General features: G+C 45.8%; 42 protein-coding genes, 8 tRNA genes and 1 pseudogene. 11 read left to right on the top strand and 40 right to left on the bottom strand.

The window, feature by feature from the left end; translation table 11 throughout:
* Positions 1 to 181: 181 nt before the first annotated feature.
* The 8 genes from fusA to fkpA form a co-directional block, all read right to left on the bottom strand.
* Positions 182 to 2281, bottom strand: a complete 2100-nt coding sequence (gene fusA, locus OH455_RS21520; protein ID WP_045977651.1) for an elongation factor G — start codon at positions 2279 to 2281, stop codon at positions 182 to 184.
* A 156-nt stretch (positions 2282 to 2437) separates the two neighbouring features.
* Positions 2438 to 2908: a 30S ribosomal protein S7 gene (gene rpsG / locus OH455_RS21515; protein WP_006957063.1), complete on the bottom strand. Its 471-nt coding sequence runs from the start codon at positions 2906 to 2908 to the stop codon at positions 2438 to 2440.
* A 116-nt stretch (positions 2909 to 3024) separates the two neighbouring features.
* Complete coding sequence (gene rpsL, locus OH455_RS21510) at positions 3025 to 3399, bottom strand: 30S ribosomal protein S12 (RefSeq protein WP_004399892.1); 375 nt, start codon at positions 3397 to 3399, stop codon at positions 3025 to 3027.
* 201 nt (positions 3400 to 3600) lie between these two features.
* Entirely contained in the window at positions 3601 to 3876 is a 276-nt protein-coding gene (tusB, locus tag OH455_RS21505) for a sulfurtransferase complex subunit TusB (protein WP_045977652.1), read from the bottom strand.
* Between the two features lie 7 nt (positions 3877 to 3883).
* Positions 3884 to 4240, bottom strand: a complete 357-nt coding sequence (tusC, locus tag OH455_RS21500) for a sulfurtransferase complex subunit TusC (protein WP_269982753.1) — start codon at positions 4238 to 4240, stop codon at positions 3884 to 3886.
* Entirely contained in the window at positions 4237 to 4632 is a 396-nt protein-coding gene (gene tusD, locus OH455_RS21495) for a sulfurtransferase complex subunit TusD (RefSeq protein WP_157634079.1), read from the bottom strand. Before tusD ends, tusC begins: the two co-directional genes overlap by 4 nt.
* Positions 4629 to 5351, bottom strand: coding sequence for a helix-turn-helix transcriptional regulator (locus tag OH455_RS21490; protein ID WP_039951057.1), 723 nt, complete (start codon positions 5349 to 5351; stop codon positions 4629 to 4631). Before OH455_RS21490 ends, tusD begins: the two co-directional genes overlap by 4 nt.
* 184 nt (positions 5352 to 5535) lie before the next feature.
* On the bottom strand, positions 5536 to 6330 hold the full coding sequence (gene fkpA / locus OH455_RS21485) for an FKBP-type peptidyl-prolyl cis-trans isomerase (protein ID WP_269982752.1): 795 nt from the start codon (positions 6328 to 6330) through the stop codon (positions 5536 to 5538).
* Between the two features lie 138 nt (positions 6331 to 6468).
* Here fkpA and OH455_RS21480 point away from each other — a divergent pair, with 138 nt between their 5' ends.
* Together OH455_RS21480 and OH455_RS21475 are read left to right on the top strand one after the other, a co-directional pair.
* Positions 6469 to 7449 carry a WD40 repeat domain-containing protein gene (locus tag OH455_RS21480; RefSeq protein ID WP_045977655.1) on the top strand — a complete coding sequence of 327 codons (981 nt, stop codon included), beginning with the start codon at positions 6469 to 6471 and terminating at the stop codon, positions 7447 to 7449.
* A 2-nt stretch (positions 7450 to 7451) separates the two neighbouring features.
* Entirely contained in the window at positions 7452 to 7679 is a 228-nt protein-coding gene (locus OH455_RS21475) for a SlyX family protein (protein WP_045977656.1), read from the top strand.
* On the opposite strand, the gene OH455_RS21470 is transcribed toward OH455_RS21475, so the two are convergent.
* The 9 genes from OH455_RS21470 to tsaE form a co-directional block, all read right to left on the bottom strand.
* Complete coding sequence (locus OH455_RS21470; protein ID WP_045977657.1) at positions 7676 to 7861, bottom strand: DUF2065 domain-containing protein; 186 nt, start codon at positions 7859 to 7861, stop codon at positions 7676 to 7678. The two genes, OH455_RS21475 and OH455_RS21470, sit on opposite strands and share 4 nt — an antisense overlap.
* 60 nt (positions 7862 to 7921) lie before the next feature.
* Positions 7922 to 8902, bottom strand: coding sequence for a protease modulator HflC (gene hflC, locus OH455_RS21465; protein ID WP_045977658.1), 981 nt, complete (start codon positions 8900 to 8902; stop codon positions 7922 to 7924).
* A 2-nt stretch (positions 8903 to 8904) separates the two neighbouring features.
* On the bottom strand, positions 8905 to 10095 hold the full coding sequence (hflK, locus tag OH455_RS21460) for an FtsH protease activity modulator HflK (protein WP_269982751.1): 1191 nt from the start codon (positions 10093 to 10095) through the stop codon (positions 8905 to 8907).
* A gap of 45 nt (positions 10096 to 10140) precedes the next feature.
* Positions 10141 to 11430 carry a ribosome rescue GTPase HflX gene (hflX, locus tag OH455_RS21455; protein ID WP_269982750.1) on the bottom strand — a complete coding sequence of 430 codons (1290 nt, stop codon included), beginning with the start codon at positions 11428 to 11430 and terminating at the stop codon, positions 10141 to 10143.
* Positions 11431 to 11473: 43 nt separating this feature from the next.
* Entirely contained in the window at positions 11474 to 11740 is a 267-nt protein-coding gene (gene hfq / locus OH455_RS21450; RefSeq protein ID WP_006957051.1) for an RNA chaperone Hfq, read from the bottom strand.
* Positions 11741 to 11927: 187 nt separating this feature from the next.
* The gene (gene miaA / locus OH455_RS21445; RefSeq protein ID WP_269982749.1) at positions 11928 to 12875 is read right to left on the bottom strand and encodes a tRNA (adenosine(37)-N6)-dimethylallyltransferase MiaA; all 948 of its coding nucleotides are present in this window, start codon (positions 12873 to 12875) and stop codon (positions 11928 to 11930) included.
* Positions 12872 to 14848 carry a DNA mismatch repair endonuclease MutL gene (gene mutL, locus OH455_RS21440; RefSeq protein ID WP_269982748.1) on the bottom strand — a complete coding sequence of 659 codons (1977 nt, stop codon included), beginning with the start codon at positions 14846 to 14848 and terminating at the stop codon, positions 12872 to 12874. The genes miaA and mutL overlap by 4 nt, the downstream gene beginning before the upstream one ends.
* A gap of 8 nt (positions 14849 to 14856) precedes the next feature.
* Complete coding sequence (locus tag OH455_RS21435) at positions 14857 to 16587, bottom strand: LysM peptidoglycan-binding domain-containing protein (protein WP_269982747.1); 1731 nt, start codon at positions 16585 to 16587, stop codon at positions 14857 to 14859.
* The gene (tsaE, locus tag OH455_RS21430; protein ID WP_269982746.1) at positions 16584 to 17045 is read right to left on the bottom strand and encodes a tRNA (adenosine(37)-N6)-threonylcarbamoyltransferase complex ATPase subunit type 1 TsaE; all 462 of its coding nucleotides are present in this window, start codon (positions 17043 to 17045) and stop codon (positions 16584 to 16586) included. The genes OH455_RS21435 and tsaE overlap by 4 nt, the downstream gene beginning before the upstream one ends.
* A gap of 200 nt (positions 17046 to 17245) precedes the next feature.
* Here tsaE and queG point away from each other — a divergent pair, with 200 nt between their 5' ends.
* A complete protein-coding gene (gene queG, locus OH455_RS21425) occupies positions 17246 to 18358 on the top strand; it encodes a tRNA epoxyqueuosine(34) reductase QueG (RefSeq protein ID WP_269982745.1) in 1113 nt (370 codons plus the stop codon).
* 547 nt (positions 18359 to 18905) lie between these two features.
* Here queG and OH455_RS21420 read toward each other — a convergent pair.
* From OH455_RS21420 to orn, 9 genes are all read right to left on the bottom strand, one after another.
* Positions 18906 to 18981, bottom strand: a tRNA-Gly gene (locus OH455_RS21420).
* A 37-nt stretch (positions 18982 to 19018) separates the two neighbouring features.
* Positions 19019 to 19094 (bottom strand) — tRNA-Gly (locus tag OH455_RS21415).
* Between the two features lie 30 nt (positions 19095 to 19124).
* Positions 19125 to 19201, bottom strand: a tRNA-Met gene (locus tag OH455_RS21410).
* A 42-nt stretch (positions 19202 to 19243) separates the two neighbouring features.
* Positions 19244 to 19319, bottom strand: a tRNA-Gly gene (locus tag OH455_RS21405).
* Between the two features lie 111 nt (positions 19320 to 19430).
* Positions 19431 to 19507: transfer RNA gene (locus OH455_RS21400), tRNA-Met, on the bottom strand.
* A gap of 42 nt (positions 19508 to 19549) precedes the next feature.
* A tRNA-Gly gene (locus OH455_RS21395) sits at positions 19550 to 19625 on the bottom strand.
* A gap of 30 nt (positions 19626 to 19655) precedes the next feature.
* A tRNA-Met gene (locus OH455_RS21390) sits at positions 19656 to 19732 on the bottom strand.
* 42 nt (positions 19733 to 19774) lie between these two features.
* A tRNA-Gly gene (locus OH455_RS21385) sits at positions 19775 to 19850 on the bottom strand.
* Positions 19851 to 20029: 179 nt separating this feature from the next.
* Positions 20030 to 20575: an oligoribonuclease gene (orn, locus tag OH455_RS21380; RefSeq protein ID WP_269982744.1), complete on the bottom strand. Its 546-nt coding sequence runs from the start codon at positions 20573 to 20575 to the stop codon at positions 20030 to 20032.
* A gap of 109 nt (positions 20576 to 20684) precedes the next feature.
* Between orn and rsgA the strand changes: the two genes are divergently transcribed.
* The 7 genes from rsgA to OH455_RS21345 all read left to right on the top strand — a co-directional run bounded on the left by rsgA (position 20685) and on the right by OH455_RS21345 (position 30515).
* Positions 20685 to 21740, top strand: coding sequence for a small ribosomal subunit biogenesis GTPase RsgA (gene rsgA / locus OH455_RS21375; protein WP_045977909.1), 1056 nt, complete (start codon positions 20685 to 20687; stop codon positions 21738 to 21740).
* 111 nt (positions 21741 to 21851) lie between these two features.
* The gene (gene asd / locus OH455_RS21370) at positions 21852 to 22754 is read left to right on the top strand and encodes an archaetidylserine decarboxylase (protein ID WP_269982743.1); all 903 of its coding nucleotides are present in this window, start codon (positions 21852 to 21854) and stop codon (positions 22752 to 22754) included.
* 157 nt (positions 22755 to 22911) lie between these two features.
* Positions 22912 to 24327 carry an SLC13 family permease gene (locus OH455_RS21365; RefSeq protein WP_269982742.1) on the top strand — a complete coding sequence of 472 codons (1416 nt, stop codon included), beginning with the start codon at positions 22912 to 22914 and terminating at the stop codon, positions 24325 to 24327.
* A 267-nt stretch (positions 24328 to 24594) separates the two neighbouring features.
* A complete protein-coding gene (locus OH455_RS21360; protein ID WP_269982741.1) occupies positions 24595 to 26475 on the top strand; it encodes a methyl-accepting chemotaxis protein in 1881 nt (626 codons plus the stop codon).
* A gap of 71 nt (positions 26476 to 26546) precedes the next feature.
* Positions 26547 to 27434, top strand: a complete 888-nt coding sequence (locus OH455_RS21355; RefSeq protein ID WP_269982740.1) for a DMT family transporter — start codon at positions 26547 to 26549, stop codon at positions 27432 to 27434.
* Positions 27435 to 27671: 237 nt separating this feature from the next.
* On the top strand, positions 27672 to 29204 hold the full coding sequence (gene gpmM / locus OH455_RS21350) for a 2,3-bisphosphoglycerate-independent phosphoglycerate mutase (protein ID WP_269982739.1): 1533 nt from the start codon (positions 27672 to 27674) through the stop codon (positions 29202 to 29204).
* A gap of 156 nt (positions 29205 to 29360) precedes the next feature.
* Positions 29361 to 30515, top strand: a complete 1155-nt coding sequence (locus tag OH455_RS21345; protein ID WP_269982738.1) for a murein hydrolase activator EnvC family protein — start codon at positions 29361 to 29363, stop codon at positions 30513 to 30515.
* Between the two features lie 3 nt (positions 30516 to 30518).
* Here OH455_RS21345 and OH455_RS21340 read toward each other — a convergent pair whose 3' ends face one another.
* The 4 genes from OH455_RS21340 to nudC form a co-directional block, all read right to left on the bottom strand.
* The gene (locus tag OH455_RS21340; RefSeq protein WP_269982737.1) at positions 30519 to 31493 is read right to left on the bottom strand and encodes a DHH family phosphoesterase; all 975 of its coding nucleotides are present in this window, start codon (positions 31491 to 31493) and stop codon (positions 30519 to 30521) included.
* Between the two features lie 75 nt (positions 31494 to 31568).
* Entirely contained in the window at positions 31569 to 32204 is a 636-nt protein-coding gene (locus OH455_RS21335; protein WP_269982736.1) for a TetR/AcrR family transcriptional regulator, read from the bottom strand.
* Positions 32205 to 32308: 104 nt separating this feature from the next.
* Complete coding sequence (gene hemE / locus OH455_RS21330; protein WP_269982735.1) at positions 32309 to 33376, bottom strand: uroporphyrinogen decarboxylase; 1068 nt, start codon at positions 33374 to 33376, stop codon at positions 32309 to 32311.
* A 270-nt stretch (positions 33377 to 33646) separates the two neighbouring features.
* A complete protein-coding gene (nudC, locus tag OH455_RS21325; protein ID WP_045977919.1) occupies positions 33647 to 34423 on the bottom strand; it encodes an NAD(+) diphosphatase in 777 nt (258 codons plus the stop codon).
* Positions 34424 to 34601: 178 nt separating this feature from the next.
* On the opposite strand from nudC, the gene OH455_RS21320 reads away from it, so the two are divergent.
* Complete coding sequence (locus tag OH455_RS21320) at positions 34602 to 35096, top strand: Rsd/AlgQ family anti-sigma factor (protein ID WP_045977920.1); 495 nt, start codon at positions 34602 to 34604, stop codon at positions 35094 to 35096.
* Positions 35097 to 35362: 266 nt separating this feature from the next.
* Here OH455_RS21320 and OH455_RS21315 read toward each other — a convergent pair whose 3' ends face one another.
* The 10 genes and pseudogenes from OH455_RS21315 to OH455_RS21270 all read right to left on the bottom strand — a co-directional run.
* A complete protein-coding gene (locus tag OH455_RS21315) occupies positions 35363 to 35524 on the bottom strand; it encodes a hypothetical protein (RefSeq protein WP_269982734.1) in 162 nt (53 codons plus the stop codon).
* Between the two features lie 115 nt (positions 35525 to 35639).
* A complete protein-coding gene (gene rpoC, locus OH455_RS21310) occupies positions 35640 to 39845 on the bottom strand; it encodes a DNA-directed RNA polymerase subunit beta' (protein ID WP_045975437.1) in 4206 nt (1401 codons plus the stop codon).
* Positions 39846 to 39937: 92 nt separating this feature from the next.
* On the bottom strand, positions 39938 to 43966 hold the full coding sequence (gene rpoB / locus OH455_RS21305) for a DNA-directed RNA polymerase subunit beta (protein ID WP_269982733.1): 4029 nt from the start codon (positions 43964 to 43966) through the stop codon (positions 39938 to 39940).
* A gap of 231 nt (positions 43967 to 44197) precedes the next feature.
* A complete protein-coding gene (gene rplL / locus OH455_RS21300) occupies positions 44198 to 44566 on the bottom strand; it encodes a 50S ribosomal protein L7/L12 (RefSeq protein ID WP_269982732.1) in 369 nt (122 codons plus the stop codon).
* Between the two features lie 58 nt (positions 44567 to 44624).
* On the bottom strand, positions 44625 to 45119 hold the full coding sequence (gene rplJ, locus OH455_RS21295; protein ID WP_045975435.1) for a 50S ribosomal protein L10: 495 nt from the start codon (positions 45117 to 45119) through the stop codon (positions 44625 to 44627).
* A 280-nt stretch (positions 45120 to 45399) separates the two neighbouring features.
* Positions 45400 to 46104, bottom strand: coding sequence for a 50S ribosomal protein L1 (rplA, locus tag OH455_RS21290; protein WP_045975434.1), 705 nt, complete (start codon positions 46102 to 46104; stop codon positions 45400 to 45402).
* Between the two features lie 4 nt (positions 46105 to 46108).
* Complete coding sequence (rplK, locus tag OH455_RS21285) at positions 46109 to 46537, bottom strand: 50S ribosomal protein L11 (RefSeq protein WP_006957115.1); 429 nt, start codon at positions 46535 to 46537, stop codon at positions 46109 to 46111.
* Positions 46538 to 46720: 183 nt separating this feature from the next.
* A complete protein-coding gene (gene nusG, locus OH455_RS21280) occupies positions 46721 to 47269 on the bottom strand; it encodes a transcription termination/antitermination protein NusG (protein WP_045975433.1) in 549 nt (182 codons plus the stop codon).
* Between the two features lie 13 nt (positions 47270 to 47282).
* Positions 47283 to 47663 (bottom strand): preprotein translocase subunit SecE, encoded by a 381-nt coding sequence (secE, locus tag OH455_RS21275; RefSeq protein ID WP_045975432.1) that lies wholly within the window; start codon positions 47661 to 47663, stop codon positions 47283 to 47285.
* Positions 47664 to 47941: 278 nt separating this feature from the next.
* Positions 47942 to 48035: pseudogene (locus tag OH455_RS21270) on the bottom strand (elongation factor Tu); the annotation flags it as partial.

Here is a 48035-nt window from a genome sequence, read left to right as displayed (position 1 = left end):
AGTACGTTCAAATTTTTCTTTAGACACGATCGTGTTCCTTCCTAGTTATGATTCGCCGCGAACGTTATTGATCACGACGCGCCAGAATTTGCTATTTTATGCGCCAACGTCCGTCAGCGCAATATTTGGACGTATTGATCTTTAAAAAAGTCTTGCTATTTTTAAAGGTTAATACGTTTTCTTAGTAACCACGGTCTGCAATAATTTTATCTGCAAAGTTTTTCGGTACTTCAGCGTACTCGTTGAACTCCATAGAATAAGACGCACGGCCTTGAGTTGCAGAGCGGAGATCCGTTGCGTAACCAAACATCTCAGATAGTGGTACTTGAGCGCGGATGATCTTAATACCCGCCACTCCATCGTCCATACCTTCGATCATACCGCGACGGCGGTTAAGGTCACCAACAACATCACCCATCCAATCTTCAGGAGTGGTTACTTCAACATTCATCATAGGCTCAAGAAGAACAGGCTGTGCTTCTAATGAACCCTTCTTGAATGCCATCGAGCCAGCGATCTTAAACGCCATCTCGTTAGAGTCAACATCGTGGTAAGAACCATCAAACAGAGTGGCTTTAATATCTAGTACAGGATAACCAGCTAGAACACCGCTGTTCATTTGCTCTTCGATACCTTTCGCTACCGAGCTGATGTATTCCTTAGGAACAACACCACCCACAATTTCGTCAACAAAGACAAAACCTTCGCCAGGTTCAGATGGCTCCAGTTTGATCCATACGTGACCATACTGACCACGACCACCAGATTGACGTACAAATTTACCTTCAACTTCCGCGTTGCCACGGATTGTTTCACGGTACGCAACCTGAGGTTTACCAACATTACAGTCAACGCTGAATTCACGTTTCATACGATCAACGATGATATCTAGGTGAAGCTCACCCATACCAGAGATCAGTGTCTGACCTGTTTCGTCGTCCGTTTCTACGCGGAATGATGGATCTTCTGCCGCTAGTTTACCTAGAGCAATACCCATTTTCTCTTGATCGGCAACAGAGCGAGGCTCTACCGCGATCTGAATTACCGGATCAGGGAACTCCATGCGTTCCAGAATCACTTTGTGGTTCTGGTCACATAGCGTGTCACCTGTTGTCACGTCTTTAAGGCCGATTGCTGCCGCAATATCGCCCGCGCGAACTTCTTTAATTTCGTCACGCTTGTTTGAGTGCATCTGTACGATACGACCAAAGCGTTCTTTCTTCTGCTTCACAGAGTTGTAGACTGCGTCGCCAGAGTTCACCACACCAGAGTAAACACGCATAAAGGTCAGCGTACCTACGAATGGGTCAGTTGCGATCTTGAAGGCTAATGCTGAGAACGGTTCGTTGTCGTCTGCATGACGTTCAACTTCTTTCTCGTTGTCATCCACACCTTTAATCGCTGGAACGTCGATTGGTGATGGCAAGAATTCAACCACTGCATCGAGTACCGCTTGAACACCTTTGTTCTTGAACGCACTACCACAAGTGGCCAGTACGATTTCGTTATTTAGTGTGCGTGTACGCAGTGCTTGCTTGATTTCAGCTTCCGTTAGTTCGCCTTCTTCAAGATACTTATCCATCAGCTCTTCGCTAGCTTCCGCTGCAGATTCAACAAGGTTGTTGTGCCACTCTTCAGCAAGCTCAAGCATGTCCGCTGGAATCTCTTCGTAAGTGAACGTTGTACCTTGATCAGCTTCACTCCAGTTGATCATCTTCATCTTGATTAGGTCAATAACACCCTTGAAGTCATCTTCCGCACCAACGTTAAGTTGGATAGGAACAGGGTTCGCACCAAGACGGTTTTTGATTTGATCAACAACGCGTAGGAAGTCAGCACCTGCACGGTCCATCTTGTTAACAAATACCATACGAGGTACTTGGTACTTGTCAGCTTGACGCCATACAGTTTCAGATTGAGGTTCAACACCCGATGAACCACAGAACACAACGACAGCACCATCAAGTACGCGCAGTGAACGCTCTACTTCGATAGTGAAATCTACGTGTCCGGGAGTATCGATGATGTTGATGCGGTGGTCTTGGAATTGTGCGTCCATACCACGCCAGAAAGTCGTCGTAGCCGCTGAGGTGATGGTGATACCACGCTCCTGCTCCTGCTCCATCCAGTCCATGGTAGCAGCACCATCGTGAACTTCACCGATTTTGTGAGAAAGGCCAGTGTAGAACAGAATACGTTCACTTGTGGTTGTTTTACCTGCGTCTACGTGAGCGACGATACCAATATTACGGTAGCGCTCAATAGGTGTTTTACGAGCCACGATTGAATCCTCTTGAATTAGGGACTATTGCTATTTCTAGTTGCATTTTAGTCTGCTCATGGCAATTTTTACGTGCTCTAGATATAGCAATAGTTCCTAAGCTTGCGCATAGGAACTAGAGTAGCGCCGCGAAGGTTCTCGCGGCACTGAAAGGTATTACCAGCGGTAATGAGCGAATGCTTTGTTCGCTTCTGCCATACGGTGAACGTCTTCACGTTTCTTAACAGCAGTACCTTTGTTCTCAGACGCGTCTAGCATTTCAGCAGCTAGGCGTTGAGCCATAGATTTTTCACCACGCTTACGCGCAGCTTCAACTACCCAACGCATAGCAAGTGCGTTACGGCGGACCGGACGTACTTCTACAGGTACTTGGTAAGTTGAACCACCCACGCGACGAGATTTAACCTCTACCGCAGGGCGAACATTTTCAAGAGCTTCTTCAAATACAGCTAAGTGATCTTTACCAGATTTCTCAGCCATTGCATCTAGTGCAGTGTAAACAATTTTCTCTGCAGTAGATTTTTTACCGTCAACCATAAGGATGTTAACGAATTTTGCCAGCAGTTCTGATTTGAACTTTGGATCTGGAAGGATCTTACGCTGACCGATGACGCGACGACGTGGCATGGAATTTCTCCGTTGTCTTATTCTTCAGGTTATCCAAAACTTTACAGTTTCTTCAAAAATTAATATTAATTTTAGTGTTTGGCCTTACTTAACGCTTCTCTTAAAAGAAAAGACGATTAAGACTTAGGACGCTTCACACCGTACTTAGAACGACCTTGTTTACGGTCATTTACGCCAGCACAGTCAAGTGCACCACGTACTGTGTGGTAACGTACACCCGGAAGGTCTTTAACACGACCGCCACGGATTAGAACAACTGAGTGCTCTTGAAGGTTGTGACCTTCACCACCGATGTACGAAGTTACTTCGAAACCGTTTGTTAGACGTACACGACATACTTTACGTAGTGCCGAGTTAGGTTTTTTAGGTGTAGTAGTGTAAACACGAGTACATACACCACGTTTTTGTGGGCACGCTTCTAGTGCTGGCACGTTGCTTTTAACAACTTGCTTTGCACGTGGCTTACGTACCAACTGGTTAATAGTTGCCATTAACTAGCTCCTGATTTACTTAAAAGTAAGCTTTGTGAAAAATCTAACCCTATCTACACGTGTACCGAAGTACTTCGTACAAATAGGGACGCAAAATTCTATGCAGCAGTGAGAGGTGTGTCAAGAAATATACGGATCTTTTTTGTCCAACTCGAACACGTACACCGTAAATGCTGATTCACAGTATGCTAGGGACAAGACTTAATCCCAGGTGAGAGAGTTTTCTTGCTCAGAAGTCAGATCGACAAAGCTTTCGTAGTCGACCGTCTCTATCGATGGACTCGTGCGGTTAAGGATACCACGGGCTGCCAAATCATTCCGCAATACAAAGGTATTGAGGCCTTTAATCAAAGGGTAAGTCTTATGTTGGGGATTGACCGAATACACCGCATCTTCTATCAGCAACAAAACATCGCCGTCAATATACACCTTTACGACGTCTTCTAACGCCGCTACCGACTTAACAATATGTAACATGATTCCCTTAAAAAGAAAGTACTTTGCCAGCGCGATGGATCTGCGCCTGAATATCAATAATAGAAAGCGATTCAGCGTTTATCACTAAATCTGCTTGCGCTAGCCCACGTTCCGCCAATGAAACCGAGCAGACGTACACTTGTTCGATGTCGTAAAGATCAAATAACTTGAGCATAGGTGAATAGTCTTTACTCAGAATATCACCAGTTTGCTGACCGGCAATCAACTGGTACACGCCATCCCCAATAAACACTACGCTGATATCTTCACAATACGCTGATGCTGCTAATAAAGCATCAATGCCTTCCCGACCAGAAGCACTGCCATGGGGGGCGCTGCGGAATACATAGGTTAACTGGCTCAAAACTGCACCACTCTATCTTGTGTAAGCATGGCTTCAGCCAGACTGCCCAGCCCTGCCTGATAAAATCCATCTGCAAGGTTACTTTGCATCAAGCTGTGTTGGTTGGCTTCATCCTGACTGACGATACCACGACGCAATGCGGCGGCAACACAAGTTTCAAGACGCACAGCGTGTTCTGAAGCCAGAGATTGCCAAGCTTTGACCAAATCAAATTCGTCATTCGCTGGCACACTCAGTGCCGTTCCGTTGGTTACGCCATCCTGATAAAAGAACACGCTCACTAACCGATGACCTTTATTAATCAGGCTGCGTGCAAATTGATAGGCCGTTCTGGCGGACTGACTACCATAAACTGAGCCGTTGACGACCAAGGTATAGCTCAATGAATTCAACTTTCGTCTTCCTCAGTTTTGCGCTGGCGGATATAGAGATAGACGGTGTGTTTAGAAATATTCAAACGATCTGCTACCCGATTTATAGCGTCTTTGATATCAAAGATTCCTTTATCGAATAACTCCATCACAATTTGACGGTTTTTGGTGTTGTTCGATACCGACTTATCAGCATTTATCTCTTCGATTGTACGCTCAACCGTCTGATCCACCAGCTCTTCAACATCACTGGCAAAGTTTACGGAGGAGGCCGCTTGCTTGGCTTCTTCGGTAGGCATGAAAGATTGCAATACTTGAGAGAATGGCGCATCGAGATTCACGTTGATACATAGCAAGCCAATAACACGATTTTCACCGTTACGGATCGCAACAGTAATCGACTTCATCAGCACACCACCTTTGGCACGGGTAAAATATGAGCGAGAGAAGTTACGTTCCGAGCCTTCAATATCACGTAACATTTTTAGCGCTAAATCCGTGATAGGTGAACCGACCTGACGCCCTGTGTTTTCGCCATTAGCAATTTTAATAGCTGATGTATTGAGGTCTTCCAGAGAATGCAGAACGATTTCACAAAAAGGGCCGATAAGACTAGCAATGCCGTCCACAACTGCTTCATACGATCTCAGAATAATTTTGTCGTGCTCACTAAATGGCATCACATTGACAGATTCCATTTCGAGCAACATATCTGTGTTTACTGTGTCTGTAGTTGTCACTTTTTAAGCCTACGAGCGAAAAATCAACAAATTGGTGTAAGTTTATCAGAAATTTTGAATTGAACATCTAGCAATGCCACTATCTAGTGATTTAGAACAAACTATTCACGCGATACAGTGCCCAGAACATAAAAAAAGGCCTGACTTTCGTCAGACCTTTCTACTTCATTCTGCGAGTAGTGGTTTATTGAACCGCTTGCTCACCTTCACCGTTATCGATTTTCAGTAGTTCAACTTCAAAGACCAGTGTCGAGTTTGCAGGGATAGTTGGCGTATCTTGCTCACCGTATGCTAATTCAGGTGGAATAACGAACTTAAACTTAGAACCCACTGGCATTAGCTGCACACCTTCCGTCCAACCAGAAATCACGCGATTAAGTGGGAACGTCGCAGGTTCACCACGGTCGTATGAACTATCGAATTGAGTGCCGTCAATCAACGTACCTTTGTAATGAACCTGAACCGTATCTGTGTCTTTCGGCTGTTCACCTGTAGCTGGTGTCATTACTTGGTAAAGAAGGCCTGAGTCCGTCTTTTTGACACCATCTTGCTTTTCGAAAGCACTACGGAAATCATCACCCGCTTTCTTTGCTTCAGCCGCTTTTTCTGCAGCTTGCTTTTGCATTGTTTCAGCAACACGCTTGTCTAGCGATTCAAGTGCTGCACGTGTTTCTTCTTCATTAAGCTCGGGATTGCCCGCAAACACATGTTCAATGCCTTTCAGTACGAGATCTTTATCTAGGTTAATACCAATTTCATTTGGTTTGTCTAAGCTAGTGTTTAGGTAATTAGCAAACGATACGCCAATCGCATAAGCTGCTTTTTCATCGTCGGTTTTAAAGTGAACCGTTTTACCGGCTTCTGCTTGCACTTGCTCGACTGCAGGCGCGGCTTCTGTTTTAGCTTCTTCTTCTTTTTGACAGCCAACCGCCAACATTACTGTTGCTGCAAGCAGTGACACCTTAAAAATAGATTTCATTGAATTCTCCAATTAATGGCTAACCATTTGTCTTTGCGCACAAATCTGTAATTTCGACTGGTGCTCATAAGCATGTTGTACCACTATAACCAATATGCGTTTTAATTAAACGTTAACTAAAGCGGATCTTTGTATTTAATGCGAATTATTTTTCACACTCTGATACTTACGTTTGTCATCGCAGCGTTAAATGGCTGCTTTTTCTCCACACAGGATGATCAACGCTGGGTAATTGAACCTCTGGGAACCACCAGTTTCGCCTTAAGCCGAGATGCCCGATTTGCCCTGTTGTACTCTAAAGAGCATCAACTGGTACTGTGGGACCTCTACGAAAGCCAACAGCTTGCCTCATTAGGCGAACAAGATCCTCAAGCGAGTACCGTTTCTCGAATCCGTATCTCAGATAACGGCCGATTTGCCGTCACTGCAACACAAATAAACTTTGCTGTATGGGATTTAGCATGGACACAAGCTCAAGGGCTCTGGTCCATCTCAGACGGCTTAATTCGCGATATCGACATCGCCAGCAACGGTGAACAAGTCTTGCTGGGGTTATCGAATGGCAAAGCCATTTACGTCAACTTAGTCACTGGAAGACGCCTAGAGTTCCTTGCCCATAATGAAAAAGTGAATTCCGTTGCCCTATCTCCTAATGGTCGTTTCGCTTTATCGGGAGGTAATGATTATACCGCCTATCTATGGGATACCCGTACAGGGCAAATTCTCAAGAGCTTTGAGCATGAGCAGCGCATCAATCGTGTCGCCCTACAAAGAGATGGTTTGTATGCCTTTACTTCAGATGGAGGCAATCAGGCAATCATCTGGGATCTTAGAACTGGAGAACAAATCTCCAATCTGCGCAGTTTTTCTCGTCAGTTGATCTTCTCAACGGCCCGCTTCTCTGATGATGGGCAGTTCCTTGTCACTGGTACTCCTTCAAGCCGAATTATGGTCTGGGACATACAAACAGGTAAAAAGGTCGAGGGATTTGAAGCAGAGCCTTTAAAAGATACTCGCCCTCCACGCGCAGTGGTGTATGATGCAGCCTTTGATAATCAGAACCGAGTGATATCGGGCACCTCTGCAGGGATCGCCCAGGCTTGGAGTGTGGATAACTAATCATGACCGAAAAGCGTATTGAAGAGCTAGAGAACCGTCTTAACGACATGGAGTGCCAGCTTGCTTTCCAAGAACAGACTATTGAGTCTCTCAATGATGCACTAAGTCAGCAACAACTGCTGATCACGAAAATGCAGGATCAGATGAAGTACGTGGTGGGCAAAGTCAAAAACATGGACTCATCTAATTTAGCAGATCCAGCCCAAGAAACCCCGCCACCACACTACTAACTAAACACGTATGCAATCACGGCACCTGCAACCACTAAACACCCGCCGATACGCCTAAGTTGATTGTCGGGTTGATCACTAAGCTGAGAGACCATATTTCTCCAACCGTTCGGTGCAATTAGAGGCCCCAACCCTTCCACAATCAACACTAAACCCAGAGCCATCCAAAGAGAATTAGTCATCGCTTTTTCCTCGAAAAAACAAAGGCTCCACAAGGGAGCCTTTTATTAATGAGTTTGAACTTACTTAGCAGGCGTACCTGCTGAGTTGTTCATGTACTGGAAGAAATCACTCTTAGGATCCAGTACTAAAATATCGCTTTCACTGTTAAATGAAGACTGATAAGCGCGCAATGAACGGATAAACCCGAAGAACTCAGGATCCTTGCTATAAGCTTCAGCATAGATGTTGGCGGCTTCAGCATCCGCATCACCCCTGGTGATTCTAGCGGTCTTGTCTGCTTCGGCAAGAATCGTCGCCACTTCTAATTCAGCTTGAGCGCGAATAATTTCCGCTTGCTCGCGACCCTCTGAGCGAAACTGCCTTGCAACTGACTCACGCTCTGCACGCATCCGATTGTAGATAGATTGGTTGATACTATCTGGAAGGTTAATCTTCTTCATTCTAAAGTCGAAGACATGAATACCCAAATCTTCCATCGCATCTTTACGCGTATCATTGAGCACGTTCTTCATAATGATGTCACGCTCGCCATCAACTTCTAATGCCTCTTTGGCAGCTTCAGTGGTCACCACATCGGCGTCAGCACTGTCAGGCAATATATCTGTGTTACGTGGCCCAGAAACGATCTGCTTTATCTCACGTGAACCTATTTCTGAACGCAACACGTCCGTTACTTTACGGCTTAGTAGTGTTTGAGCTGTATTGGCGTTGCCACCACCAGTGGCAAGATAATACTGGCCAAAGTCTTCGATACGCCACTTTATGTACGAATCGATCAAAACATCCTTTTTCTCAGACGTTACGAAACGATCCGAGCGCCCGTCCATCGTCTGAATCTTAGCGTCTAGGGTTTTGACATTATCAAACAGCGGCATTTTGAAGTGCAAGCCCGGTTCGTAGATTCGTGCAATCTCATTGTTGTCTTTCAACACTCGACCGAAACGAACAACGATACCACGCTCTCCTTCAGGTATCACAAATAGCGACATCAACATAAGGACAAGTGCGACGACCAAAAAAGGGATCATTAACTTACGCATTTCTAATATCTCCCTTGACGTGAGGTAGAACGAGAACCTGAGTCATTGGTATCACTATTTGATTGCGGTTCTAACTCAATTTTTTCATATGTAGAGGTTTCTTTCACTGAGCGACTGCGAGTTTCTTTTTTACCACTGGTAAGTTTATCGATAGGTAGATACAACAGATTACCGCTCGACTCTGAATCAATCAGAACTTTCGATGTACTGGAGTAAACTTTCTCCATCGTATCTAAGTAGAGTCGATTACGAGTCACCTCTGGTGCAGCTTGGTACTCAGGGAGTAACTTCTCAAACTGAGCGACTTCACCTAACGCTCCATTTACCACTCGTTCACTGTAGCCTTGAGCTTCTTTAAGTAGACGTTCAGCACGACCTTTAGCCTTAGGGATAATATCGTTTTGATATGCTTCGGCTTCACGTTTAAAGCGCTGCGCGTCCTCACGAGACGCTGTCGCATCATCAAACGCGTCTTTCACTTCTTCAGGTGGACGAGCATCTTCAAAGTTCACCGCTACAATTTCAATACCCATATCATAATTATTGACGATATCTTCGAGGGTGATTTGAGTGTTCTGACGGATAGACAAGCGACCGCTCGTCAAAATGCTATCCATTAGTGAATCACCGATTACGGCACGCAGTGCAGAATCTGTTGCTTGACGTAAGCTGTCATCTGCGTTGGTCACGCGGAATAGGTATTTGTAAGGATCCGCGACACGATATTGAACATCCATCGCAACAGCCACAACGTTTTCATCTTTTGTCAGCATTAGACCAGAAGAACGTAGCGAACGAATTGCCTGTTCGTTGACCGCTTGATACTCATCGATAAAGCGAGGACGCCAGTTCAAACCTGGATCAACCACACGGTCATACTTACCTAGACGTAGCACGACGCCACGCTCACCTTCACCAATGGTGTAAAAGCCAGCAAAGAACCAAATTACTATCGCGATAACTGCAATGACACCAAAACCTAGTGTACCGCCACCACCGCCTATAGACGATCCTTTGCCTCCTTTTCCACCACCAAACTTTCCACCCAGTTTCTGACTCAGTTTATTAAACACTTCGTCTAAGTCTGGCGGTCCTTGATCACGGCCACCTTTGTTACCACGATTATTATTACCCCATGGGTCGTTATCGCGGCCATTGTTGCCGTTGTTATTACCAGGCTCATTCCACGCCATTAGAAAGCTCCATCATTTGATATGACGTTATACTGTAGCAGTCATTTAAGTAACTATAAAGTCACGTAAAACTGCCCCTTCTCTTTTTTTAAGTCTAGACCAATCAACTTGTTGCATGCGAACATCAATCAACAAGTTGCCATCCTGATCATATTCTTCTCGTTGAATACATTTCATCTGGAAGAATGTACTACGAATACGCCCCTGATGCTGTGGCGGTATTCGCAATTGATATTGAACCATTTGACTAGCTAAACACTCAGTCAGGGCTTCAAATAGCAGTTCAATACCCACGCCTTCCATTGCTGAAACCCAAACGGCACGAGGAACACCTTCTTCGTCCCTCTCTATTCGAGGTTTCTGGTCTTCGAGGTTATCAATTTTGTTCATGACAATCAGAGCAGGCACCTCATGGGCATCTATCTCTTCAAGTACATCATGAACTGCATGAATATTCTCACGAAAACGCTCATCACTGGCATCGACAACATGTAACAAAATGTCAGCTTCCTGCGTTTCTTGCAGGGTTGCTTTGAAAGCAGCAACCAGATCATGGGGTAAATGGCGGATGAATCCAACTGTATCTGCCAAAATGGCTGTACCCACATCTGCTAGTTCTATTCTTCTCAACGTTGGGTCCAAAGTGGCAAACAGCTGATCAGCTGCGTAAACGCCTGCTTCAGTAATGCGGTTAAACATAGTGGATTTACCCGCATTGGTATAACCAACCAGAGAGATAGTGGGGATTTCCGCTCGATTTCTGGCTCGGCGACCTTGTTCACGCTGTTTTGCCACCTTTTCCAAACGGCGCAATATAGCTTTTATACGGTCACGCAATAAACGTCGGTCAGTTTCTAACTGAGTTTCACCTGGGCCACGTAAACCAATGCCACCTTTTTGCCTTTCAAGGTGGGTCCAACCACGAATAAGTCGAGTAGAAATATGACGAAGTTGAGCAAGCTCAACCTGCAGTTTACCTTCGTGTGTTCGGGCACGTTGAGCAAAAATGTCTAAGATAAGACCGGTACGATCAAGAACTCGACATTTACACAACGATTCTAGGTTACGTTCTTGGGCAGGAGAGAGGGCGTGATTGAATATCACTACATCCGCAGCAGCAAGTTGCACCGCTTGGGCAATTTCCTGAGCTTTACCCTCTCCGACATAGTATTTAGGGTGTGGTGACTGGCGACTTCCAGTTACAACTTGTAACGTTGAGACCCCAGCCGAAGATACCAGCATTTCAAACTCACTGAGATCGTCCCACTCCCCTTCTTGCGTGAAGTTGATATGAACAAGTACGGCTCGCTCACCGGCTTCATAACGGTCAAACAAGCAATCAACTCCTTAATATGATACTAATTTCTTTTTCCGAGAATTAATCTTCTGATTTCTCTTGCTGGCGCTCGCCGCCCTGAGGACGCTCACCACTATGGTGGCTAACTGGACGAGCTGGCACTACTGTAGAGATAGCGTGCTTGTATACCATCTGGTTGACGGTGTTTTTCAGCAAGATCACAAATTGATCGAAAGACTCAATCTGACCCTGTAGTTTAATTCCGTTTACTAGGTAGATTGATACGGGAATACGTTCACGACGTAATGCATTTAAGAATGGGTCTTGTAAAGATTGCCCCTTAGCCATTTTATTTTCCTTATTTTGTAATTTTGTTCTAGTTATTTAGCTAGTGGTGCACTGAAAAACTAGGTGCGCCTTTGCATCTGAGCTAAACGAATAAAAAACACCCTGTCGTTACCTGTTATGGCGGCTTTGTTACCAAATTTCAAGTAACAGATCCTTTACAGAGTTCATTCACGCAAAAGCGATCACATTATACACAGCTAAAACCTTCAGACGCTATGGCATTTGATACGGTTTCTAGAGCTTGTTCTATGTTTTCGCTATCTAACCAAGTTAAATCATCCCAACTGCGTAACCAGGTGATTTGTCGCTTGGCCAACTGGCGGGTCGCGCAGATACCTTTAAAAATGGCATCGTCAAGTGTGCAGTTCCCATCCAAATAGTCCCACATCTGCCGATAACCGACACAACGAATAGAAGGAAGATCAGAATGAAGATCATCTCTGGCATACAAGCCACGCATCTCCTGTTCAAATCCCGCTTCCATCATTTTGTCGAATCTAAACTCAATTCGGCGATGGAGTTCAGCCCTTTCCTTGGGAGCTATTGCGAACTGTTTTACCCTAAACGGCAGGCTTTGACCTTTGGTTTGAGTCAGTTCAGTAAGAGTTTTACCTGAAATTCGATAAACTTCCAATGCCCTAGACAATCTTTGTGGATCATTGGGGTGGATTCGTTCAGCTGAAACCGGATCAATCTCTTTGAGTTGATCGTGCAGTACGTCCCAGCCAAGAGTCAATGCTTCTTGCTCAATTTGCTGACGTATTTCAGGGTTTGCAGCCGGAAGAGGTGATAAACCTTCCAGTAATGCTTTGTAGTAGAGCATTGTTCCACCAACCAAGAGTGGGATCTTACCTTGCTCTACAATCTTGTGCATTTCATTCAACGCATCACGACGGAAGTCTGCGGCGGAATAAGCTTCACTTGGATCGAGAATGTCAATCAAACGATGAGGAGCGAGTGCTTGCTCCTCTTCATCTGGCTTCGCGGTGCCAATGTCCATTCCCTTATAAATCAAAGCAGAGTCAACAGAGATGAGCTCTACTGGGTATTTTTTTCGCAAACGGATAGCCAGATCGGTTTTGCCCGATGCGGTCGGCCCCATTAGAAAGAGGGCCAAAGGTAATTCATTCTTCATAACTTCATCGCTGCAATGGTTGCAGAAAAATCAACAGGGCGAACAAAAGTACGGTCATCCAACGGCAGGTTACCCTGCCAAAGTTGTTCTATCTCAGCAATGACCTGTATTGCTTCCGACAAAGTGTAGTCGTTTTTGACCTGTGTGATCTGGTTGGTTAACCAATCAGAGAGCGCCTGTGGTGGCATTATTTGATCATTCTCTGATATCAAAGCGGCGTAAGATAACAGATCTGATATTAATTGTTGCAAATTTTGCTGACGAAGCGGCTGAGGTACACCCATTATCATCAATGAGGAGGAACTTCGACTCTTCAACTCTATGCCAAATTGCATCAACATTGCGTGATGCTGTTGAGACGCTTCAATCTGCTGAGGATCGAGCTTCAATGACAATGGCACTAATAGAGGCTGACTCTTCAATGCACCTCCATTGAGAGACAACTGTCCGTTCACACGCAACCATTCTGCTTTAGCCATTGAGACTACCCTAGCTCCCAGTTTATCTCCCATAAGCAAGTATTGGCCATGAATCACGCAGACAGCTTTGCCCAAGGCCTCTATTACCTCAGCAGGCCCTGTAGGAGTTGAAGGCACAGGTTCGAGTTCTAATGGAGTTGAAGGGGCTTTCTGAGACAATACTGGTGTTTCCAGTAACTCTTTGTAAGCACGCACTTCCTGCTTGCTTGTTGCTGGCTCTCCATAGTGCTCTTCAGATTTCGCTTTTTGCCGAGGTACAGGACGCGACTCTACCCAGTCACTTCTCGCAGCAGCCTCACACACCTGAATTCGCTCTTTCTCAGCTTGACGCTTTTCTTCATAGCCTTGCTGGCCAGGATAAGCAGGCACTTTTTCTACTGCGCGGTATACGTTTTTAGACACCGTATTGGACTCGGCAGCGGAAGGGGCCGGTATTTCAGGTGTAACGGGTTCAGTGTGAAATGCAGAAGCGTTGATGTCGGGTTTATCAATCTGAGCACTCTGAACTAGAGCATCGCTCAAGGCTTGATAAATGAAGTCATGTACTAAACGAGCTTGATGGAAACGCACTTCATGTTTCGCTGGGTGTACATTCACATCAACTTGATGGGGGTCTATTTCGATAAATAGCACGTAAGTGGCAAACTGTTCTGGGCGGAGGCTACTCTCATAACTTTGACGAATAGCGTGATTGATCAACTTATCACGCATCATCCGGCCATTGACGTAACAATATTGCAGGTCACTTTGCTGACGAGCGCCTTCAGGCGTGGTGATCCAACCATGCAACTTGAGCCCTTGGTGTTCAAGCTCAATCTTCAGCATGTTACGCACAAACGGGTTACCACATACCGCTGCTATGCGCTTTTCTTCTTGGACCTGAGTTTTAGCCGCTCGGTATTGCTTAATCATCTTACCGTTGTGGCGCAGGTTGATAGTGACATGAAACTGGCTCAAAGCAATTCGCTTTAATAGCTCATCAATATGAGTGAATTCTGTTTTTTCAGTACGGAGGAATTTACGCCTAGCTGGCGTGTTGAAGAACAGATCCAACACTTCTACTGACGTACCAATAGGGTGCGCCGTCGGTTGAAGCTTGACTTCCATCTCGCGCCCTTCACTGTATGCAGACCAAGCTTGGTCCTGTGTGGCAGGGCGAGAGGTTAGCGTTAGGCGCGCAACAGAACTGATACTGGCAAGCGCTTCACCGCGAAAACCCAGGCTCATGATCGCTTCTAGATCATCCAAACAGTGGATCTTCGATGTAGCGTGACGACTCAGTGCTAAACCCAGCTCATCTTTTGCGATGCCTTTGCCATTATCACGTACACGGATTAGCTTAGCGCCACCTTTTTCAATATCAATATCAATCCGGGTTGCACCAGAGTCTATACTATTTTCGACCAGTTCTTTGACGACTGAAGCTGGTCTCTCAACCACTTCCCCTGCGGCAATCTGGTTAGCCAGTCGTGCTGGAAGAATTTTAATCGTCATGCTTATCGCTACTTATTAGGAATGATCAGAACCTGACCAATCGCCAGTTCATCTGAACGTAGATTATTAGCTTTTCGGATCGCGCTGACACTCACATCGTACTGACTGGCAATTTTTCCAAGGAACTCACCACGCTTCACTTTGTGTTTACGCAATGGCTGATCTTTCATGCTGACGGTAATTTTCAGCTTTTGACCGAGCTTAAGCGTGTCAGAACGCAGTTTGTTTTCGCGTTTTATCGTTGCAACCGACACTTTGTATCTCGCAGCAATCTTACCCAGGTATTCTCCACTCTGAACCACATGAGTAATCGTCTTGGTTTCCACCGGATTCGTCACTTTAGGCACAGGCACTGAACCTTTTGAACCAGGAATTGACAGTACCTGACCAATAGCAAGCCCAGAGCTTTTCAGCTTACTGGTCTGCATGATAGCTTTCGTTGTCGTGCCGTATTTTTTGGCGATCACTGACAGCGATTCACCGCGCTTAACCTTATGCTTGATCGTCTTGCCGCGATTCGCGAACAAGGTTCCTTCTGGTGGATTGGCTTCAAAATACTGAACAATCGCTTTAGTCAGTGCGCGCGCCAATTTATCCTGATGACTACGTTGGAAAAGTAATTTTTCTTCTGTAGGATTTGTGATAAACCCTGTCTCAACCAACACTGATGGAATATCAGGTGATTTCAACACCGCGAGGCTAGCGTTCACGGGTTGCTTCTTGTGTAACTTGATTCCCTCACTACTCATCTGCTTTAGGATCTTAGTGGCGACTTTGTAGCCTTCTTTCTGAGAATGACTGAACTGCAGGTCTAACAACGTTTGACTGACATTCTTATCACTGGTGTTTTTAGACAGAACCTCGCCAGCACCACCAAGCAACTGCGACTGCTCCTCGTGATTTTCTACCCAACGGGCAATTTCTGAATTCGCTCGACGGGTATTGAGAACAAACACTGAACCTCCACGCGGCTGCGGAGTACGGAAACCATCTGCATGAACGGACACTAATAGATGCGCTTTGCTACCACGTGCGATTTCAGAACGCTTGTTGAGATTAACAAAGTAATCACCACGACGGGTCAACACAGCTTTCATTCCAGGCACTGCATTGATTTGAGCAGCAATTTTCTTGGAAATGGCCAGTGTCGCATGTTTCTCATACTTACGGTTTGGTCCTATAGAGCCTGGGTCTTCACCACCGTGGCCAGCATCAATCGCAACCACAATATCAGCGGTACCCAATAGCTGAGAGGCATCTCGACTCACTTGAGGAGAACTACTTGAAGAGGAAGGCTTGGCTGCTGAGGTAGATGAAGAGGATGCGCTATGAGGCATGTCTATCACCAAACGATGACCATATTGTCCCCCCGGAGTAGGCGCTAGCTTAAACAACTGTGGCTTGACCTTGCGTTTGAGTTCAAACACCAGTCGATAGGTCCCTTTCTGTGGCGGTGAGCTCTTACGAATCCTTTTCAGAACAGGGCTCTCTGCGACGTTAATCGGCAATTTAGTATTGATGGAAGTCTGCTTGAGATCCACAACTAAACGATCAGGAGTACTGAGCGTAAAATAGCTGTACTCCGCCTCCGATGCCAAATCGATAACCACGCGGGTTTCGTCGGGAGACGGCCAAACACGAATACTTTCAAGAGCATTTGCCAACACTCGGGTGGGCAAAAGAAACAGAGCTATGAGAAAAGAGACAGAGACAGCTCGAAAGAATTTATTGATTGTCATAACTCCAACTGTTCAAGTAATTTAGACCCATAATCGTTATTGGCAGTAAGATCAACCACACGCGCTTCACCATCGTAACGCAACTCTATATCCAGATCTGCACGAGGGAGCAAGCCCTGACCTTTCTCTGGCCACTCAACCAGACAGATAGCATCAGGCGTAAAGTAATCTCGGATCCCCATGAATTCCAACTCTTCCGGATCGGCTAAACGGTATAGATCAAAGTGATAAACTTGCCATTGGTCCAGCTGATACGGTTCCACTAGGGTATAGGTTGGGCTTTTGACGTTCCCCTTATGACCCAGTGCACGCACAAAACCTCGGCTAAATGTCGTTTTTCCTGCCCCCAAATCACCATGCAAATAGATGGTAGTTTGCTGAAAGCATAGCTTTGCCAAGACTGTCCCTAATTGAATTGTTGCTTGTTCATCTTTAAGGGCAAAATGTTTCGTGGTCATGAAGATCAATCTCTACTGGGTGACTATATAAAAATCAAAAGAACAGGAATAGTAAACCGGGTTGGAATTGAGAGACAAGATCTGTTGTGTAAGTAAAAGCCAAATTCCTGCTATTTTTGCATGAATTCTCTGGCTTCGATGCTAGATTCAACAAAAAAGATCCGTTAAGATCCGCCCCCCATTTCACCAGAGTCATAAGCATGAACTACCAAGAGCTCGCAAACAAGATCAAAGTTTGGGCCCAAGAGCTTGGCTTCCAGAAAGCCGGTATCTGCGATATTGACCTGAGTGAACACGAGTCGGCACTGCAAAAATGGCTTGATGCTGGCTATCACGGTGAGATGGATTGGATGGCACGTCACGGCATGATGCGAGCACGACCTGCTGAGCTTCTGCCTGGCACAGTGCGAGTCATTAGCGTCCGCATGGACTACCTCCCCCCTGAAGCGCTATTTGCAGCGAACCTAGCCGATCCTACCCAAGCTTATATAAGCCGCTATGCTCTGGGCCGAGATTACCACAAACTGGTTCGCAACCAGTTAAAGAAACTAGGCCAGAAAATAGAGCAAGAAGTGGGGCAGTTTGGCTACCGCCCTTTTGTCGATTCCGCGCCTATTCTCGAGCGCCCTTTAGCGCAAAAATCAGGACTAGGTTGGACCGGAAAGCACTCCCTCATTCTGGATAAAGATTGTGGTTCGTGGTTTTTTCTTGGTGAGCTACTCATCGATTTACCTTTGCCCATAGATGAAGCGCACCAAGGTGACTGCGGTAAATGTACCGCTTGTATCACTTCCTGCCCTACTCAAGCCATTATTGAAGAAGGTGTCGTTGATGCACGACGATGCATTTCTTACCTGACCATTGAATTCGACGGCGTGATTCCTGAAGAATTCCGCAAACCTATGGGTAACCGTATTTATGGGTGCGATGATTGCCAGCTTGTTTGCCCATGGAACCGCTTCTCTGAATTAACTGAACGCGAGGACTTTCATCGTAGGCAGGCGTTAACGTCACCAGATCTTGTTACTCTGTTTGCATGGGATGAGAAAACATTTCTCAAAAATATGGAAGGTTCTGCCATTCGAAGAATAGGTCATATCCAATGGTTAAGAAATTTGTCGATCGCCATGGGAAATGCACCATACTCAGCTAATATTATTGAGGCACTAGAACAACGTATAGGGTTGAGTGAAGTGCTGGATGAACATATTCATTGGGCAATAGAGCAACAAATTGCCCAGATACCCCATTCATCGACTAAGCTCAATAGGCTAATCCGTATTGTGCAAAAAGGGCTACCTAGAGATGCATAAACTTTGCCTGATATGGTATGACGAAGTTTGACTTAGCTCTAAAAACAAGAATGTGGAAAAAAGAAAAGGCGATTGCTTGTTTTCTTTCAGCTAAAGAAGTTAATCACATTAGCTATAAATGACTAGGATCAAAAAACAACCACTTAATGATCGTCAGAAATACGCTTTGGTTAACAAGAAAAAACCATTAATCCATTAAAATACAATGACTTAACATTATGTTTAGAATCAGAAAGAAACTTTCATAACACAAAAGATCATTTCTATTTGGTTTAAATTAGCATCCATAATCAGGTTACCCACCAACTTATCCACAAAACAACTTCTGTGGATAACTCTGTTAGTCTTTACGGCTAGCCCTGACTCACCGAGGCTTATCATTAAAAAATAAAACGAGCACATCTCGTGCTGATTTGAATTTTAGACATAAAAACGCCCACCGCAATGGAGGACTAATTATGATTTTGATTGGTTTATGCTTCACAGCATTAGATAAAGAGCGGTGACCTATAAGATCAATTCAGACATCTGAAGCCTGAGAAGAATTTGGAGCGACACACGAGGTTCGAACTCGTGACCTCAACCTTGGCAAGGTTGCGCTCTACCAACTGAGCTAGTGTCGCAGTTCATTATTCAAAGCATAATGAAGGCTTAGAAAATTGGAGCGACACACGAGGTTCGAACTCGTGACCTCAACCTTGGCAAGGTTGCGCTCTACCAACTGAGCTAGTGTCGCATATCAACAGCAATTGCTATTGATTAAATTTGGTTGCGGGGGCCGGATTTGAACCGACGACCTTCGGGTTATGAGCCCGACGAGCTACCAAGCTGCTCCACCCCGCGTCCGTATTGTTTCACCGTTAAGCACGATGACAGCTTTAAATTTGGAGCGACACACGAGGTTCGAACTCGTGACCTCAACCTTGGCAAGGTTGCGCTCTACCAACTGAGCTAGTGTCGCATATTCTCGTAAAGAGAATTGCTTGCGAGGCCGGATAGTAATCGATGGTCTTCGCGAGGTTTTATGAATAGCTGAGCCCGACGAGCTAGCGAATCACAACACCTATAAATTTGGTTGCGGGGGCCGGATTTGAACCGACGACCTTCGGGTTATGAGCCCGACGAGCTACCAAGCTGCTCCACCCCGCGTCCGTATTGTTTCATCGTTAAGCACGATGACAGCTTTAAATTTGGAGCGACACACGAGGTTCGAACTCGTGACCTCAACCTTGGCAAGGTTGCGCTCTACCAACTGAGCTAGTGTCGCATATCAACAGCAATTGCTATTGATTAAATTTGGTTGCGGGGGCCGGATTTGAACCGACGACCTTCGGGTTATGAGCCCGACGAGCTACCAAGCTGCTCCACCCCGCGTCCGTATTGTTTCACCGTTAAGCACGATGACAGCTTTAAATTTGGAGCGACACACGAGGTTCGAACTCGTGACCTCAACCTTGGCAAGGTTGCGCTCTACCAACTGAGCTAGTGTCGCATTAACAACGTTTCCGTCGTTCAGGGCTGCGAATTATAAGAGCATTTTTTTGTGATGCAAGTCCTTCCTGAAAAAAAAAGGTGTTTTTTTTCTGTTTGATGAAAAAGCACACAGAATAGAAGTTTTTTCCACCTAGGTGGTGGCTTTTTCATCATGACTCTTATTAGAAAGTCGTATTTTTAGATATTAAAAATTGTTTGGCGGTAGTACTTTAGCTCAGCAATTGACTCACGGATATCATCCAACGCCAAGTGACTACCTGTCTTAGAAAAGCCGTCTAATACTTCTGGTTTCCAACGACGGGTCAGCTCTTTAAGAGTACTGACGTCGATATAGCGGTAATGGAAGTAAGTTTCCAGTTCAGGCATGTGTTTGTATAGGAAGCGACGATCTTGACCCACACTGTTACCGCATATTGGCGACACACCCTTTGGTAACCACTGCTCCAGGAACTCAATTGTCTGATGAACCGCGTCCTGTTCAGTCACTTTACTGGCGCGAACTCGATCCACCAAGCCACTGCCCGTGTGCGTAGTCGTACACCACTCATCCATTTTAGCCAGCTCTTCTTCTGGTTGGTGGATGGCAAGTACCGGTCCTTCAGCTAAAATATTCAACTCACTATCCGTGACGATAGTGGCGATTTCGATGACTTTATGGGTTTCTGGGTCTAAACCTGTCATCTCGAGATCAATCCAAATTAAATTTTGATCGCTAAAGGACATAAATCGTTGCCTATTGGTTTTATGCTAAAAGAGGTACTATACCCAAATTCTGATCCTCAGGATAGCGATCCTAGGCTCCATCAAGATGATTAAAGTTAAGTAGACAATTGTGGCAAAGAAAAAAAAGCTAACCAAAGGTCAAGTCAGACGAGTTAGAAGTAACCAGAAACGTAAACTGGCAAAAGAGGATTCTGTTCAATGGGAAGAATCCATGCTGGGTACGACTCAAAAAGGTCTGGTTATTACCCGTTTTGGTCAACACGCCGACATTGAAGACACAGAAAGCGGAGAAATCCACCGTTGCAATTTGCGTCGCGGTATTGAGACTTTGGTCTCCGGTGACAAGGTGATTTGGCGAGCAGGTCTGGAATCAATGGAAGGCATAAACGGCGTTGTTGAAGCCGTAGAGCCACGCAGCTCAGTGCTGATTCGCCCTGACTACTATGACGGTCTTAAGCCCGTGGCTGCAAACGTCGATCAAATGGTCATCGTCTCTTCTGTACTGCCAGAATTGTCACTCAACATCATTGACCGCTACTTAGTCGCCTCTGAAACACTCAATATCGCCCCTCTTCTCGTGCTAAACAAAATTGACTTACTTGAAGAAGAGCAACGTCACCTATATCAGGAATGGCTGAGTGAGTACGAGCGTATCGGTTACAAAGTGCTGCTAGTCAGTAAACAGACGGGAGAAGGCATTGCAGCACTGGAAGCCGAACTCAAAGATCGTACTAACATTTTTGTGGGTCAATCTGGCGTCGGTAAATCGAGTTTAGTGAATGCGTTGATGCCGGAGTTTAACGTTGAAGAAGGTGAGGTATCAGAAAACTCTGGTTTAGGTCAGCACACCACCACCGCTTCTCGACTTTATCACATTCCAACAGGTGGCGATCTGATTGACTCTCCCGGCGTACGCGAGTTTGGTTTGTGGCATTTGGAGGCTGAAGAAGTCACCAAGGCGTTCGTTGAGTTCCGCAACTACCTTGGCAGCTGTAAGTTCCGAGACTGCAAACACAATGATGATCCAGGATGTGTATTACGTGAAGCGGTAGAAAATGGTGAAATCAGTGAAGTTCGCTTTGAAAACTACCATCGCATCCTTGAAAGCATGGCTGAAGTCAAAGCCAACCGTCAGTACTCACGCAACAAAAAAGCCGATCTGTAACGGCTTCTTGCACAAATCATCAGCGCTTGATACTGACTTTGCCTGCAAATTTAAGTAGTATCTCGCGCCCAAAAGTAAGCAAACATACAGTTAGCATTGGAATTTATGACAATGGATAAGATTAAAGTTGGACTGCAGTACTGGATCCCTCAACACGGTTTGACCCGTTTGGTCGGTAAATTGGCATCCGCAAAAGCGGGAGGCCTAACCACTGCCGTCATTCGTTGGTTTATCAAGCAGTACAACGTCAATATGGACGAGGCCAAGCACTCTGATCCTAAGCATTTCAAAACCTTCAATGAGTTTTTTGTCCGTGAGCTGAAAGACGGCGCACGCACGATAACCGAAGGGAATAGCATCATTACTCATCCAGCAGACGCCTGTGTCAGCCAGTTTGGTCCTATTCAGGATGGTAAACTCATTCAGGCAAAAGGCCATGATTTTACAGCTCAAGAATTACTGGGTGGTGACGCTGATCTTGCGGCTGAATTTGCCGATGGTGAATTTGCAACACTTTACCTTTCACCACGAGATTACCACCGAGTCCACATGCCTTGTGACGGTACACTGCGCCAGATGATCTATGTGCCAGGTGACCTGTTCTCGGTAAACCCTTTGACCGCAGAAAATGTACCAAACCTATTCGCGCGTAACGAGCGCGTAGTGTGTATTTTCGACACTGAATTTGGCCCTATGGCTCAAGTGTTAGTCGGCGCGACCATCGTCGGTAGCATAGAGCAAGTCTGGGCAGGCACCATCACTCCACCGCGTGGCAACACTGTCTACAAATGGGATTACCCAAGCGAAGGGGATAAAGCGGTCATACTCAAAAAAGGGGAAGAGATGGGTCGATTTAAACTTGGCTCAACGGTGATCAACCTGTTTGCTAAAGATGCGATCAAATTTGATGCATCTATGGCCAATGGCCACACAACAATTATGGGCACCCCCTACGCTCACCTTACCGCTCCAGAGCAAGAGCAAGAGCAAGAGCAAGAGCAAGAGCAAGAATAACCATAACAGCCCCGATTTTTCGGGGCTTTTTTTGACCAGAAACAAACCTTACGCAACATTTCTTTATTGCATTCAAAAATTTCCATCTCAATCTAAGACCTTAATTTGGTTATTCTTTATTCTTAGCCGCAGAGTTTCGCTTTGAGGTTAAATCTTTATGCCTAGAATTGATCCAACCATAGTGATCAAATTGCTGATTTGTTTTGGCTTACCCATCGCGGTATTGATGATGCCGATTGATGCCATTCCCATCGCAGATCTGACCCTAATACAACATCGTTTGTTGGCGATATTTCTGCTTGCAGCTCTACTATGGGTGCTCGAACCTGTGCCTGTCTTTGCCACTTCAATTCTGATCATTGCACTTGAGCTGATCATGATTTCCGATAAAGGTCTGCACTTGTTCCGTACCCCACCAGCGGGGCACGGTCTCGGCGAACTGATGAAATACACTGATATTTTCAGTGCCTTTTCCTCACCTATTATCATCCTATTTATGGGCGGGTTTGCCTTGGCCATCGCCGCATCAAAATATGAACTGGACAATAACCTCGCTCGAGTTTTACTGCGGCCTTTTGGTCACCAGCCTAAATTTATCATGCTTGGATTGATGCTGATCACCGCCGTGTTCTCAATGTTCATGTCCAACACCGCTACCACTGTAATGATGCTCGCGTTGCTTGGCCCGATCGTCGCTTCAGCTCCCAAAGGTGACATCGGTATCAAAGCACTCGTTTTATGTATTCCGATTGCCGCCAACACAGGGGGCATCGCAACCCCGATCGGTACACCACCTAACGCGATTGCCCTGCAATATCTAACCGGTGAAAATAGCATCGATTTTCTAAGCTGGATGATGATGGGCCTCCCCTTTGTCATTCTTCAGTTAACGATCGCTTGGTTCTTGCTCCAAAAACTCTTCCCCTCCTCTCAGAAGACCATGACGCTTAAACTAGATGGACAATTTCAGCGCAACTGGCGCGCCATTGTGGTGTACGCAACATTCGCCGCCACCATCTTGCTATGGATGACCACTAAATTACATGGGATGAACACCTATGTCGTCTCAATCATTCCACTCGCAGTCTTCACCCTAACGGGCATTATGGGTAAAGCTGAGCTCAAACAAATCAACTGGGATGTGCTGTGGTTGGTTGCAGGGGGGATCGCGATTGGCATTGGCTTGGATAAAACCGGGTTGGCAGCCGCACTCGCACACGCGATCGACTACGAAGCACTCTCTCCTGTTGCAGTAGTGATTACCATGTCGATTGTATGTTGGTTAATGGCCAATTTTATGTCCAACACGGCGACAGCTAACCTTTTGATGCCTATTGCTGCCGCTATTGGCGCTTCAATGGAGAGTCTCTCTTCTATGGGCGGATTGCAAGGCTTGCTGGTTGTCGTCGCCTTCTCGGCCTCACTTGGTATGATTCTACCAGTCTCAACTCCACCAAACTCTCTGGCTTATTCCACCGGGCTTATTGAGAGTAGAGACATGGCTAAAACCGGTGTCATCCTTGGTGTGATGGGACTAATCATTGTCTACATTGCTGCGCTATTGCTGACCTGAACATCAGGTGGTGGCTTCTCGCTTAATTGTTGGGCAAGAAGTCACAATTCAGTAAAAAGGTCGGACTTCATTGATATTCCACTCTCTGAATATCTATATAGATCAAATCTATATTTTAACAATTTCTATAATATCAGCTTGTTAAACCAATATTTATAGCCATTTCAGCAGTTCCTACGTAAATTTCCGCTCCAACAGGGTGTAAACACCAATTCAAACCTAAACACTCTGATTTTCGATAGGTTGTCTGAGTATTAAGGAAAGGCAATGAGAAACACGATTAAGTTAAAAATTCAGATCGCCATCGCGATCATTATTGCAATTGTCTCCGGGGTCCAAGCTTGGATATCCGTTAGTCAGTTAAAACAAGAAACCACTTCCGCACTGAACAGTGAGATGGCCAACGTCAGTCACGCAACGTCTCGCTATATCAGCGACTGGCTCTTGATTCGAAGCGATATGATGCTGGCTAATGAGCTAAGCATACTCAATTCGAGTAATGCCGATAGAGAGATGTTAATCACCAAGCGTGCTGGCAAGTTCTTATCTGTATACGCAGGTTTTGATGACGGCTCTATTGCCTATGGCGATAAAACCGAGGATTGGCCAGCCAATTACGATCCTCGAACTCGTCCTTGGTACAAAGACGCCATGGCAACCAATGGGCTAATCGTCACCGAACCTTATCAAGACTTTGATGGCAGTATTGTGGTCAGCTTTGCCAAAGCTTTTAATGGCAGAAAAAATGGCGTACTCGCTGCCGACTTAACCGTCACGAGTATCATAGAAGAAGTCCTCAACGTGCATTTAGATAACGATGGTTTCTCATTTTTAGTCGATGGAAAAAATAACATTGTTGCTTATCAAGATGAAAAATTGAGCCAGCAGCCTCTGACTGAACTCAACCCGGCGTTATCGACTGACAAAGTTCATCAGTTAGTGAATACCTCCACCATATCAACGATTCACTGGCCTCAGCAAGGTGATAAACTCATCTATGTCGTTAATGTGCCAAATACGGATTGGTCACTGGGTATCGTGGTCGATAAAGGTATGGCTTATGCCTCCGTCACGGAACAGATTAAGTTCACAGCGATCGCTTCTATTTTCCTCTATGTCCTGATTGCTTCGATCAGTACCTATGTGATCACCCGATTGCTTAAACCTTTACAAACCTTGTCCGCGGCACTTTCACAGCTATCTCATGGCGAGGGAGATTTAACCCAGAGAATAGAAATCCGTCGTATGGATGAAATCGGGGAACTGGCTCAGCACGTCAACCAGTTCTTGAGTCAAATGCAGTCAATGCTTAGTGGCATCATCTCTCACAGTAGAGAGCTGTCTGTTCAGGCAAAACAAGCGAACCAATTGGCGCAACAATCCTCTCAGCAGGTAGAAACACAACAAAATGATGTCAATCAGATAGCAACTGCTATTCATGAGATGTCCGCGACAGCCGCCGAAGTTGCCAACCACGCAGAATTGACAGCGAATGCGTCTCAAGGCTCTGCCTCGGCTTGTGAAGATGGTCAACAAGTCATTGAGAAGAACCGCCAGGCAATCGTGGAGCTGGCCGATCAGGTTTCCGCTGCATCAGGTATTATTTCAGAGTTGGAAAACAATACACAGAGCATCAACCAAATCCTCTCCACCATCCGTGAGATCGCTGAGCAGACTAATTTGCTGGCACTCAATGCTGCAATCGAAGCTGCACGAGCCGGTGAGCAGGGCCGCGGTTTTGCTGTCGTTGCCGATGAGGTGCGCGTACTGAGCCAACGCACACATGGCTCAACCGAAGAAATTCGCAGCATGATTGAAACATTACAAAACAATACCCAGTTGGCGGTCAACAGCATGGAGAGCAGCACCGCCTTAGCAGGTACTAGTGTTGATTACGCTCAACAAGCGTATGAAAGTCTCAATACCATCACATCTGCTATTACGGAAATCAATGACATGGCCTTGCAAATTGCCAGCGCTGCAGAAGAACAACGTGCTGTCAGCGAAGACATTAGCCGTAACACTCAAGGGATTAAGGATGCGTCCGATGTTCTTTCAGAACAGGCCATGCACAGCAGCGAAAGCGCGACTAACATGTTTACCTCGGCGAACACTGTCCGAACTGAGGTAGAACGTTTTAAAGTTTAGACTTTGTTTCTTTCAGCATTTAATGCATATTGTCAGCCTACTAATTTCTTTGTTCATAGGACGAACAACTGATGGAGTTTGAATGGCTGGCATTAGCCGCCGCCTTTCTCTGGGCAGTGGCTAGCCTACTTTCTGTTGGCCCTGCACAGCACCTTGGTACCTTTGCCTACAGCCGCTGGAGAATGGGGTGTACATCTGTCATTCTTGCTTCAATGGCTGGCTTCACTGGGGGTTGGGCAACCGTTGAAACCAGTGCCCTCTCAGCCATGGCGTTGTCGGGACTGATCGGTATTTTTATCGGTGATACTGCACTGTTTGCCTGCTTGAATCGTATGGGCCCTCGTCAAGCTGGGTTGCTGTTTTCCTGCCATGCGGTCTTTTCTGCCATACTTGGCTACTTCCTGTTTAGCGAAACGATGACGAGTATTGAGCTTATCGGCTCAACGCTGGTTTTTTCCGGTGTTCTAACCGCGATTTTTTTTGGTCGCAAAGGGCAAAACAATCATCAACTAGAGTCAGTGAAAGGTAATATCTGGCTAGGAATTGCCTTAGGTCTTATCGCAGCCTTGTGTCAAGCACTTGGGGGCATTATCGCAAAACCAGTCATGCAGACGGCTATCGATCCTGTCGCCGCATCAGCGATGCGCATGATGACAGCCTTTGCAGCGCATTGTCTGTTTTTCTTCAGTGGAGCAAAGATTGCCAAAGCAACATTACCGATGAACCTTCGCTTGTTTGCGATCACTGCTGTCAACGGCTTTCTCGCTATGGCTGTTGGTATGACACTTATCCTTTACGCTCTACAAGAAGGTAATGTCGGTATGGTAGCACTACTTTCTTCTACGACACCCATCATGCTGCTACCTCTACTTTGGGTTTACACTAAAAAGCGCCCTAACCGATTTGCATGGCTAGGAGCCATTTTGGCGGTGGCAGGGACTGGGCTATTAGTCAGTTAGCAGCTATTAGAGTAATAGTTTATACCCGCTTTAAATTTTCTCTTGATGAGCGACAATGGTGATAACAAGGTGAGTATAAAGCGCATCTCAGTAGTCACTACTTTGTATAAGGTGAAAGATAACAACAATATTTAGCAAACAATATTTGATCTTAGCCTACAGTTTTGGTTAAAAAGTGTAGTAAAATTACGCTAATTTTGTTTCCAAAGTTACTTTGAATTTGACGAGGACATCACTATGTCAGCTAAGAAGCCATTGGCTCTAGTCATTCTTGACGGTTACGGTCACCGTGAAGAAACTGCAAGCAACGCTATCGCAAATGCGAAAACGCCTGTTATCGACGGCCTGCTTGCAAACAATCCACATACACTAATTTCTGCTTCTGGTCTGGATGTTGGTCTTCCTGACGGTCAGATGGGTAACTCTGAGGTAGGCCACACAAACATTGGCGCTGGCCGAGTTGTATACCAAGACCTGACTCGCATTACTAAATCTATTGCTGATGGTGAATTTTCAGAAACGCCAGCGCTTATCGAAGCCATTGATTCTGCGGTAAAAGCAGGTAAAGCGGTTCACCTTATGGGTCTGATGTCTCCAGGCGGCGTTCACTCTCACGAAGACCACATCTACGCAGCTGTTGAAATGGCAGCAGCCCGTGGCGCTGAGAAAATCTACCTACACTGCTTTCTAGACGGCCGTGACACGCCACCGCGTAGCGCAGAGAACTCTCTAAAACGTTTTGACGAGCTATTCGCTAAGCTAGGCAAAGGCCGAGTGGCATCACTAGTAGGTCGCTACTATGCAATGGACCGTGATAACAACTGGGACCGCGTACAAATTGCTTACGATCTTCTCACTCAAGCGAAAGCAGAATTTACTTTTGACTCAGCAGTCGCGGGTCTAGAAGCGGCTTATGCTCGTGAAGAGAACGATGAGTTCGTTAAAGCAACAGCGATTAAAGCTGAAGGCCAAGAAGTCGCAGCTATCCAAGATGGCGACGCGGTAATCTTCATGAATTACCGTGCTGACCGAGCTCGTCAAATCACACGTACTTTCGTACCTGATTTCGCAGGCTTTGAGCGTACAGTATTCCCAGCAGTCAACTTCGTAATGTTAACGCAATACGCGGCTGACATCCCGCTAGCAATCGCATTCCCACCAGCCTCTCTAGAGAACACTTACGGTGAGTGGCTATCTAAGCAAGGTCAAACTCAGCTACGTATCTCTGAAACAGAGAAATACGCACACGTAACTTTCTTCTTCAATGGTGGTGTTGAGAGCGAATTCGCCGGCGAAGAGCGTCAACTTGTTGCTTCTCCAAAAGTTGCCACTTATGACTTGCAACCAGAGATGAGCTCTCCAGAGCTGACTGAAAAAATGGTCGCAGCGATCAAATCAGGCAAATTCGATACCATCATCTGTAACTACCCGAATGCAGATATGGTTGGTCACACTGGTATCTACGAAGCCGCTGAAAAAGCGATCGAAGCACTGGATGAAAGCGTCGGTAAAGTGGTTGAAGCAATCAAAGAAGTGGGTGGTCAGCTCCTGATCACAGCCGACCACGGCAACGCGGAAATGATGGTCGATCCAGAAACTGGCGGTACACATACTGCACACACTAACCTACCAGTACCACTCATCTACGTAGGTGACAAAGCGGTTGAGTTTAAAGAAAACGGTAAACTCTCTGATCTTGCGCCAACAATGTTGTCCCTAGCGGGCCTAGAGATCCCTGCTGAAATGTCTGGTGAAGTACTGGTCAAATAAATACAGTACGACGTGATTCTGGTAGTATTGAAGAGCTCGGGTTAATACCTGAGCTTTTTTATTTCTCCATCAACAAGTTTTGACATTACCCTTTCTTCGTAGGAATGTGTTTGGGTATACTGGCTCTCTATCAAAAACTTAGGACAGATTCATCACATGGCAACACAGCAACAAGGACGACTGCTCGCCTCCTCAACGCTCTCTGCGTTAGTATTGATTGTTGCCTCTACCTTGGCCTTCCCTAGCTGGTCTTCTTCCTCAAATGAGTTAAAAGGAGTCAGTAATGAGATCTCTCGCCAAAAGCAATCACTAAGTTCTCAACAGAAAAAACTAGACTCGCTACAAAAGTCGCTCAAAACACAAGAATTAGGCATTGTCCGCTTAGAAAAAGAAATCAAAGAAGCCAAAAACTCCCTAAGTCAAACCAACAACAATATCACTGCATTAGAAAACCGCATCACTGCACTAAAGCAACAAAAACAGCAACAAAGCGACAAGCTCGCTGAGCTATTGCAAACCTATTACGTCACTCAGCGAGCCAAATCTTCCGCTAGTATTCTCAATCAAGGAGTTGAAGAAGACAGGATCAGCCAATATTTCCAACACTTAGCCAAACAACGCGCCAACACAATTGAAGAGCTTGATCTCACAATGGATCAGCTCGCGGAGAGCGAAGTTCAACTTAAGCTCGAGAAACAACAAATCACTAAGCTGATCGCGCAGCAGAATCAAAAACGTCAGCAATTGTCGAGAGCGCAGTCCAAACGAAAAGGCACCGTCAGTAGTATCAAAAAGAACATTACCAGTGATAAAGTCTATTTGTCAGAACTACAGCGTAATGAAACACGTTTAAAAGCCGAGATTGCCAAAGCCGCCAAAGCTGCGAAAGCCGCCAAGCTCAATACCGTTCCAATGGACGGTTTGGCAAAACGAAAAGGTCGCTTGCCTTGGCCACTTAAAGGAAAAATTTTACACAACTACGGTTCACGTCAGACAGGGCAAATCCACTGGAAAGGAATGGTCATTGATGCCAACTATGGTCAATCGGTGAAAGCCGTGTATTCTGGTACGGTGGTTTTCTCTGACTACCTAAGAGGCTATGGCTTAGTGATTCTTCTCGATCACGGTAAAGGTGATATGACCTTATACGGATTTAATCAAAGCCTGCTGAAAAAAGAAGGCGATAAAGTCGCAGCAGGGGAAACCATCGCATTGGCTGGTGATACTGGTGGTCAACCACAAGCGTCACTGTACTTTGAAATTCGACGCAACAGTAAAACTCAAAACCCTAAAGGTTGGCTGACAAGATAATCGTCATTTGCTCTCGTAAGACGAAGCGTAATAGGTCTCTACGGCTTGAATAAACAAGCCAACCTGCGTTTTGGGTAGTGTATTGATCCCCGCCGCCGCCGCACGGCCACCACCAGTAAAAAACTGAGCGCATATATCTCCCGCTCCCTGCTTGTTATTCAATGGAGCACGTAATGAAACGGTATAGCTTCCATCCTCATTCACGGAAAGCACGGCATGCGCCCGATCAGGGGTTTGATTCGCCAACCAATTGCTATAAACACCGCTGATACGTCGTGAAGATGCGTGGTTAGGCAACTCAAACACTGCCAACACATCACTTTGATGAGAAGCTTGAATGGCGATAGCTAGATCCATATCACTTTGATACGCTGATTTGAGAATGGGATAAGGAGAATGTTGATCAGCAATGACAGCAAAAGGATCATTATAAGCCAAAAGGTGCTTAAACAGCTGAGCAGGGTCAAAATGCAAATCTGCCACCTCTGCGCCATAACCATTGTAGTTAATTAGTGTCCCCAACTCTTTTAGCTGTTCTTTCTGTTCTCTAGTGAGACCAGCTCTGTCAGCCAATTCGTCTGCTTTCGCGAGCAAGTTATCACCGTATGCAGCGGTTATAGCCCATAAGTGAAAGCGACCGTTCAACAACTCATCCACAATCAAGGCGGTACAGGTATTGGCATCTAAATTAATGTGAGCCTTGAGGTTCATGTGCTGTGGAATATCACCAGACTTGTGGTGGTCGACGTAGAACACCTGAGCTCCAACGGCAAGAATCGCTTCTAAACTCGCCTTATTTTTCTCCATCGAGATATCCAGTACGGTGAGCGAATCACTGGTTTGGCACTTGAGGGGCTTGAGCAGCTTGATATCACGTTTGACTCCGGTAACTAAAGTCGACGTTTTAGGCTCAGCTAGGCGTAACTGAAGAAGCGCGATAATACCATCTGCATCACCATTGAACACATCGTAGTGCATACACAAAAAACCCTTAATATATTTCGATATACTTTAAGGGGTTAGAAGCCATTCAACAATCGCATTTAGTTATGGTTAAGCATGAATCGCTTTAACGCCATCTTCAAGCAATTGAAGTTGTTCTAGGCCTTGTTGGGTTGCTTTGGGTTTAACCACTGCAATCATCTGCAACATGCCTTGATGTATGATTTGCTCGGTAATTTGAGTCTTTGGTGACATGGCAGCTTGGTAACCCAGCCAGCTAGAAGCGATAAGGTGCAGAGTTGTGACCAGTGACTTCATTTCGCTATTTTCAACAGAAACCAATTCCAAATCGACAAATGCTCGCATGATATTGATCAGGTTTGTTTGCAGCTTCTCCTGCACCTGAATGTAATCTTCGTGTAAGTGTTCATCGCGTTGGAGTATTTCTGGCAGATTGGCGTAGAAAAAACGATATTTCCACATCAGGTTGAAAATAGAATCGAGATAGTGCTTAAGAAGGACTAAGCTCTCTTGTTGACCATGAATTGGCGAGAACCTTTCCAGCAGTTCATTTGAATAGAGCGCAAAGATTTCGCGTACAATTTCTTGTTTGTTGCGGAAATGGTAGTAGAGGTTGCCCGGACTAATGTCTATATGCGCTGCAATATGGTTAGTGGTGATGTTTCGTTCACCATGTTCATTAAAGAGATCCAATGCGGCGAGCACTATTTTGTCGCGTGTCTTCATTCGTTTTCCGTACCCTTTCCATTAATTTTATCATTATAACTGAGTATATTAACCAATAACAAAAAAGCGCCTGATTAGACCAGACGCTTTCATTGGTTTCTTAGTTATTTGTGGTACGGCTTGGATAACTCGTGTACCGCTTCGACAAATACGCCCGCATTTTCTGGGGGCACATCTAAGTGGATGCCGTGACCAAGGTTAAATACGTGACCTGTGCCCGCATCGCCAAAACCTTCCAAGATAGTCGATACTTCCTCTCGAATTCGCTTAGGGGAAGCGTAGAGCATAGATGGGTCCATATTGCCTTGTAGAGCAACCTTATCACCTACACGTTTTACCGCATCTTGGATGTTGATTGTCCAGTCTAGACCGACTGCATCACAACCCGTTGCTGCGATTTGCTCTAGCCACATACCACCGTTCTTAGTAAACAGCGTAACTGGAACACGACGGCCATCGTTTTCACGGATTAGGCCGTCTACGATTTTATGCATGTATTGCAGTGAGAATAGGTTGTAGTCACGCGGAGTTAGCACACCACCCCATGTATCAAAGACCATTACAGACTGAGCACCCGCTTTGATTTGTGCATTCAAATATTCAATAACACTATCTGCTAGTTTATCCAGAAGTAAGTGCAGCGTTTGTGGCTCTGCATACATCATCTTTTTGATCTTGGTGAACGCTTTAGAACTTCCACCTTCAACCATATAAGTTGCCAGTGTCCATGGGCTGCCTGAGAAGCCAATTAGCGGTACATCACCATTGAGATCTTTACGGATCTGACGCACTGCGTTCATTACGTACTTGAGCTCACCTTCAGGATCTGGGATACCGATTTTTTCTACGTCCGCTTTGCAGGTAATTGGCTTGTCAAATACCGGACCTTCACCAGCGGCAAATCGAAGTTCAAGTCCCATTGCATCTGGGATTGTTAAGATATCAGAAAACAAGATTGCAGCGTCTAAAGGGAAACGACGAAGTGGCTGTAAAGTGACTTCCGACGCCAGTTCAGCGTTCTTGCACAAAGACATGAAATCTCCCGCTTCAGCACGAGTCGCTTTATACTCAGGTAGATAGCGTCCTGCCTGACGCATCATCCATACTGGTGTGTAATCGACAGGCTGTTTTAAAATCGCACGCAAATAGCGATCATTTTTTAATTCAGTCATTCCGTTTTCCAACTATTTGGCTTCTATTTAGGGGCGCTATTCTAACACCGTTTACCACGCAAAAGCTGTGTGCTTTGCAACCTAGATCATGTTATTAAGTTTTAAATCAGTGCTTAATTTGCACCCAACTTGTAACAGTGTTAAATATTTGTGTGCTAGCGAAAACAACAATTATAACCTGAGTACTCGCTACTCAGCATCTCATAACGACATCTTACTTACCCCCTCCCTCTCGGAGGGTTTTTTTTACCTGTCAATCAGGATGTTATTTCAATCTATGTCCTTAATCGTTTGTTCAATTAATGCCCTCGCGATAGTTCCATGTGGAGCGACAGGAGGTAGATTCGGCACAGTAAACCATTGAGCATCACTCAATTCACTGTAGTCAGGCTTTAGCGCCCCGCCGCGATAGTCAGCTAAAAAACCCATCATCAAACTGGAAGGAAACGCCCAAGGTTGGCTGGAAAAATAGCGAATATTACACACATCGATACCCGTTTCTTCTTTGACTTCACGCGCAACACATTGCTCCAGAGTCTCGCCTACTTCAACAAAACCGGCAATCACTGTGTACATCCCATTACGGTGTCTCGGATGCTGCGCTAGAAGAATTTGATCGCCGTTGCGTACTGCAACTATGATACAAGGAAATATTCTCGGGTAGTGTAGCGTCCGGCAATCACCACACTGCATAGCAATTTGATTATGGTTTAAGCGATTACGGCCGCCACAGGTTGGACAAAAACGCAAAGTTTGTGTCATGTGGCTATACTGTACCGCTTTACTGATCAGAAAAAACAATGGCTCAGCCAACACCAAGCAATCACGCAGTGAAGTTAAAGGCAGAGATTGCTCGAGATCATGTGCGTTGAGCCACATAACAGGTAACCCATTGTAATCTCCAATCTTTACTGCACTTTCTTCTGACAGAGCAAATGCTTGGGCTGGGCCACAAGGCAATTCATTGTCTATCAACCAAACCTCACTCCCTGATACAACACACCAATATGCATTACTCGTACGGTTTGTGTCACTGTTCTTAAACATTACCCATCCTCTCTGCTTGCAGTTCATTCATTTTACTGGCAATCTAATTTCATACCAGAGTTTGTAGTGGAACAATTTTCTGGCTATAAATTCTAGTAAGGACAAGAGGTTATTCTCTAGGATGGCTTTGCAAAGCAAAGCGTAATGATCACCGGAGCTGTGATCCGATCATGAGGGCATGGTCATGCTAAATAAATTCAAACAAACGCAACAACAGTGGGGTGGTTCAAGCGAAGTGATCGACCACTGGCTCGAAACAAGACAATCGCTGATTGTAGAATACTGTCAGTTAGGTTCCCTTCAACCCGCGAATGGGCATGCTAACGTTGTCGAACTTCCTTCTCCCAAAAAAATCAGCTCTTTTTGTGATCATGTTGTGGATTATATTTCCGAGGGTCATTTCAAAATTTACGATATGGTGATGGAAAAATGGCAAGCGACAGGATTTAAAACCAACAATGAGATTGATGCTACCTACGCAAAAATCGTTTTAACCACGGAACCATTACTCGAGTTTAATGACAAGTACGTCAGTGTAAGCGCGGATGATGAACTTCCCGATTTCGAAGTAGATATGTCAAAGGTTGGAGAACTACTCGAAGTTCGCTTTGAAGTAGAAGATCAGCTGATTCAACTTATCGCTGATAGCTTGGCGATTCCGCCTGGGGCTTAAGAGCTAGAGAGCTAGAGAGCTAGAGAGCTAGAGAGCTAGAGAGCTAGAGAGCTAGAGAGCTAGAGAGCTAGAGAGCTAGAGAGCTAGAGAGCTAGAGAGTCTTAGAGGGTTGGCGTTTTGCGTCAACCCTTTTTGTTTCAATAAATTAAGCTGTCATCCTCAAGAACGAAGAATGAGTGAGTTGGGGATCTCTTAAAGCGAGTCTAAAACTTATGGAGATTCCCTACTCCTTCCTTCGTCAGTCTAGGGAATGACGAAGTATGACGTCAATCTTCTCTCAAAGGACAAAGTCCAGTCTCGACTCTCGGAACGCAGTGTTCTCGTAGGGCGAAGCCCGCTCCAGTTTTCCATAGGACGAAGTCCGTTCCCGCTTCACGCTTCTCGGAACGCAGTGTTCCCGTAGGGCGAAGCCCGTTCCAGTTTTCCATAGGACGCAGTCCGTTCCCGTAGCAACGCGTTCCCGCCTCCCGCCCTCCAAAAACAAAAAAGGCACCCGAAGGTGCCTTTTGTCATTTCTTAGCTAGCGATTACTCGTCTGCAGCCTTATTCTTCTGAAGAAAAGCCTGCGTTTAGTAGTGCTGCAAGGTTGTCAGTCGCTTGTTCAGCAGAAGGACCTTCTTGCTCTTCTACACGTTTAGCTTGACGATCTTGGTGGTAAGCGAAACCTGTACCTGCTGGGATTAGACGACCAACAATTACGTTTTCTTTCAGACCACGTAGCTCATCACGCTTACCAGAAACCGCAGCTTCTGTTAGTACGCGAGTTGTTTCCTGGAACGATGCCGCAGAGATGAACGATTCAGTCGCTAGAGATGCCTTAGTAATACCAAGCAGCTCACGCTCGAAACGAACTAGCTCTTTGCCTTCAGCTTCTAGCTGACGGTTAGCAATCTTAACGTTCGCGTATTCAACCTGCTCACCCACTAGGAACTCTGTAGAGTCACCAGCGTGCGTGATTGTACACTTACGTAGCATCTGACGAACGATAGTTTCGATGTGCTTATCGTTAATCTTAACGCCTTGTAGACGATATACTTCTTGAACTTCGTTCGCGATGTATTGAGTCACAGCGTGGATACCACGTAGACGTAGAATGTCATGTGGAGATTCTGGACCATCTGCGATCACGTCACCACGTTCAACTTTCTCGCCTTCGAATACGTTAAGCTGACGATGCTTAGGAATCATCTCTTCGTATGCGTCGCCGCCTTCACGAGTGATGACTAGACGACGCTTACCTTTCGTTTCTTTACCGAAGCTTACAGTACCTGTGTGCTCAGCAAGAATCGCAGGCTCTTTCGGCTTACGAGCTTCGAATAGGTCAGCTACGCGTGGTAGACCACCGGTGATATCTTTGTTACCGCCAGATTTCTGAGGGATACGAGATAGAGTGTCACCCACGCCTACTTCAGCGCCATCTTCGATGTTTACAATCGCTTTACCAGGTAGGAAGTAGTGAGCTGGCATTTCAGTACCAGGGATCATTACGTCGTTACCTGCCGCATCAACAAGTTTGATAGCTGGACGCATATCTTTACCTGCTGCTGGGCGAGCTGCTGCTTCAGTTACTTCGCTTGAAGATAGACCTGTTAAATCATCTGTTTGACGAGAAACTGTCACGCCATCGATCATGTCCACAAACTGGATGCGACCTGCCACTTCAGTGATGATTGGCATAGTGTGCGCTTCCCAGTTCGCTACTGTTTCACCAGCTTCAACTGCGTCGTTGTCGCCTTTAGATAGTAGAGAACCGTAAGGTAGTTTGTGTTTCTCTTTAGTACGACCAAATTCGTCGATGATAGTCAGCTCTGAAGCACGAGAAGTGATTACAAGCTTCTTATCTTTGTTGATAACGAACTTAGCGTTGTGTAGCTTAACTGTACCAGTCGTCTTAGCTTGGATGCTGTTCTCTGCTGCTGCAGTAGATGCCGCACCACCGATGTGGAACGTACGCATCGTAAGCTGTGTACCCGGCTCACCGATAGACTGAGCAGCGATAACGCCCACTGCTTCACCTTGGTTCACTAGGTGACCACGTGCTAGGTCACGACCGTAACACTGAGCACAACAACCGAAGTCTGCATCACAGGTAACTACAGAGCGCACTTTCATGCGGTCAACTGAGTTCTCTTCCATGATCTGACACCACTTCTCATCAATTAGAGTGTTACGTGGGATCAGTACATCTTCAGTACCTGGCTTCAGTACGTCTTCTGCAACTACACGACCAAGAGCCAGCTCAGAAAGTGCAACTTTAACGTCACCACCTTCGATGTGCGGCATCATGTCAACACCTTCATGGGTGCCACAGTCATGCTCGTGTACAACAACGTCTTGAGCAACGTCTACTAGACGACGAGTTAGGTAACCCGAGTTCGCTGTTTTCAGTGCTGTATCCGCAAGACCCTTACGAGCACCGTGCGTTGAGATAAAGTACTGAAGTACGTTTAGACCTTCTTTAAAGTTCGCAGTGATCGGCGTTTCGATGATTGAACCATCTGGACGGGCCATCAGACCACGCATACCTGCAAGCTGACGAATCTGAGCTGCAGAACCACGTGCGCCCGAGTCAGCCATCATGTAGATGCTGTTGAATGATTCTTGCTGCTCTTCTTCACCGTCGCGGTTAACAACAGCTTCAGAAGAGAGGTTTTCCATCATCAACTTCGCCACACGATCGTTGGTCGATGCCCAAATATCGATCACTTTATTGTAGCGCTCGCCCGCAGTTACAAGACCAGATTGGTACTGTTCTTGGATTTCGCGAACTTCTGCTTCCGCTTCTTCGATCTCAGTGTACTTAGCTGCTGGAACAACCATGTCGTCGATACCAACAGATACACCAGAAAGTGCCGCGTAAGCGAAACCTGTGTACATGATTTGGTCAGCGAAGATGACAGTGTCTTTTAGACCTAGCTTACGGTAAGCCTCGTTAAGTAGGTGAGAGATTTGCTTCTTACCCAGCTTTTGGTTAACGATGCTGTACGGAAGGCCATCAGGCACGATTTGCCATAGCATTGCACGACCGATAGTGGTATCAACCAGCTTAGTCTCAGTGGTGCTGTTGCCATCTTCGTCTTTTACAGTCTCAGTGATACGAACTTTAACGCGAGCATGCAGCTCTGCAGACTTAGTACGATATGCTTTCTCAGCTTCAGCTGGGCTAGCAAGGTACATACCTTCGCCTTTCACGTTGATCTTGTCACGAGTCATGTAGTAAAGACCCAATACAACGTCCTGAGAAGGTACGATGATCGGATCACCTGACGCTGGCGACAGAATGTTGTTTGTCGACATCATCAGAGTACGAGCTTCAAGCTGTGCTTCTAGAGTTAGAGGCACGTGAACCGCCATTTGGTCACCATCGAAGTCCGCGTTGTACGCCGCACACACAAGTGGGTGTAGCTGGATCGCTTTACCTTCGATTAGTACTGGTTCGAACGCCTGGATACCTAGACGGTGAAGTGTAGGTGCACGGTTCAATAGTACTGGGTGTTCGCGGATTACTTCGTCTAGGATATCCCAAACGATCGCTTCTTCGCGCTCTACCATCTTCTTAGCAGCTTTGATTGTCGTCGCAAGACCACGAGTCTCTAGCTTGCTGTAGATGAATGGTTTGAATAGCTCAAGTGCCATCTTCTTAGGAAGACCACACTGGTGTAGACGAAGGTATGGACCTACTGTGATTACAGAACGGCCAGAGTAGTCTACACGTTTACCTAGAAGGTTCTGACGGAAACGACCTTGTTTACCCTTGATCATATCAGCAAGAGATTTCAGAGGACGCTTGTTCGAACCCGTGATCGCGCGACCGCGACGACCGTTATCTAGAAGAGCATCAACAGACTCTTGTAGCATACGCTTTTCGTTACGTACGATGATGTCCGGAGCAGCAAGCTCTAGTAGACGCTTCAAACGGTTGTTACGGTTGATTACGCGACGGTATAGGTCGTTCAGATCAGAAGTCGCGAAGCGACCGCCGTCTAGTGGAACTAGAGGACGTAGATCTGGCGGAAGTACCGGAAGCACAGTAAGGATCATCCACTCTGGGTTGTTACCAGATTGAACGAACGCTTCAACAAGCTTCAGACGCTTAGTGATCTTCTTACGCTTAGTCTCTGAGTTAGTAGACTGAAGCTCTTCACGCATTTCTTCGATTTCAGCAGGCAGATCCATAGACGCAAGTAGGTCTTTGATCGCTTCCGCACCCATCTTAGCTGTGAACTCATCACCCCATTCTTCTAGACGATCCAGATACTCTTCTTCAGTTAGCATCTGAGATTTTTCTAGGTCAGTCATACCCGGTTCAGTTACTACGTACATTTCGAAGTAAAGAACACGCTCGATATCACGTAGAGGGATATCCATGAGTAGACCGATACGAGACGGCAATGATTTTAGGAACCAGATGTGAGCAACTGGTGAAGCAAGCTCGATGTGGCCCATGCGGTCACGACGAACTTTAGTTTGTGTAACTTCAACGCCACACTTCTCACAGATAACACCACGGTGTTTCAGACGCTTATATTTACCACAAAGACATTCGTAGTCTTTTACTGGACCAAAAATACGCGCACAGAACAGACCATCACGCTCAGGCTTGAACGTACGATAGTTGATCGTTTCAGGTTTTTTAACTTCACCGAAAGACCATGAACGGATCATGTCTGGTGAAGATAGACCGATTTTGATTGCATCAAATTCTTCGGTCTTATGCTGCGCTTTTAGAAAGTTTAATAAGTCTTTCACAATCAGCTCCTGTAAGGAGTTAAAAGGGGCTCACCCGCAAAAGTGAGCACCTTCTACCAAATAATCGCTTTTCTCAATTAAGAAAGAAGGGATTACTCTTCGTCTTCTAGCTCGATGTTGATACCTAGCGAGCGAATCTCTTTCAACAGTACGTTGAACGATTCTGGCATGCCAGGTTCCATGCTGTGGTTGCCATCTACGATGTTTTTGTACATCTTAGTACGGCCGTTAACGTCATCCGACTTAACTGTTAGCATTTCTTGAAGCGTGTAAGCAGCACCGTATGCTTCTAGTGCCCATACTTCCATCTCACCGAAACGCTGACCACCGAACTGAGCTTTACCACCAAGTGGTTGCTGAGTTACTAGGCTGTATGAACCAGTTGAACGAGCGTGCATCTTGTCATCAACAAGGTGGTTCAGTTTCAGCATGTACATGTAACCAACAGTTACAGGACGCTCAAACGCATCACCTGTGCGACCATCAAACAGCGTTAGCTGACCAGATTCTGGTAGGTCACCTAGTTTCAATAGCTCTTTGATTGATTGCTCAGAAGCACCGTCAAATACTGGAGTCGCGATCGGTAGACCACCACGTAGGTTCTTGATCAGCGTGCGAACTTCGTCATCAGATAGAGACGCAACGTCTACTTTCTGACGAGTATCACCAAGGTCGTAAACTTTCTGTAGGAAGTCACGGAACTTAGCGAGCTCTTGCTGCTCTTTCACCATCTGGTTGATCTTGTCACCGATACCTTTCGCTGCCAGACCTAAGTGTACTTCTAGGATCTGACCGATGTTCATACGCGAAGGTACACCCAGTGGGTTAAGTACGATGTCAACCGGCTGACCTTTCTCATCGTAAGGCATGTCTTCAACAGGGTTGATCTTAGAGATTACACCCTTGTTACCGTGACGACCCGCCATCTTATCACCAGGCTGGATACGACGTTTAACCGCTAGGTAAACCTTAACGATCTTCAGTACGCCAGGTGCTAAATCATCACCTTGTGTGATCTTACGACGCTTAGTTTCAAACTTCTTATCGAAGTCAGCTCGTAGCTCGTCGTACTGCTCTGCTAGCTGTTCAAGCTGAGTCTGTTGAGCATCATCTTCAAGCGTTAGCTCTAGCCACTTCTTGCGATCGATAGCGTCTAGTTTCGCTTCAGTGTAACCACCGTCAAGAAGTACAGCTTTAACACGGTTCAGAAGGCCACCCTCAAGAATCTGGAATTCTTCAGTAAGGTCTTTCTTCGCTTCTTTAAGCTGCATCTGTTCAATTTCAAGTGCACGTTTGTCTTTTTCAACACCGTCACGAGTAAATACTTGAACGTCGATGATTGTACCTGAAACAGAGTTTGGTACGCGTAGAGACGTGTCTTTAACGTCTGACGCTTTCTCACCGAAGATAGCACGTAGTAGCTTCTCTTCAGGAGTTAGCTGAGTTTCACCTTTAGGCGTTACTTTACCTACAAGGATGTCACCGCCTTTCACTTCCGCACCGATGTAAACGATACCTGACTCGTCTAGTTTAGACAGAGCAGACTCACCTACGTTTGGAATATCAGCTGTGATTTCTTCAGCACCAAGCTTAGTATCACGCGCCACACAAGATAGCTCTTGAATGTGGATCGTAGTGAAACGGTCTTCTTGAACTACGCGCTCAGATACTAAGATCGAGTCTTCGAAGTTGTAGCCGTTCCAAGGCATGAATGCGATACGCATGTTCTGACCAAGTGCTAGCTCACCAAGGTCTGTTGAAGGACCATCAGCAAGAACGTCACCACGTGCAACTGGTTCACCCGGCATCACACATGGACGCTGGTTGATACACGTATTTTGGTTAGAACGAGTGTATTTAGTTAGGTTGTAGATATCGATACCTGCTTCACCAGGGATCAGCTCGTCTTCGTTTACTTTAACAACGATACGAGAAGCATCTACAGACTGGATTACACCACCACGTTTCGCTACCGCTGTAACACCAGAGTCAACTGCGATATTACGCTCGATACCAGTACCAACTAGAGGCTTGTCAGCCTTAAGTGTTGGAACTGCCTGACGTTGCATGTTCGCACCCATCAATGCACGGTTCGCATCATCGTGTTCTAGGAACGGGATAAGCGATGCAGCGATAGATACAACCTGGTTAGTTGCAACGTCCATGTAGTCAACATGTTCGCGTGGGTGTAGGCCAGATTCACCTTTCTGACGAGCTGTGATTAGCTCTTCAGAGAATGTGCCTTGCTCAGAAAGTACCGTGTTCGCCTGAGCGATAACGTACTGACCTTCCTGAATAGCAGATAGGTAATCGACTTCGTCTGTTACTACGCCATCTACTACGCGACGGTATGGTGTCTCTAGGAAACCGTACTCGTTACAACGTGCAAACGCAGATAGAGAGTTGATCAGACCGATGTTTGGACCTTCAGGTGTTTCTATCGGACATAGACGACCGTAGTGAGTTACGTGTACGTCACGTACTTCGAAGCCAGCACGTTCACGAGTAAGACCACCAGGACCCAATGCAGAAATACGACGCTTGTGCGTTACTTCTGATAGTGGGTTGTTTTGGTCCATAAACTGTGAAAGCTGTGAAGAGCCAAAGAATTCTTTAACCGCAGCAGAGATAGGCTTAGCGTTGATTAGGTCTTGAGGCATGATTGCATCAAGATCACCAAGGCTTAGACGCTCTTTAACAGCACGTTCAACACGTACTAGACCAACGCGGAATTGGTTTTCTGCCATTTCACCAACTGAACGGATACGACGGTTACCTAGGTGGTCGATATCGTCCACCTCACCGATGCCGTTACGGATAGCGATAAGCTTCTTCATCACTTCAACGATATCAGTTTCGTCAAGTGTGCCTTGCTCTTGAGCATCTTCACGTTCGATAGAGCTGTTGAACTTCATACGACCAACAGTCGATAGATCGTAACGCTCTTCTGAGAAGAATAGGCTTTCGAATAGTGCTTCAGCAGCTTCTTTCGTTGGTGGCTCACCAGGGCGCATCATGCGGTAGATTTCTACCAATGCAGAAATACGATCAACAGTGCTGTCGATGCGTAGTGTGTCTGACATGAATGGACCGTGATCTAGGTCGTTCGTAAATAGAACTTCTAGAGCTTTATGGCCTGCCTGAGATAGGTTAGCTAGTGCTTCAAGACTGATTTCTTGGTTAGCCGCAACGATGATCTCGCCAGTCGCTTCGTTGATGTAGTCTTTCGAAGACACTTTGCCTACGATGTACTCTACTGGTACGTCGATATGCTCAACGCCATCTTTTTCAAGCTGACGGATGTGGCGTGCCGTTACACGACGACCTGTTTCAACGTAAGTCTTGCCATTTGCTTCGATATCGAATGACGCAGTTTCACCACGTAGACGATCAGGAACCAACTCCATAAGTAGAGTTTGATCTTTAACCTCGAAGTTCACCTTCTCAAAGAAGATGTCCAGGATCTCTTCTGTCGTCTTACCTAGTGCGCGAAGAATGATAGATGCTGGTAGCTTACGACGGCGGTCGATTCGTACGTATAGGTTATCCTTAGGATCAAACTCGAAATCAAGCCATGAACCACGGTAAGGAATGATACGTGCGTTATATAGAACTTTACCTGAAGAGTGGGTCTTACCTTTATCGCTGTCGAAGAATACACCTGGGCTTCTGTGCAGCTGGGATACGATAACCCTCTCGGTACCATTGATAACGAAGGTACCATTGTCTGTCATAAGCGGAATTTCGCCCATGTAGACTTCTTGTTCTTTAATGTCTTTTACAGTACCTGCTGGCGCGTCTTTATCAAAGATAACTAGGCGTAGTTTTACGCGAAGTGGTTTTGAGTAAGTTACGCCGCGAATTTGACATTCTTTAACGTCAAAAACTGGCTCACCAAGACGGTAGCTAACGTATTGCAGCTCGGAATTGCCGTTGTAGCTCTGAATTGGAAATACAGAACGGAAAGCAGCTTCAAGACCGTATTGACCTTCAGGATCCTGTTCGATGAATTTTTCGAACGAATCGAGCTGGATCGATAGCAGGTATGGAATGTCCAACACTTGTGGACGAGTACCAAAGTCCTTACGGATGCGCTTTTTCTCGGTATAAGAGTAAACCATGGGGTTCCTCAGCTCGCTGATAAGTGACCCAAACTGTCTCCAATCGTTATGAGACAGTGACTAACATCTGTTTGATTGTAGTGACATTTCATTAAGAACTAATGAAATGTTTTTTGCTAGGAACTTGGGTGCTCAAACAGCGGAAAAATCACCCAACCCCTACAGCGCAAAAAGGCCGGTGGTTATAAAACCACCAGCCATTAGCCGTTAGGCTAAGAAACTATGCAATAATTACTTAACAGTAACACTTGCACCAGCTTCTTCTAGCTGAGCTTTAAGAGCTTCAGCTTCATCTTTCTCGATGCCTTCTTTTAGAGGTGCAGGTGCGCCGTCTACTAGAGCTTTAGCTTCTTTAAGACCTAGGCCAGTTGCGCCACGTACTGCTTTGATTACAGCAACTTTGTTACCGCCAGCAGATTCTAGGATTACGTCGAATTCAGTTTGCTCAGCAGCAGCTTCGCCTGCAGCAGCGCCGCCAGCTACAACAGCAGCAGCAGCAGAAACACCGAATTTCTCTTCCATTGCTTCGATTAGTTCAACAACTTGCATTACAGACATTTCTGCAACTGCGTCTAGGATTTGCTCGTTAGTAATAGACATAACAATTCTCTTTTAAAATCAACAATAAGTTTAATTAGCAACCAGTAAAAAGCAAGGCTTACGCCGCAGCTTCTTCTTTTTGATCGCGTAGTGCAGCGATAGTGCGAACCAGCTTGCCAGCAGAAGCTTCTTTCATGCACATCATTAGGCGTGCAATAGCTTCGTCGTAAGTTGGTAGTGTCGCTAGTACTTCAGCGTCAGTTAGCGCGCCTTCAAATGCAGCAGCTTTGATCTCGAAGTCAGTGTTCTCTTTAGCGAAGTCTTTGAAAAGACGCGCTGCAGCACCTGGGTGCTCATTAGAGAATGCGATTAGAGTAGGACCAGTGAAAGTGTCAGTTAGACACTCGTAGTCAGTACCTTCAACCGCACGACGCATAAGTGTGTTACGAACAACTCGTACATAAACACCCGCTTCACGAGCTTGTTTACGTAGAGAAGTCATCGCGCCCACTTCAACGCCACGAGAGTCAGCTACAACTGCAGAAAGTGCACCACTGGCAGCTTCGTTGACTTCAGCAACAATTGCTTTTTTGTCTTGAAGGTTTAAAGCCATCTTGGATTTACTCCTGGTTGTCGTTACACCACTCACTATCATCACGACAGTGAGAGTTATTGAGGTGCTTCCCAGAAGAAAGGTAACTATTTACATAGAGCTTTCTGTCAGTTCGGGCACCATCTACGTAGGATAATTAAGTCATCATTTGTTACACAAACTCAGACACCTACGGTCTTGGACGGAGACTGGGTATTAATTCTTACAGAACCAAAGTTCAGCCCCAACCACAAATATTAGGCGCGAAATTATACACAAATTTCGCGCCTAAGCAAATATATTAGCTTGCTAGAGTGTTCAGGCTAGCCTGATCAACAGCAACACCAGCACCCATAGTAGTAGAGATGCTTACTTTCTGCAGGAATGTACCCTTAGCAGAAGACGGCTTAGCTTTCTTCAGAGCCACTAGAAGTGCTTCTAGGTTCTCTTTGATCTGCTCAGCAGAGAAGTTTGCTTTACCGATAGTAGTGTGGATGATGCCGTTCTTGTCGTTACGGTAACGAACCTGACCAGCTTTAGCATTTTTAACTGCTTCAGCAACGTTAGGAGTTACAGTACCAACTTTAGGGTTTGGCATTAGACCGCGAGGACCCAGGATAGTACCTAGTTGACCTACAACGCGCATTGCATCTGGAGAAGCAACAACTACGTCGAAGTTCATTTCGCCTTTCTTCACTTGCTCAGCAAGATCTTCCATACCAACGATGTCTGCGCCAGCTTCTTTAGCTGCTTCAGCGTTTGCACCTTGAGTGAACACTGCAACGCGGATTTCGCGGCCAGTACCGTGAGGTAGTACAGTTGCACCACGTACGTTCTGATCAGATTTACGAGCATCGATGCCTAGGTTAACAGCAACGTCTACAGACTCAACGAATTTAGCAGTTGCTAGTTCTTGAAGAAGAGCTACAGCTTCGTTGATTTCGTATTCTTTAGTTACGTCAACTTTTTCGCGGATAACGCGCATGCGCTTAGTTAGTTTAGCCATCTTATTAACCCTCTACCACTAGGCCCATTGAACGAGCAGTACCAGCGATTGAACGCTTCATTGCTTCGATGTCAGCACCAGTCATATCAGCAGCTTTAGTTTCTGCGATTTCTTGGATTTGAGCGTCAGTTACTGTACCCACTTTTTCAGTGTTTGGACGACCTGAACCAGACTTAACGCCAGCCGCTTTCTTAAGAAGAACTGCAGCAGGTGGAGTCTTAGTGATGAACGTGAAAGAACGGTCGTTGTATACAGTGATAACAACAGGAGTCGGTAGACCTTTCTCGATAGATTCTGTTTTCGCGTTAAACGCTTTACAGAATTCCATGATGTTTACACCGTGTTGACCTAGAGCAGGACCAACTGGTGGACTTGGGTTTGCCATACCAGCAGCAACTTGCAGCTTGATGTAAGCTTCAACTTTCTTAGCCATGATTATTCCTAATTTTGGGTACTAACGCTAACCAACTGATCAGCTCCCCGTTGATATAAATTCTTTTCATTCAGGATTAAAACTTACGTCTCATCCAAAATAATAAGGCGCGAAATTATAGTCATAATTCGCGCCTTGCACAACCCTTAAAAGGTGATTTTTTATACTCTTTAAATCAGAGTATTAGTCCAGTTTTTCAACCTGACCAAATTCAAGCTCAACTGGTGTTGCTCGACCAAAGATCGATACAGACACTTTCATGCGGCTCTTCTCATAATCCACTTCTTCAACTGTACCGTTGAAGTCAGCAAATGGACCGTCAGTAACACGCACCACTTCGCCCGCTTCGTACATTGTACGTGGACGAGGAGACTCACTCGCTTTCTCAAGACGGTTGAGGATAGCATCAGCTTCTTTATCAGTGATAGGAGCTGGACGGTCAGAGGTACCACCAATGAAGCCCATGACACGCGGCACACTACGTACTAAGTGCCATGATTCATCGTTCATAATCATTTGAACGAGGACGTAACCTGGGAAGAACTTACGCTCAGACTTTCGACGTTGGCCTGCACGCATTTCCACTACTTCTTCAGTAGGGACGAGAACTTCACCAAATAGCTCTTCCATGCCATGCATTTTGATATGCTCGCGAAGAGACTGCGCTACACGGCCTTCAAATCCAGAGAAGGCTTGCACTACATACCAACGTTTTTTAGGAGCTTCACTCATGAATTAAAACCCTCTATACCCCAGTCACAAAGTTGACAAGACGAACCATAATGCCGTCGATGCCCCAAAGTGCTAGAGCCATTACTATACTTACAGCTAAAACGATCAAAGTAGTTTGCATAGTTTCTTGGCGTGTTGGCCAAACCACTTTGCGAACTTCCATACGAGATTCTTTAGCGAACTCAATCGCAGCTTTACCTTTTGTTGTTGTAGCAGCAGCACCAAGTGCCGCAGCAATCAGTACAACAACACCTGCAGCGCGAATCACTACAGACATTTCACCATACAGGTAATTACCCACAACAGCGGCAACTAGCAGAACAAAAGTGACAATCCACTTGAAGAAATCTGCGCCATTTGAGCTTTCAGGAGTTTCAGCATTATTTGCTTTCATAAAACCAAACCTGTCACAAGTCTTACATACAGACAACAACCCCGCTGTTGCAGGGCAAATCCATGAAACGACAACCTTAACTCGATTGACGTACTCTTTCTAAATGACCAAGAAGCAACCTCTCGGACAAAGAATTCTGCTTACTATTTGTTTGGACGATAAAATGAACAAACATTAAATTTAGTGCAGAAAAAGGGCATCAAATGATGCCCTTTTTGCTACTGGTTCGTCAAATCTTATTCAAAGATTTTTCAGAAGTCTTCAGCAATTCCTAAGAATTAGTCGAAGATCTTAGCAACAACACCAGCACCTACTGTACGGCCACCTTCACGGATAGCGAAACGTAGACCTTCATCCATTGCGATTGGAGCA

It is taken from the genome of Vibrio sp. T11.5, assembly GCF_027587155.1.
In the GTDB taxonomy this organism is placed as follows: domain Bacteria; phylum Pseudomonadota; class Gammaproteobacteria; order Enterobacterales; family Vibrionaceae; genus Vibrio; species Vibrio neptunius.
This window is presented reverse-complemented; position numbering and strand designations above follow the sequence as displayed.

What these genes read in the sequence shown, in the direction of transcription:
- OH455_RS21470 (WP_045977657.1), bottom strand. Translation starts at nt 7,861, where the DNA reads ATGACTAATTCTCTTTGGATGGCTCTGGGTTTAGTGTTGATTGTGGAA.
- nusG (WP_045975433.1), bottom strand. Translation starts at nt 47,269, where the DNA reads ATGAGTGAAGCTCCTAAAAAACGTTGGTATGTAGTGCAAGCCTTCTCT.
- OH455_RS21475 (WP_045977656.1), top strand. Translation starts at nt 7,452, where the DNA reads ATGACCGAAAAGCGTATTGAAGAGCTAGAGAACCGTCTTAACGACATG.
- hflK (WP_269982751.1), bottom strand. Translation starts at nt 10,095, where the DNA reads ATGGCGTGGAATGAGCCTGGTAATAACAACGGCAACAATGGCCGCGAT.
- hemE (WP_269982735.1), bottom strand. Translation starts at nt 33,376, where the DNA reads ATGACTGAATTAAAAAATGATCGCTATTTGCGTGCGATTTTAAAACAG.
- OH455_RS21340 (WP_269982737.1), bottom strand. Translation starts at nt 31,493, where the DNA reads ATGCACTACGATGTGTTCAATGGTGATGCAGATGGTATTATCGCGCTT.
- OH455_RS21435 (WP_269982747.1), bottom strand. Translation starts at nt 16,587, where the DNA reads ATGACAATCAATAAATTCTTTCGAGCTGTCTCTGTCTCTTTTCTCATA.
- gpmM (WP_269982739.1), top strand. Translation starts at nt 27,672, where the DNA reads ATGTCAGCTAAGAAGCCATTGGCTCTAGTCATTCTTGACGGTTACGGT.
- secE (WP_045975432.1), bottom strand. Translation starts at nt 47,663, where the DNA reads ATGAAAGCAAATAATGCTGAAACTCCTGAAAGCTCAAATGGCGCAGAT.
- rplA (WP_045975434.1), bottom strand. Translation starts at nt 46,104, where the DNA reads ATGGCTAAACTAACTAAGCGCATGCGCGTTATCCGCGAAAAAGTTGAC.
- hfq (WP_006957051.1), bottom strand. Translation starts at nt 11,740, where the DNA reads ATGGCTAAGGGGCAATCTTTACAAGACCCATTCTTAAATGCATTACGT.
- OH455_RS21335 (WP_269982736.1), bottom strand. Translation starts at nt 32,204, where the DNA reads ATGAAGACACGCGACAAAATAGTGCTCGCCGCATTGGATCTCTTTAAT.
- rplL (WP_269982732.1), bottom strand. Translation starts at nt 44,566, where the DNA reads ATGTCTATTACTAACGAGCAAATCCTAGACGCAGTTGCAGAAATGTCT.
- rpoB (WP_269982733.1), bottom strand. Translation starts at nt 43,966, where the DNA reads ATGGTTTACTCTTATACCGAGAAAAAGCGCATCCGTAAGGACTTTGGT.
- OH455_RS21480 (WP_045977655.1), top strand. Translation starts at nt 6,469, where the DNA reads ATGCGAATTATTTTTCACACTCTGATACTTACGTTTGTCATCGCAGCG.
- orn (WP_269982744.1), bottom strand. Translation starts at nt 20,575, where the DNA reads ATGTCCTTTAGCGATCAAAATTTAATTTGGATTGATCTCGAGATGACA.
- tsaE (WP_269982746.1), bottom strand. Translation starts at nt 17,045, where the DNA reads ATGACCACGAAACATTTTGCCCTTAAAGATGAACAAGCAACAATTCAA.
- mutL (WP_269982748.1), bottom strand. Translation starts at nt 14,848, where the DNA reads ATGACGATTAAAATTCTTCCAGCACGACTGGCTAACCAGATTGCCGCA.
- rplK (WP_006957115.1), bottom strand. Translation starts at nt 46,537, where the DNA reads ATGGCTAAGAAAGTTGAAGCTTACATCAAGCTGCAAGTTGCTGCTGGT.
- rplJ (WP_045975435.1), bottom strand. Translation starts at nt 45,119, where the DNA reads ATGGCTTTAAACCTTCAAGACAAAAAAGCAATTGTTGCTGAAGTCAAC.
- OH455_RS21315 (WP_269982734.1), bottom strand. Translation starts at nt 35,524, where the DNA reads ATGGAAAACTGGAACGGGCTTCGCCCTACGGGAACACTGCGTTCCGAG.
- rpsG (WP_006957063.1), bottom strand. Translation starts at nt 2,908, where the DNA reads ATGCCACGTCGTCGCGTCATCGGTCAGCGTAAGATCCTTCCAGATCCA.
- OH455_RS21320 (WP_045977920.1), top strand. Translation starts at nt 34,602, where the DNA reads ATGGTCATGCTAAATAAATTCAAACAAACGCAACAACAGTGGGGTGGT.
- fkpA (WP_269982752.1), bottom strand. Translation starts at nt 6,330, where the DNA reads ATGAAATCTATTTTTAAGGTGTCACTGCTTGCAGCAACAGTAATGTTG.
- OH455_RS21360 (WP_269982741.1), top strand. Translation starts at nt 24,595, where the DNA reads ATGAGAAACACGATTAAGTTAAAAATTCAGATCGCCATCGCGATCATT.
- queG (WP_269982745.1), top strand. Translation starts at nt 17,246, where the DNA reads ATGAACTACCAAGAGCTCGCAAACAAGATCAAAGTTTGGGCCCAAGAG.
- tusB (WP_045977652.1), bottom strand. Translation starts at nt 3,876, where the DNA reads ATGTTACATATTGTTAAGTCGGTAGCGGCGTTAGAAGACGTCGTAAAG.
- nudC (WP_045977919.1), bottom strand. Translation starts at nt 34,423, where the DNA reads ATGTTTAAGAACAGTGACACAAACCGTACGAGTAATGCATATTGGTGT.
- hflC (WP_045977658.1), bottom strand. Translation starts at nt 8,902, where the DNA reads ATGCGTAAGTTAATGATCCCTTTTTTGGTCGTCGCACTTGTCCTTATG.
- OH455_RS21345 (WP_269982738.1), top strand. Translation starts at nt 29,361, where the DNA reads ATGGCAACACAGCAACAAGGACGACTGCTCGCCTCCTCAACGCTCTCT.
- miaA (WP_269982749.1), bottom strand. Translation starts at nt 12,875, where the DNA reads ATGAAGAATGAATTACCTTTGGCCCTCTTTCTAATGGGGCCGACCGCA.
- OH455_RS21355 (WP_269982740.1), top strand. Translation starts at nt 26,547, where the DNA reads ATGGAGTTTGAATGGCTGGCATTAGCCGCCGCCTTTCTCTGGGCAGTG.
- OH455_RS21365 (WP_269982742.1), top strand. Translation starts at nt 22,912, where the DNA reads ATGCCTAGAATTGATCCAACCATAGTGATCAAATTGCTGATTTGTTTT.
- rpsL (WP_004399892.1), bottom strand. Translation starts at nt 3,399, where the DNA reads ATGGCAACTATTAACCAGTTGGTACGTAAGCCACGTGCAAAGCAAGTT.
- asd (WP_269982743.1), top strand. Translation starts at nt 21,852, where the DNA reads ATGGATAAGATTAAAGTTGGACTGCAGTACTGGATCCCTCAACACGGT.